The sequence below is a fragment of the Alteromonas sp. R7 genome (assembly GCF_055755235.1).
In genome coordinates, this window is record NZ_JBVTQX010000002.1 from 230,687 (window position 1) to 288,357 (window position 57,671).

Here is a 57,671-nt window from a genome sequence, read left to right on the forward strand (position 1 = left end):
GACCTCCCTAATGGTATTAGCTTAACGAAGCGGATTAACGACGATAACCGTGCACACAATATCTACATCTCTAACGTAGATTACACGCTAAACACACCGTTAAATGACGCTGCGCCTCAGCTGCATTTGGTTGGTCAGGATAGTAACGGCGGAGCCTTTCGTTCATATACGCTAACGTCACCTCAAACACCAACCGCGTCTTACATACCTAGCGGTCTCACACGTGCCGACTATACGCATGATGCGTCATCTATGCGCGTTACCGACGCAAGAGCGCAAACTGACTGTGTGAATGCTACGGCTGATGGATGTACGGTTATGCTTGACTTCAATGAAGATGCAATGCGCCTTTGGGATCACACGAACACAAATAGTACCTCTGAACTAAGTAGTATTAGTTATAACGAGGTTGCCTACACCCATAGCGGCTGGTTTAGTGAAGACAAGCAATATGCCTTTGTTCACGATGAGTTGGACGAGCGAAACTTCAGCTTAAATACCCGGGTTATGATTTTTGATATTTCATCACTTACAACACCTGTGCTCGCCAGCATTTGGACCAGTGACAACGGCACTATCGATCACAACGGCTACGTAAGAGGTAACCGCTACTATATGTCTAACTATGAGCGTGGCTTAACGGTACTAGACATTTCAGATCCTACCGCGCCTGTAGAAGCTGGCTTTTTCGACACCTACCCAGCTTTTAACAGCACCAACTTTAATGGTGCCTGGGGCGTATACCCGTTTCTACCTAGCGGTAATATTTTGGTTAGTGATATTCAGCGCGGTTTGTTTGTATTAAAAGACAATACGTTAAGCGCAACAACAGTTGCGGCCTTCTCTCAGGCTAATTATGAAACGGATGCTGATACAGCCTTAAGCCTTCCTGTTAATAAGACAGGTACCGGGGCTATGACAGTTGCGTATGAAGTAATAGCGGGTTCAGCCACCAGCAGCGATGTAATGTTAGCGTCTGGAGAACTCAGTTGGGGTGCGGATGAATCACAGACTAAAAACATCACGTTAAGCATCGATGCTAATGAAAATACTGAAAGCAATGAGGTATTTTTCGTCAGACTATTTAACCCGCAAGGAGGAGGCATCACCTCTGGTAGCGGTTATGCTCGAGTCACCATTAACGGTACTGCACAGCAAGGAAAAATTGAATTAAGCACTGGCGAACGCACTATTTTAGAGACTGACTCTGAACTTGCGTTAAACATTGTTCGCCAAGGCGGAAGTGAAGGCGAAGTAAGTGTGAACTATTCACTGGAAAGCGGTACAGCAGTGAGCGATGAAGACTTTGTCAGCCAAAGGGGCACGCTAACTTGGAGCGACGGCGAAACTAATTCGAAGACCGTCAATATTGCGCTTATTAACGATAGTATCGAAGAAGACAACGAACAATTTCGTTTAGTGCTTGCTGCACAAGACACCAATCTTCTAGGTGGTGTGGTAGAAACGCTGATTACGATAAAAGATGATGAGAGCAATCAAGCCCCTGTGGTAAACGCAGGAACAGATGTTGAAACCGATGTAAGAGCCAGCGTTGAATTAACGGGAAGCGCCCAAGACCCCGAAGGCGCGTTAACAAGCGTAGAATGGACGCAAACCGCCGGCGACACGGTTACCATCAGAAATGCAGATACATTAACCATGTCTTTTACCGCCCCATCATCTCAAAGCAATTTAACCTTTTCGTTAACTGCAACCGATGAGTTTGGAGTTAGCACCAGCGACACCGTTACTGTGACCGTAAACGAAAGTGTAGTGAGCTCGCCAACGGATACTAATTCAAATAGCTCTGGTGGAGGCGGTTCTACGACTCTGTTTAGCATGTTAGGCTTGGCATTAGCTCTTGGGTGGCGACGTGTAAAATTGCCAAACAAGGCACATAAACTACAGCTTAGTGAACAAAAATAAAGCAAACAAATCACAAAGCCACCAGCGAGGCGTGACAAGGCAAATAAAACTGCTTATACTTGCGCTCGCTTGTGGTTGTTATGCATAGCAATTTGCAATAAAAAACTGCACAGCACATCTCAAAATGGCCCCATAGCTCAGTTGGTTAGAGCACTTTTAACCCCCTCTGGGGTTACTAAAACGATAACCATAGGGTAAATCATGGGCTTTGCGAGATAGTAAATTTACTAAAATGAATTTACTACTTACTAAAAGTAAGAAACTAGTGTTTAATATTGTCGCTAGTAAAAATATGACAATTTGTACGTAAGAAAGTGGCCCCATAGCTCAGTTGGTTAGAGCATCCGACTCATTGGAAGCCAGTGACCTATAGCAGTAATGTTATAAGGAAAAACCGGATGAATTGCTGGAAAGCTTCGTTTCAATAGAAACATGCCAATCAGCAGCCAAGCCCAGAAGGCGTTCTGGGAAGGTTCAGAGACTAGGTGACGCAGCACGAACCTGCTGCATAATACACCATCAGCGTCCGGCACCCTATCGACTACTTTTAATGGTTGAGGGTGATGATATAGTCCACGCCATAGCGAAAGCTAAGGATAACGTGAATCGGCAGGTCCCCTGTTCAAGTCAGGGTGGGGCCACCACTTTCTTACATTGATGCCTTTATCACGCTTTTTCTATTTACTAGGCAAAAAGCCACATCTCAATTTTCCATGAAGTTGGCAGCTTTTTGTTCGAGTCGTCCATATCAACATTTTTAACTTGTTGACCAAAGCATTGTATGAAGTGATTGCTATCTTCTGAAATTGTAATCGACACAACCTTTGCTCTCTATCTCAGTAAGTTTCTGTCCTCACCTATGACTCTATTTCATGTCGCCCAACATGAATCTGAAACCTCGTACTCGCGGGTCTTTGTATATGGCAATTATTTTTAACTAGAAGAATTACTTTCTGAAATTGCCGAAGATACCGGCAAGTAACGGCTTTCAGGACTCACAACGAAATCTGCTCTGTTAAAGAATACGGAAGAAAATTTAAATAGAAATCTTTTTATTTATTAAGTTCATTTTTAGATCGAGATGTCTTAACAGGAAATTTTGCAGTCCTCATCCCCCCCCTGATACTCCTCAAAACGGTCTACATAAAATATTATTAGCTCCCTTAATTTAAATCCTTTCTTGGTAAAAACAGACCGGTATTGCCGTTTATAATTCTGCTTAAATTTACGATCTGTAGAAAAATAGGTTGCTAAAATTATTCTTGCAGGAGTATTAAAGAAAATAGTCAAAGGCGATCTAACGCGTACAAAAAAGATTGAAGCACCTTACACAACCGGTTAATATTTGTACAGATCATGCTGTGATTTTTAGATACGTCTAAATGCGAATACCAATGATTCGGCGAAAATTAGGGAAAAATAAATTAGTTTCACTAGGGAAATGACATGCCAAAACACCTTGATAGATGCTCTCCAATATTTCTCGGTTTAACAATATTAGCGCTTAGTAGCTGCACTACGCGAATTCAAAATGAAATTGAGCTACCAGCCCTCAGCACAGCGGATAAAGTGCTTGATGAGTGGGGGTCAGTGACAGCTTCGCCGCCAATCATTAGCATCCCTGCTGATGAATATGAATTTAAAATAGATAAAACGGCTGGGCAATATTATCAGGGCGCGAAAGACGAAGTGAATGCAGGAATACTGCAACATACCAAAACGGTGTTCTCTTTTCTTTTGGCGGCGTCTTCTCAGGCAGATGCAACCTCAAAGGCGATGTACAATAATCAACTTACCACCTACCAAGATGCATTAGAAAAACAAAACGAGGGAGCGGATCTTACTGAAGAAGAAAAAGAAGATGCCAGAAACGCAAAGCAGGCCATGATTGACGGTTTGGCCGAGGCAGCAAAAGAAAATTTCACATCCTGTAAGGCATTAGCAGACAAGGAAGGAGAACGGGTCGTAGGTGAGCTGTCAGCCACTGATGCCATTGCCCTGAATAATGCAGCAGTAGAGCGGCGAAAGGCCTGCTTGAATGACTATCAGGCGGAACTGGCGGAGCTGGAAGCGGTATCTCAGCTTCCGGATTTCCCTACCCTTCCTGAGAATAATGTTCCTTCAATCAGTCGCCTTCAGGCTACACCTTTTGGGGCTAGGACCGACGTGATGAGTGAAGATCTTTCTTTAAGCAGTAGTAATTTATCAGGTGGTCTAAGTCTGCCTGACTACAACGCGTTGCCGCAAGCGGCCACCAATAAATTTTTGGCAGATATGCTGGCCACAATTTCCAGCAATAAGGACGAGAGTGCATACTTTGGAGTGTCGATGATTTCAGTGAATCCCGGCTGGCGGACTAAAGAAGGTTATCATGCAGTAATAAACCTTGATACTGCGGTTGTATTGAACGATGCATCAAAAGCAACGGTGAAAAAGTATATTGAGGACACAGATACGCCTAAACAGTTAAAAGAACTGATGGAGGTTTTCTATTTTGATGATTGTGATAATGAGTCAGGGAATCGGGAGTTTAAGAGCCTTAATCGTCTCAATTGTGAAGAAAATGTTGCTGAAAAAATTAAAGCTGCGAACGATGCTTATAAAATTAGAGAATACGAGGATTTAAAGAGTTCTGACTACTATTATCCAATTAACGTGACGGCTATATCTCCAGTGACGTATGCACAAACACAAGAGCTTCAAAATAGACAGATAAGCCAAATCAATCTTTCCTTAATGCTAGCAGCCACTTTGCAAAATGCCGGTTTAAAGGAGTCGGCGGAAGCATTTGCTGATTTTTCTAGGCAGCGCCGAAAGGAATTTGGCTCTCGCAGCGCGGACAATAATGTGAGCGTTTTTTCTACAGGCAGCATGGTTGGTTTAGAAGTCCAGCCTGAATTTTTCGCTGCATCTTGGAATGACAGCGAGCCGAATGAAACTCTGCAACAACAGACCTTTCCAATACTTTTGCGCTTTGACACAATCGGCGCGAATCAGCACGAGGAGTTAGTAGTAGCTAAGAATTGTGATTCTGCTTTAGTTGACCGTGACTATTGTCTTCTCGAACCCGTAGTCAGCATTATCCCCTCGACTCGCTGGAAGTCTGCTGACCGCTCCCCTTGGCTGTTCAATTGGAAGGAACAACTAACGACACAAGAGATGTTCAATCTGGAAAAGGCACTTAGAGCGGAATGCGATGGCTATACAACTCAATCTGATGAATCTTGGCTATTGGTTAATAAGTGTGCTGAGTTACGCAGAAAGTTGTTTGGAGAGGAACAATTCTCAAGGCTGCCAGACAAGCTGAAAGAAAATTCGTCACCGAAATCCGTTAAGTTTACTCATATCTTTCCATCCTCATTGTCGTTTAAAAAGGGGGAAGTGCATACGCAGGAATTTGTGTTGATCGGCAAAGGCTTTGATTCTCTCAAAGATGAAAGTAAAAATGAAGCTGATAACCTTACTGCTAAGGTGTCTCCCGTTTTCGATGGAGTTGAGGTTATTAGTGCTACGTTAAATGGCAATACAATGACCGTAAGAACGAAGATATCTGATGCCCAAGGACCAATTATTTTCGTTATCGACCTAGGTAATAAGGCTATTAGTACGGCAATGAATAAAAATGCAATAGCTAGCCTGAAGGCTGAGGTTCCTGATAAACAAGCTGGGAATAAGGAGACCAAGACTGAAACTCTAATTAAGCTGACTGCGGATGGCAATCAGTCGATATCGGTGTCCTTACCAGATGGTGTTGATGACTTACCCTCCCATGTAAAAGAGGTATTAATGTCCTTTTACGAAAACCCAGACAAGGTAGCTGCACCCAAAAATACTAAGCCATCCACTGGAGGTTAAGTTAAGTAGTTTCCCAATAAATTGCCGCTCGACCGGGCGTTGAGAACGTTACAAGATTATGGCTTACCTAATGAGTTTCTATAAAAATGGTAACCGCGATAGGCGGTTACCAGTAGAATAAGAAAAACGCCATAGCAAACGACAGATTTGCCTGAGTTATAAATGTTGATTCAGCATATATTCACAACCTGATTTATATAACTAGTCTAATCAGAAAAGAAGACGGCCTACCATGCAAGCTTGTTTTAAAACTATAGGCGCATATTATTCTAGATTCTCAATGTATTCTACAGCCCTTTTCAGCGAAGTTAAATTTCTTCCTGTGTCCATCGTTTTTTTTACGGCATCTACGTCATCAACGTCTGTATCCACGACAAGGAATAAGTCTCGTGATTCCTGAAATGTTTGATTTGACGGATATCCGTCTTCTTCTGCTCGTACGATAACAAGCCTACCAACGAATGCACCTACATCAACAAACCTTACTGCGAGATCCATGTTCACTCGAAAGTTTCCTCTATCATTATAAACGTACATATTTCTAGGTCCTTCGTAATTTGCAATAGTTAGTGAGATTTGGGCTGATATTACGTAATATCTTTGGCTATGAGATAGGGCATGTAGTTTTATGCCAGCAACATCTTACGGAGATTTCAACCATTTCTTTAAGCTGTGTTACTTAAGACCAAGCATGCTGGGAGTTATTGCGTCTCGTACATATTCACGAGTACCGAAATCAGACATCTCTGGGCTATCAGGTAGTATTAACTCATTTCCGCCGGACCTAATTACCATTTTTCTGAAGTGCTTAAGTAATGAAGCTGTTTTTTTTAGCCGTAAAGGATCATGGATTTTATGTAAGTACAGGTTCTCAAAACCTATCGTCGGATTGAGCAGCTCAAGAAGCTCAAAACTCGGTTTATTTGCCTCATTCCTCCGCCATCCACCGTAAACAACGTAGTTTTTCTTGTACGCAGTGACATGAAAACGTTTTTCTCCATGATTCCTTATATAATGATGAGCAAACCGGAGTTGGTTGATGATGTTAGGTTCACATTCGTGAACAATATCAAGGGAATGACCGAACCATCGTATAAGACTGAAAAAGTTCTGGTCTACACTTTGTTCCGCTGAAATTTTCAGGAGTGCTTGGGTAATATCCGATGATGTCGATTTATGCAATATATCTGTGTCAGTTTGGACGTTATCAATGATACAGAATACATCGTAGAACGAATTACAAATTTGATTTTGAATTAATTGTCTATCCCAGTCATTTAGACATGACACGTCTTTGAGCCAATAGCGTCGCAATAAAAGGGATTGTAAATTTGTAGGAAAATTAGCATCGAGAGCTTTACGTATGATCTCAATGTCAATCACTGAGGTCACGCCTTTCTTGAATTTTTGCAATACGTTGCTAGAACAAGAGGGTTCGCGTAAGCTGGCGTGCATATCCATCAGCAGCACGCTCATTTCGTTGCTTTGCTGGGTTGATAGAGCTAAGGTATCGTTATTTGACGCTGATTTAGGCATAACATTTTCCATGTACTGGTTCCCCGCCTCCAGCACTAGGCTAATGTATTGTGAATTTTGTATAGGTATTGGTCTAAACCTTTAAGCGCGAAAAAACGGGGAAAGCGCAATGGCACATACAATGCCCTCACCTAATTTGTACGTTTTGAAAGAAAAGATCAAGAGAAAACTTTTTCGGCTCATACTACGAAGAAGGTATAAGTGGGTAAAAAATATATTTACTAGTTTGAACGAAGGTTTATCTCACTAGCGCCTACAAAATGAAGTTCCCAGAAGCATTAGTATTATCATTTTAGTATGCTAAAAAATCTTAGTACTTATTCAGTATAATTCATTTGATACTTAATAAATGAGGGCGGTCGTTTATGACTAAATTAGCGACTTTGATAGAAGTGACAGAAGGCTCACCTGAATCAGTACTAAAGAAGCTTGCCATTAGCAAGTTAGGTGCTGCAAGATTATTGCCAGTACCGGGATCAGATACGGTTAATATAGATGGCGGTTTAAACGATATCCGAGCTGTGATTAGTGCAAACCAGATAAATTTCTTTGTCCGCTATAAACATGACGTAGACAAATATACAAAATTACTAGCACGCTTCACTGAAGAAAATAATGAATGCTGCCGTTTATTGCCCTGTAAAAGTATTTCGTAAGAGAGTGTCTTCTAAAGACAAGAAGCGGACATTCGCCATAGAGCTTTTCGAATTTCCGATTAGAGCCAAAACTTGACATTAGAATGTTAAATTATTACCAATCTGCTCGATAAGTTAAGGTATCAGATTGATTCCAATTAGCTTGAGAACAAGTGCAAATAGCCCAAAACACATCACGGTGACCCCAGCACTCATCGCTAATGCCGACCAAAATCCAAAGCGATGAAGCAGTGATGGAAAGATCAAAAACATTGGCAATGTAGGCACAACGTACCAGAAGGCGTACCAAGCGTGGTTGGCAATCTTTTCCATCGGTTGCTTTTCAATATATAGCCAGATCATGGCTAAAATGCTTACTATCGGGAGTGCCACAATAATTGCGCCTAGCTTATCACTGCGCTTTGCGACTTCAGAAGCAGCGACTACGACTGCCGCAGTCACCAAATACTTTGTAATTAACCAGCCCATATTACCCCCAACTCAAAAAACCGATTGCCTATCGGTTTTTATTTTGCCATTATATTATCCATTGTGAAAAGAGAAAGTTGTTATGCAATTAGGTGAATTAGAAAAACAGGTTTTGCAGTATCTGTGGAATGCTTCTGAAGCTGACGCGAAACAAGTACATGCCGTGCTTGGCCAGTCTCGTGGGAATTCACTCAATACCATTCAGAGCACCTTGGATCGTTTGTTTAAAAAAAGTTTGTTGAGCCGAACCAAACAGGGGCACGCCTATTGTTACCGGGCAAAAGTAGACAGGGAAGCATTGATAGCGACGCTTATCACCAACGTGACCAGCGATTTTGTTGAAGACGGTGAGCATAGTCTGATTGCTGCATTCAGCTCGGCCTCTGCCAATCTGGATGATGCCCAACTTGATAAGCTGGAACAGTTGATAGAACAACAACGCAAGTTGCGTAAAGGGAACTAACGAACATGTTGGTGGGAAATCTGGCAATAACACTGAATTTACTGAGCATTGCTGTGCTGGCATTTGCTATCAGTGTGGTTTTCGTTGCCGTTATTTCACCATTTACTCTTCACCGAATAGCACAATTCACATTTGGGATCCGCAAAGTCATCTTGTGGTCATTAGTGACTGCGCCATGGTGGATCGCAATTAGTTGCATAGGATTTTTCTGGCCGAGGCAGCAAGACATCTTCCCCGCAGCTTGGCTAAACGACTTTGCGCACTGGCACCACGTCGATATTTTTAGTTTCACCAGTTGGCATGCTGTTACCTTGTTATCAGGCTCTGCATATTTGCTCTGGTCAGTGACAAGAACCGTTTATATTCGTAGAAAGCAATCATCAGCGATGGCAGATTTGATTGGCTTTTCTGATATCAAATTACAGCATATCAACGGTAAGCAGGGGTATTATTCGTTACCGCTGCCAATACCGGCAGCCTTTACCACTGGGCTGCTGTCGCCGAAAATCTATGTTACTACCGCGCTTAAAGAACGGGTTAATGAGCAGGAATTGGATATCATCATCCGCCATGAAATGGCTCATGCTGAAGCGCGTGATCCTATGTACAAAGTTGTCTTTGCGACATTTGCGGCTTTTTTCCCTGCTACTGCGACGCGTGAACTTATCAAGCAATTTACTTTATTGACCGAGCAGATGGCAGATAGTGCGGTGACCAAGGAATATGACAACTTAGATGTCGCTCAAACCTTGATTAATGTCGCACGCATGCAGCGAAGTGTAGACTCTATGCACAACAACATGGGCTGCGATGGCTTGCAAACGAGCTACTTCGGCAATGATCAAACCAGTGTGCGCGTGCAAAGCCTTATTAGCCCGGTGATCTCTTCGTCCCGACTAGCAATGGGCTTTGCAATCATATTGTTTGCTTCTGCGCCTCTGTTAACCGCTTCTACGGTTGATAGTCTCCACCACATTATCGAAACCTTTTTCACCCATTAGCTTTTACCCAATAAATAAGGACTGGGAATGAAAGATATTCTTTGTAAACGCAAGACTAAAAAACCGATTGGCTATCGGTTTTCTGCTGTGCTTGCCGGAGTTGGTTTACTCTTATCAGCGACAGCCGCATCAGAGGAAACTCCTCAGATTATCAGCCTACCTGAGGCCGTAATGATGACCTTAAATTATCACCCAGAATTGAAGGCTTTAGTGTCACAAGAGCAGGTTTGGCAGGGGCGTATTCAGCAAGCTGGTGTCGGTGAACGTCCCCAAATTGGGCTGATGATTGAAGATGCGATGGGTACAGGTGAGCACAGTGCCCTTAAAAGCATGCAATCAACACTGACGTATTCTTGGTTGTTACAGCAGGAACAAATCGATAGCCGGGTAAATGCCGCAAAAAGCGAAGCCGCAAAACTGGTACTTGAAAAGCAGATTAAAGCACTCGATTTGTCTGCATTGGTGGCCAAGCACTATATCGATATTCTGGTTAAACAAGAGCGTCTTAAGCTCAATCAGATGGCCGCAACTCAGGCAGAAGAAGTGGTAGAAGCGATAGCCAAGCGAGTGAAAGCAGGTAAGAGTTCAAGTGTTGAGGTACAACTGGCAAAAGCAGAGCTGACACGCCGGGAATTGGCCGTAGAAGACGTAGAACATGAACTCAAGGCCAGTCAATATCAACTGGCCTCTCTGTGGGGTAACCCTGCTCAGAACTATCATCTGAACGGCAATTTGCTCAGCGTACCGGCTGTTCCATCGGTTGAAAGCCAACTGGCACAGCTCAAGCAAAATCCTCGCTTACAACAGTTCGTTAGCGCCCAGCGTATCGCCCAGTCGCAAATGGAACTGGCTCGAATAGAAGCTAAACCCCAATGGCAGTTCACAGCCGGACTACGCCGCTATGAAGCGACCGATGATTTTGGTTTGGTTGCCGGGATTTCCATTCCGTGGGGAGACAGCAACCGCAATGCCGGGATGATTGCAGCTCTGCAAGCAGAGCAGGATGTACTCGCCAGCGAACAAAGTGCGTTGATGCAATCATTGGACGCACAACTTTACGTGCTGCTACAGGAAATGGCGCATTCACAGCACGTGATACAAACCGTACAAACAGACATTGTGCCCACGTTGGAAACTGCCTTATCTGAAGCAGGTAATGCTTTTGAAAGAGGCCAACTAAGTTACAACCAATACAGCGGCGTGCGCCGGGAATTACTCAGTGCGCAAACACAGTTGCTTGAAGCGTTTGAAAGCCTGCATTTGCAGCATATTGAAATTCAACGCCTGACCGGTACATCCCTATCTCAGTGAGATCTTTTATGAAAAACAATAAAACCCTTTCGTCATTGAGTTTGGCGATGTTAATAAACCTCAGCTTAGGCTTAATCAGCCTACCCGTAACGGCATCATCTGCGCCTGTCGCTGAACAGGCTGAACCAGAAAAAGGCCCGCATCGGGGACGTATGTTGCGTGATGGTGATTTCGCTTTGGAATTGTCAATTTTCGAAACGGGCGTTCCACCTGAATTTCGTGTTTGGCTCACCAAAGAAGGCCAACCTATCGATCCAAAGTCGGTAGATTTGAACGTTAAATTGACCCGCTTGGGTAATGTTGTTGATGACATTAATTTCTATGTTCAAGGTGATTTCCTGCGCGGTGACATGGAAATCTATGAACCCCATTCTTTTGTGGTCACCATCGAAGCCAAGCATCAGGGTAAATCCTTCCGCTGGCAATATGACAACTTCGAAGGGCGTACCACTATTGAGCAAGCTGTGGCAGAGGCAATGGATATTCAAACGGCTATCGCAGGACCTGCGACCCTGCATCAAACTATCCCTGCCTACGGCACATTGGCACTACCTGTAGGGGCGCAACGTTCTGTTTCGGCTCGTTTTGATGGGGAAATTACCAAATTGCATGTGGGTTACGGTGAAGCCGTAAAGAAAGGGCAAACGCTGTTAACGGTAGAAAGTAATGAGAGCCTGAAGCCTTATCAAGTTAAAGCGCCGTCGGATGGCGTTATCACAGCGCAGTTTGCTAACGCCGGAGAACAAACGGCTAGTCGCAACTTACTGAGCATAACGGATAGCAGCCAATACATTGCAAAGCTGGCTGTGTATCCAAGTGATTATCAAAAAGTCCGTAAAGGATCAGTGGTGACCTTGCAGGTTGAAGGTGTGGATAAAAACTACCAAGGCACCATTTCGTTTATCGAACCGCAGGTGCGGGATGATCAGGCTCGTATCGTGTGGGTAAACTTACCTAACGAAAAGGGTGAATTGACCACAGGCAGCTTCGTTCGGGCACAAATTGAAGTTGCTACCATAGACGTACCACTCGCGGTTAAACGTGTTGGTTTACAAGGCTTTCGCGATTTTACAGTGGTTTATGCCAAAGTCGGTGAACAGTATGAAGTACGTATGCTGGAGCTAGGACGTGAGGGCGGAGAATGGGTTGAAGTTCTCGGCGGATTAAATCCGGGCACCGAATATGTCACCGAGAACAGTTACATCTTAAAAGCCGACATTGAAAAGTCCGGCGCATCACACGACCACTAGGAGCGTAAATCATGTTGGAGTCGATTTTACGCTTTTCGATAAAGCGAAAGTTTCTTGTGCTGGTGATGGTATTAGCTGTTGCCGGACTGGGGGTATGGAATTTCACTAAGCTGCCTATCGATGCGGTGCCAGATATCACCAATGTACAGGTGATGATCAACACTGAAGCAGCCGGTTATACACCGCTTGAGATAGAGCAACGGGTCACATTTCCATTGGAAACTGCTCTGGCAGGCTTGCCGGGGCTGACCTATACCCGCTCTGTCTCGCGCTATGGGTTATCTCAGGTAGTCGCCATATTCAGTGACGAAACGGATGTGTACTTTGCTCGCCAGTTGGTGAATGAACGATTATCCGCCGCCCGTTCTGAACTGCCGACAGGATTGGAGCCTCAGCTTGGTCCCATTGCTACGGGCTTGGGTGAAATATTCATGTTCACCGTAGATGCCGAACCTAATGCCACCCATGCTGATGGTTCGCCTATCACACCGATGGATTTACGCACGGTTCACGACTGGACTATCAGGCCGCAGTTAATGCGAGTGCCGGGTGTAGTGGAAGTAAACCCTATTGGTGGGTTTGAACGTGAAATTCTGATTGCCTTCAAACCTGAAAAGCTGCTGGCCTTTGGTTTAACCCAAGCGGATGTGGTCGATGCCATTGCCAGCAACAACCAGAATCAAGGCGCAGGGTTTATTGAACAAAACGGTGCGCAGTGGCTGCTCAGAATGCCCGGACAAGCTGACGATATGGCGGCAATAGGCCGTATTCCACTGAAATCGACTAATGGTTCTGCGCTGACCATTAAGGACGTTGCGGATGTCGAAAATGGTCAGGGTTTACGTACCGGCGCTGCAACGCAAAATGGCCGTGAAGTAGTCATGAGTACCGTATTCATGTTGATTGGCGAGAACAGCCGTACCGTGGCGCACGCCGTGGGTGAGAAGCTGAAAGAAATCAACGCCAGCTTGCCTGAAGGTATCGTGGCTACCGCTGTGTATGACCGCACCAAGTTGGTGGATAAGACCTTACAGACAGTCCAAACCAACCTATTGGAAGGTGCGCTTCTGGTCATTGTGGTGCTGTTTTTGCTGTTAGGAAACTTCCGGGCAGCCTTTTTAACCGCATTGGTGATCCCTTTTGCCATGTTAATGACCATTACCGGGATGGTGCAGACCCGCGTGAGCGCTAATCTGATGAGCCTTGGCGCACTCGATTTCGGCTTGTTGGTTGATGGTGCGATTATTATTGTTGAGAACTGTTTGCGCAGACTCAGCCAAAGTGGAAATAGACCATTGCCACTTAAAGAGCGCATGGAGTTGGTGTTTGATGCTACCCGTGAGGTGATCCGCCCGGCATTGTTTGGTGTGTTCATCATTACAGCCGTTTACCTGCCCATTTTTGCGCTGGAAGGCGTGGAAGGCAAAATGTTCCATCCGATGGCTATTACTGTTGTCATAGCTTTATTAAGTGCGATGTTGCTCTCCGTCACCTTTGTTCCCGCCACCATTGCGTTGTTGTTTAAAAAGCCAGTCAAAGAAAAGCACAGCCCACTGATCCGTGGAGCCGGAGCCTTATATCGTCCAGCGTTAAGCTGGGTGTTGAAAGGTCGCTGGATAGTCGTATTTGCTGCGTCGCTATTGGTGGTGGTATTTGGCTATCAGGCAACCAGATTAGGCAGCGAGTTTGCGCCCAATCTGGATGAAGGGGATATTGCCATGCATGCACTGCGCATTCCGGGTACGTCACTGAGTCAGGCTATTGCACTACAGGAAACGCTGGAAGACAAAATTAAGCAGATGCCGGAAGTAGAGCGGGTGTTTGCCAAAATCGGCACCGCTGATGTGGCTACCGATGCCGTTCCACCTAGTGTGGCGGATAACTTCATTATTTTAAAACCCCGTGAGCAGTGGCCTGATCCTGACAAGACGAAAGAGCAAATTGTCGAAGAACTCGCTGCTCTGGTTGCGCCCATACCCGGCAACCGCTACGAATTTCTGCAACCCATTCAGATGCGCTTTAACGAGCTACTGGCTGGCGTTCGGGCAGAGCTGGCCATCAAGGTATTTGGAGACGACTTCGATACTCTCACAGGTTTAGGCGCTGAAATTGAATCTGCTATTTCTCAGGTAGAAGGCATTGCCGACATTCAGGTTGAACAGACTACCGGCTTACCTATGCTGAATATTGTGCCTGACCATCAAAAACTCATGCAGCACGGTATCAGTATTGGTGATCTGCAATCGCAGGTGGCTACCGCTTTGGGCGGCGCAGTTGCCGGTAAGTATTATCAGGGCGATGTGCGCTCAGACATTGTTGTGCGCTTAGGCGAATCACGCAGACAGGATATTGATGCGCTCAATTACCTGCCAATAACGTTACCCGATGGTCATAGCATTCCGCTACAAGAATTGGTATCGCTGGAGTTGGTATCGGGGGCGAACCAGATCAACCGGGAAAATGGCAAACGCCGGGTGGTGGTCACCGCCAATGTGCGTGGACGTGATTTAGGCAGCTTTGTGGCTGATATTCAGCAAGCTGTGGCGGAAAAAGTCGAAATTCCGGCAGGTTACTGGGTAGAGTACGGTGGCACTTACCAGAAGCTACAGTCGGCCTCCAAGCGCCTTAGTATTGTTGTGCCGGTTACCTTGCTAATGATCATCGGTTTGCTGATTCTGGCACTGAACTCGTTTAAAGACGCGATGATCATCTTCACGGGTGTGCCACTGGCATTAACTGGGGGAATAGCTGCGCTGCTATTGCGTGATATCCCGTTTTCCATTTCGGCGGCGGTGGGTTTTATCGCCTTGTCGGGTATCGCCATATTGAATGGTCTGGTAATGGTGTCCTTTATCCGTGAATTACGCAAAGAAGGTGTCGCCCTTAATCAGGCCATTTTTGATGGTGCGTTAACGAGGTTGCGCCCGGTATTAACTACCGCATTAGTGGCATCGCTGGGATTCATCCCGATGGCGCTCAATACTGGTATTGGCTCGGAAGTGCAGCGTCCATTGGCTACGGTGGTGATAGGCGGGATCATTTCATCCACCTTGCTCACCCTGTTCGTTATTCCGGCCTTATATCGAATTTTACACAAAGAAAAGGAGTCACTTTTGACTGACACAGAAGTATTGGAGTCGTCTGATGCCAAATAGTCTTATTAAACTCAGCGTAACTCTGCTGCTGGGCGCATTAGCCTTGATCAGCATTGATGTATTCGCACATGGGGTGGACGATAATACCCGCGCATTTCTGGAACAAAACCAAGGTGTGCAGTTTATTCCGTTTTTGTACATCGGGGCTAAGCATATGATCACCGGCTATGACCATTTGCTGTTCTTGGTGGGTGTGATCTTCTTCCTGTACCGCAGCAAGGAAGTACTGCTGTACGTGACCATGTTTACTATTGGTCACAGCACAACCTTACTGTTCGGTGTGCTGAGCGATATTCAGGTTAACGCCTATTTGATTGATGCCATTATAGGTTTGTCTGTCGTCTACAAAGGCTTTGATAATTTAGGTGGTTTCAAGCGATGTTTTAACTGGCAACCCAATACGCAATGGGCAGTACTGATCTTTGGCTTATTTCACGGTTTTGGATTGGCAACCAAATTACAGGAATTCCATTTACCGGCAGATGGGCTTATTACCAATCTGATTGCCTTTAACATCGGTGTTGAACTGGGCCAGTTTGCAGCACTCGTGTTTATCCTGATCGCCATCAACGCTTGGCGAAAACTGCCTTCGTTCCAGCGTTTCTCTACCATGACCAATACGGCTCTTATGAGTGCTGGCGTCATGTTGATGGGATATCAGCTTACCGGTTACTTCGTTAATTAAACTTATAACAAGAGAATATTATGCAACACACTGTCAGTACAAAAACCTTAGTCAAAGCCAGTATCACCGCAACAGTTGTGGCGGCAATTGCTTTGGTGACTTTTATTCTTCCAGCGGAATACAACATCGACCCAACAGGAATCGGGCATAAGCTGGGGTTGACGACCCTTGCACAAGCGACTGAATCTGATGTTATTGTTTCTACCAACAATGCTGATACCAATACTTCAGGCAGTCAGGAATTTCAGACCATTGAAGTTGTCGTGCCTGCCGGGCGCGGTGTCGAATACAAATTTGCCATGCAGCAATATGCAAAAATGACTTATGAATGGCTGACCGACGGTGAAGCCCTGTATTTCGATTTACATGGTGAACCGGAAGGCGATACCACCGGGTATTTCGAGAGCTATACCATAGCAACCTCCAATGAGATGAAAGGCAGCTTTACTGCTCCTTTCGCCGGTTCACATGGTTGGTATTGGAAAAACAAATCGGACAAGCCTATTGCTGTGCAGCTTTTGGTAAAGGGCGAATACCAAGTAATTGGCCTGAAGCAATAATTCAACTTATTAAAATTGGAGAATGTGATGAAAGAAACGTTATCAGCAGTGGTACTTTGCTGCGCAATAATCAGTGGTAGTGCTCTGGCACATGGCGATCATGGTGTTATCAGCGGCCAGAAAGCCATCAGCATTGCAGCTAAATCTGTGAAGCAAATGGCCTTCAAAGATTTTGGTTTTGAAGTGGGTAAACTGGATGAATCGTGGAAAGACTTGTCGCCTGAAAAGTTCAGTGTCGTTAGCGTAGAAGAAGAGTTCTATGTGGTAAGTGCCTCTAATTCTGATGCCGCCAAGCAAGTCTTTTTCAAGATAGCCAACAACGGTCAGGTTTTGGATGTGAAAGCTAAGAACGACTATTAAAGGCTAGGGGGTACTGAGAGTTGACGCTCAGTGCCCATCCTTCATTTCTAGTAATATAGGCTAAGCCCTTTTTTGCAGACTGCCTCAATGAAAAGCGTTTAACTCAATCGTCCGCTTTACGTACAGGCTGTGTGAAAACCCATTTTTTACCGATACCACTGTGATAGCTCTACAGTGTAATTTTTGGCTCTGTAAAATTATGAATGATTGTTGCTTCAACTTTTAGGACTTCAATGCAGATATCAGTCCGTTAACGCCTATGATATTCATCATTCTTTTGAAGTTGTATGCCAAGACTTGCAGACTTACCTCTGTTTTAACGTGTTTTAGTGTCTTCGTAAGCAATTGGTGAGTCCCTGCCCATTGCTTTATTGTACCGAAGGGATGCTCGACGGTTTGATGCCTTAATGTCATTGCGTTTGGCATATTTTTATAAGCTTGAGCAACCCGCTCAACGTGTTCCTCATCATCAAGCCTGCGGATCCGTCTACCTGCTGGTGAAGTTGTGCACCGTGATTTTATAGCACAACCTTTGCAGGTCATGACCGACATGTAAGCACGTAACGGTTTACCTTTATCCGTTGAAACAAAACTAAACGGGATGTCTTTGCCAGCAGGACATTCATAGACATCTTTCTCTTTGTTATAAACAAAGTCTTCTTTGGTAAACAGTCCCTTGCTTCGATTGGCTGAAGTACGAATCTTCGGAACAATTGCCGTAACGCCTGCCTCATGAACGGCCTTAAAACTCGTACTGTCGTCGTAACCTCTGTCTGCAAGAATGGTAATGTCTTGTTTATCTAATATTTGTTGTACATGTTGGCTCATGGGGACAAGCTGATGTCTGTCACTGGGGTTGTTCGTCACATAATGTGCAAGTATCAGGTGGTGCTTGGTGTCGACAGCCGCTTGAACATTGTAGCCAACTAACACGCCTTTATGCTTGAGCGCCATTCGCCTGCTGTCAGGATCGGTATAGGATATTTGTTTATCGGGTAAGGATTCCAGTTCTTGCTGAATTACCTTTTCGCTTTCCAGACGCGCTTGCAGTTTAGCGAGTTTGCCTTTCAATTTTATTGCATCGTCAGCTCGCGACTGGCGGTCTGCCCTGTCGAGTTCCATGAGATAATTGGCAATATCTTTTTCGGTCGTTTCAATACACGTCTTGATCAAACCACGAGAGTAGTTTTTAGCGATATTATTAACCGCTTTGAATTTAGTGCCGTCTATAGCCACAATGGCATCCGTAAACATATTCAGTTCACGACATATCAACACAAAGTGCTTACAGACTTGCTGTATAGCGTTGCCGTTATCACGCCTAAAGTCAGCAATCGTTTTAAAATCTGGGGTTAGGCGCTCAACCAGCCACATTAACTCCACATTCCTCTGTGTTTCTTTTTCTAAACGTCGACTTGATTGAATGCGGTTAAGGTAGCCATAAAGGTAAATCTTGAGCATGGTTGCTGGCGAGTAGCTTGGTCTACCTGTTTTAGCAGGTTGACTACGAGCAAAACCCAACTCAGATAAATCCAATGAATTGATAAACATATCAATTGCACGAATCGGATTATCTTCATGGATATAATCATCCAAAACTTCCGGAAACAGCGTGCTCTGTGTTCTGCTTTGGCCTTCGATAAATCTCGACATGCATTTGAAACCTATCAGCTTTCTGATAGTTTCATTTTACCAACTGACACCCAGATTGAGGATCAATAGCTAAGACAGATTGATCATATAAAACGCATACTTAGACCAAAAGGTGATCAATAGTTTTCACACAGCCTGCGTACTAAAGAGACCTCCAATGTTGATCGTACTCTGTTTTAAAAGTGTCAGATAAAATGGTGACCAGTGCATTTTGTTAGAAGTAGATTCAAATACTCGTAATTTTTGAATCTGCCGGATTGCAGCACATTGAAGGTGACGTTTACTTTTACATACAAATAAAACTTGTAGATGTGCTTAACACCTCTTGTGCCCTTCACTCTGCCTAAAACAATCGTTGGGAAGAAAAATCCAGCCCTCCTTAACCGGTGCATCCTCGCTGGGTTGCCACAAAGCTTCCGGAGTATTATCGAAGCTCCAGCCAATGAGTGCGCAAATTAATGCATCGATATGGTCCTGATGACGCACTTTACCGTTCGTCATCAATGGACCTTCCGATTCTGCGCTTACCAACGGCCACTTTGTCATATTGGTTAACGCCGAGATGTATTTAGACTCTTTGCACGGTGAAGGGTAAGCTTCAATAGCAGTAATACTCTGATGTTGCCAGACCCCTGTAGATACTGAATCGGGAACAAACTTAGCAAGTGCGTGAATTCCTTTGGTCGCCTGCGCACCTATCATATCCTTGATTGCAGATAAGGGCTTAAAGCCTCGCTCTGCCAACTGACGCTCGCATTGTCGAAATAAATATGGGTTTTGACTACTGGTAACACCCGTAGCGCTAAAAGTCCCATTCAGCAAGTTTCGAAAACCATCGCTGAAACACAGTGGAGTATCAATAGCCAATAACATTTTCTGATGTTGGTACTCCAACTCACATAGGCGGAACAATGCTTTTAAAAAGGTCACTTGGTCGTCGGATTGATTTATCGTTGCGGCTAGATTTCCACGCCACGGCACGCCCATAATTTTCCGATTAGCATCTAAAAATACTAATGCGTCCCGGCTTTTACTGTTTTTATCACAGTTCCAGCCACCGACATCCCAGCCCAAATAGACTTTTTCGGCATTCATGTTTCCGCGCAGCCTCTCTCAACGCTGTAAAATACAGAGCGGAAGCGTTGGATATTATTGCCTGCCATTAACTAACCCTGCATATTGTTTTGTGTTTTTCATCCAGCGCGACAATTACTCGCGAATCCATTGAGCGCTCGATATGATTAGCTTTGCAAACTGTCTACCGTCTTTACTAATAAGCGATATTACCTCGCTGTCAGACGAGATCCCGGTAGGCTGCCACCCAAATCTAGTTATGGCTTTTTCCAATAAGTCACTGGCTTTCTTATTGGCTTTTGCGGCATGCTGTATACCGTCGACATCAATTTCTTTACCGATAAAATCGGGATAAATTGGGGCATCAAAATTGACCTCTGCGTATATATCGCCCGCGTCATTTTCGAAGAAGGCGGTTATACGCAATATGCTTTCCTGATATGCCTTAATCTTCCACGTTCCATCCTCAGTCTCCATGCCTTCAGTTATCTGAATGACATAACCCGGTTTACCCTGCTTGATAGATTTTATATGTCGCAGTCGCTCCGCTTGCCCCAGTCGCTTGTCTCCGGCATTATTTAGATAGACTAAGCATCTCCCATCATGATTCTCGTCTTCCCATACTCGTAAATAACATCCTTTTTCGTTTTCAGCCCCCCAAGACCATTGCACGTTAGCGAATGGAGCATTGAGATTCTCTTTGAAAAACGCAGACATGGCTTTTGTATTCATCGTTAAACTACTTCCGTTTTATAAACCAGCTCGACCACTAATCCATCGTATTCAGGCTATGGATAAAGAGGCATTTATCCTTTTTCAATAATCTGACTGAGCAACATACCATGTATTTTCTGTCACCACTAAAGCATAACTGCTTTACGGCCTGTAACCTTCCTAATACTAATTTGATTTGTTGGACTGATGTTCGCCACTATGGAAGCGAACAGGCATTAACATGGGGGACAGTCTGGATTAACGGCTTACCCTATTTTCATGAGAACGTAAGGAATGAGGTTGATAAGTGAAGGGACAAACGCCTGCCTGTAAAGCAACTCTCTAGAACGTCGTCACTTCCTAACACCGAATCTTACGCCATTTCGCCATGTCTCATCTCCCCTATGATCTGCAAAATTCTAATGCGGCCCTCATTGGTTTGACAAAGCTCTGTAGGCTGTCTTTGCTCAAGAATGGGCAACGGCGTAACCATCCACTCGTCTAACAAACTTCGCTCACCGAAAAAATCGAGCAATTCCGTGTTGAGTTGCTCAACGGTTACTATGTCTGCGCGGTTATTCATTCGCTTCAATCCTCTACTTGCTCACGGGCGTTTTTCGATATTGAGTATAGCCCTCTCTGGTCGAAGTGGCACCTGTGTCTGCCATACCGAGAAGACTGAAACGAAGCCTATGTTCTGGTAAAAGTTTACTCGGCAACATTTCTGCGTCGTTTGTCAGTTTACCAAGCGACACCACGTTATCTGCCAACTGAGAGTATTAGACAATTGGACAGCCTGCTGCTAGCGGGATACAATGAAGGCAAGTAAGAGGAGGATCAAGTCGGATTGCAACATCCCTCCCGCCCGTCAATTTAGCATTATGCGGTACCCTGAGCGACGTCAGTCGAGTCAGAGTATACATTGTCGTTCATGCAAGACATGGAGATAATATAGGTGATCCGGACTTCCCTACATTTTTGTTTCGCTCTTCAAAAATACTTACCCTGTTCTCACAATTGCTTCATCGCAGCGTTCTAATCATTAGCTTAATTGATGTGTAAGCAGTCTATTGAACACAACCTTCAGTCAATAAACTAAAATCGAATCTCGCACTGTCTAACAAAATAGCGGCAGATTAGCAGACAGATTTATCGCCACTTATTGCATCAAAGCGTGAGAAAAAAATGATGACAGCGGCACCTCTCCCCACACATATAATTGCATCATTATCCACTACTTAAGAAGATTACAGGCTCACTTACCCTATCAGAGGATAAATAAAACACTGTTTTATATCAGTCATTCAATGATTGAAGGCCGCTCATTATGTGAATCATTATTAACTGCAATTCATTCCAACCCAAGATAAATCAATTATATGTACTTTTTATGCCAAGAATTCCAGTGGCGAGCCTAAATATTTAAAGCTAAACGTTATCGAAAAAAGTAATAAGTGCTCAATATTAAAGGCAGCTTTTGTAAGAAAATTTTTCTTCCGAACCGTCTTTTCGACGTACCCAGAAACAGATGGTATTATAATCTGCCCGTCTAACGAAAAAGCTTTCAACCCCGCATCCTATTTTCTCATTCGCATCAGGATGCCTTAATAACGTTTGATGCAAAAATGCTGTATCATCCTCGCCAACAGTCTCTTCAGGCCTGTATTTGTTCAGCATAGTCTTCAGGTGTTCATGAGCATCCCCCTTCTTATCAAAGTGTACTCCACCTATCTGTAACGGTTGGGACCTTGCCATTTTTCAAACCTCATTAATTCTATGAGTTGCAACAATTTTACTAATTTCTCTTTTCACCAAAGGCGCAAGGTCTAATATCTCCCAATCACCTTCATATAATCTAGCCAAAACTTCCTTTTCGCTCATTTCACTTCGGCCATAAAATTCGGCTATTTCTATAGCGCTTGTTCGAGATAAACCTAGACCAATGAGAGATATCAGAGTTTTTGTGCTCACACCAAACTCTAAGAATAAGTCGTAAGTTAGCTCATCAGGAAATTTGTCTAACGCATCAGACTCCTCGAAGTGTTGTCTTAAAACTGATAGATAAGCTCCTAGGTACTTAGGAGCGTAAAACCTTGCGATCTCCTCCACTTGAGCCATAGTATCTCTAATCAACTTTGCGTAAGGAAGCTCTTCATCAAACTGATAGTCCCCATTTTCTTTTTCTCTGTTAAGTCTCGCTGAAATCATCATCCCTAGAGATTTTCCGCGCATCCAATCCCACGTTGTCAGTGCACAGGGTAAAACTCGCTTAGTAGGTGCAAATACTGGTGCCAACGTCAAATTGATAATATCGAATATAAATACAAAGCGGTTTACAGAATCATAGTCTTCGGGAGGGATGGGGAGTAAATTTTCAACATTTCCAGAATATTCTCTAAAATAGTTGAGTAGTTTTTGTAACGCTATGACAGATATTCCGGGATTGGCGGATACTATCTGGTCTTTAATATCAATGTCGCTCAATAAGGGCTTTATTAAGTCCTCTATATATTGAGCAGCTTCTCGGCTAATTTTTTTAATTGGAGATGAATTCAAAATGGAACCGTCTCGAATCTGGCTGTTCATCAAGTAAGCTGTAACGTGCTCCAGTTTATGATCGAGATCCTCGGTATGCATATTTTTTCGATTTGAAATGTATTTCGTCAAATCGTCATACTGTTTGATAACAGCGTCTGTTTCTCTTCTTATAGGATAGGCAGTTTTTTGAGGTATGCCATCAGGCCAAACTTTATCTTTGCTCACATCAACACAAACTATGTTACCGTAAAAATCTGATCCCCAGCGACCGGCCCTTCCCGCAAGATTCCAAAAATCTTGCGGCGTCATATGATGTTTAATGCCTTTTTTCGGCCCCCTTACTACTATTGTTTTGCATGCTATGTTCACACCTTCAATAAGAGTCGAGGTTGAGATAAGAAATTTTATTTCGCCTTTAGTGAAAAGCCGCTCAATTTCTTCTCGAATTATCGATGGCATATTGCCATAATGGAAAGCTACACCCCGCTTAACAAGCTTTACCAATAGAAACTTAGGGTGAATAATTTTTTTGCATGACTCTGAGAGTTCATCAAGTTCTTCTGTACTTGAGAGCTCTTCGTCTTCGAGACCATCATAAATAAGTGTAGCAACTTTTTCTGCGGCGCTTGCTGAATTAACATAAACCATTGTGCCGGTCGTATTTTTGCCCAACTCTAGTGCAACAAATGCCTGTCTTTTTGAGTCGTTGGTTGGTCTATCTATTAACTTGAAGCTCCCCAAATCTGCCAATGTACCATCAACTGAAAGAAAAAATTTCCAGTCTATAGGTTTTCCGCGTATTTGTTCAGCCACTATAAGGTTTTGCGTTACAGTCGGAGAAGCACTAGGCACTACCGCTTTAATCAAATTTACAGGGGCATCTTCCAGCAAGATTTCAGGATTTTCAGTGTGCGGACTGAGAAATACAACCTTACACTTACTGTTTTCTCTGTATATTCTTTCCAATGCTTCTTGAAGAATTACACCTCTTCTTTCATCAGCAAGTTTCTGTGCTTCATCAACTATTGCTATATCAAACTTCTGAGGAGTAACACCTGAATTCAAGAAGATATGAAGTCGCTCTTGAGTAAAAACTGCGATGAACGGCTCATCTCTACCTTTTAATTCCCTTAACGGTAATGACGTTATTTTCAGACTTTGGAGGTTGTGATTTATTTTTAGGTCGTTCAATTGCCGCTCAATCTCGGTAACTAACGCTCTGGTGGGAGCAATGAAAACAGCAGAGTGGCTTCCTTTATTCGCGAAATTCGACAAAAGCCAGTTCAATATCGTGAAGGTTTTACCTGCTGCTGTAGGTGCTGTCGCTGATATCCAATCTGCATTAGCTAGTTTGCTCCACAGTTCAATTTGAAAAGGGTTGCCAGAAATTGATTGGCTATTGTTAAATACAATCTCGGAGTTAAGCTTTCTCTTATTCCATAGCAACTGTTCAATGACACCGACCCGAGAACCTATATGTGGCTGAATAAGTTGTTGTTCTTGAGCTAGATTAATAGTTCTGTGATTAGATAGTCTTGCTAAGATTAGACTACCTGCATCGCGGACGATTGCATCCTCAGAAAAGCATAAGGCGCTCTGAGCAATCATTAGCGCATACTCTAGCTGTCTTTTATTATCACTCTGAGTAAAAATACTGGCAGCTAGCAAAAGCTTTTGCCAGTTGTGGGCTTCGTTATTATCATCCGTATCGCAAAGGCTTGCGATTATGCTGTTTCGAGCTGACCAAATTCTCAACTTGTCTAACTGCGCCTTAATGCCATCATTACTTTCTAGCCAATTTTGTAGGCTTTGCAGGCTCATTTGTCGACTCCCAACAAGCTCAGGAAATACTCCCTGAATTCGCTAACCGTTCGCATTGGGACGCATATAAAGTGGATATCGTAATTATTTATTTTCTCTTTTCCTACGCGATTTTTTATTTGTTTAGTCCATTGTGGTACATGTTCTTTAATCTTTTCTGCTAAATCGCTATCATTTCCGATTACCTCATCTTCTGGATATAACTCATTGTCAAAACCAATCAGAGCAATTCCGCAATGCTGAAGAGACAGCGACTTAGAATCGTTCATATCGAAATACCTCTTAAGCCCTTCAATAATATTGGGGTCATCGAAGTTGGCAAATTCATTTATTAGAAATATGTCTCTAGAACGTGTTGAAACGTTGGAATCATGTTCGGTTAGAAATGGGGCGAGGGAACTTAAGCAATCTCTTACGGCTGTTGAGCAATCGCCATACAGCTTTGATTCTCCCCAATATACTTTCAGTAAACCGTCTTTAGTTCCTTCAGCATAAACTCCGTCTGCCCCGTGGTAATGCATTTCAGATGACGTTTTTAGGCTCATTTTGCAGATAATTTGAGAAAGACCGAAAACTGCTTCAGCGAAAGCAAAAACCAATAACTCGCCACCCTCCCCGCTTTTTTTCAAAGATGAGAAAAGTTGCATTGCTTCAAATTGGAGTCTCGTTATTTTCGAACTAGAGCCGGTTTCATCGAACTCCTTTTTAGCTTCATTTATGCTCTTGCGCGGTATGGCATAGTCGAGAACTTGGTCTCGGAGGTAGTCAGCTAATGGTTTGTAACGAACCCTACCGTTTGCGTCGAGGGGTAGCCGATATGTATGAACTTTTGTATTGGTCTCTTCTAACTGAATTTCTTCAGTTATTATTTTAAGGTGTGTGTCCGTCACTCGCCCAGCGGCGCGAACCGTGACAGACAGAAGCTTACTTAAATCCTCTTCGCAAATCTCTGCATTTTCATGAGACACTAAATATATTCCCTTATTCTTGGCATCTGTAACAGCAGGCACTTAAAAGAAAATAGCGTACAGAACGACCATATTTCAATAGCCTAGCATACTGAGCTACATGGTTCAGCAGTTATTAAGCAACTGCGTTTTAGCGTGTGGTGAGAAGTGTTCCCCTATTACTGCTAATGGGAGATATCTCGCTACGTTACCACTGTTAGACTACTGTTTAGTTTTTTAGGAAAGGTATTACATTGCAAATTTCTGTTTGTTAAAAATGTAATAACCCTGATTTTATATTGGGTCTGCTAAAATTTTCTCCCATAACTTTTAAGTACTTTTTCCAAAACTAGCCTTAGATCATCTGAAGAAAGTCGTGTTTGGCGAGAAATTGTAGTCTTTGCATATAACCTACCTGAATCATCAAACCCCAAGACACCGTTGTTGTTTATAAAACTTTCCAATATGTCCACCTCATATTCATCAAGCATAATGTCTCCTGCTTCTAGCTGTTCGTATTCAGGTGCAACGACGGTTTGAATAGCAGGCAATTCCTTAACATTACGAAGCATATCATTTTGGTTCCGTAAACCTGTAACCTCGCCGTATAGCAAACTGACCTTATATCGCAATACAGGATCGGTGATTTTTGATAATTCATTTTCGGTTACTAATTCTTCCTGACCAGCAATTTCTTTTTTATCAGATTCTCTTCTACTTCTTTCATATGTGGCATTTACTGACCAAGCATCCACTAAGCGTCTGTAAGGATTGCGGCCTCCTTCTTTGTTATAAATTGACCGTGGACTCATAATGACACCTTGTTGCATCAATAAGTCAACAAGATTGGTTATCTCTATCGCTAACCCTTTTTTTGCGAGTTTTTCACAAACACTGTGTATTGCTGCGAGCTTATTTAGTTTATTGGCTTTACCTTGATTTTCCGCAGTTAAAAGCTCATATAATTCTGTTACTTGGTTTCTAGTCATCGTAATGCTGGCCCTTTCTGCTAACTAAGGCTTTGGTGTGCTCTCTAGCCATATCAATTAATTGATCTGTCGATTCTATTTTTACACCTAGCTGTCTAAGGGTAACAGCATTAGTATCAAGTTGATTGAGTTCATGATCTGTAAATTTATAAGTCAGATAAGATGCAAGTGAGTCACTCGCACTTTTAACTTCAGCTTCTGTCAACATTCCCATTGTTATTGGGGCCACACCTGCATTTAACATAATTTTATCAATAAAATGATTGCGTTCACGTTCTAAGTCATTATCGCGGATGTGGGCATACAAACGACTTGCTTGCACTAACAAATCTTGTTGACGGAATTTATTTTGAGCAAAGAACTTTGTTTCTTCTAGGCTTTCGACCTGTCGGATTGGGATGTATTTATTTGCATCACATGCATCGAATTTAGCGTTAGCTAAACAACGAATACCTTCTATTAATCTGTATGTAGCGTGAGCATCGCAAAGTTTTTGGTCAAGCGCTGCGGTTTTTCTAGACAAAAGAGCTTCAGCACTTTTAACTTCGGTTTTCAATGCTGGTGTGATGAAAGCCGCACCTTTTTCTTTAGCAACTAATTTTCTTTGTCTATACAGATCTTCAAGCTCAGTCCGCGCTAATTCAACTTCAACGGAAAGCTTCTGTGAATCAGCTAGTATCTTATTGCCATGCAACCATAAGGGTATTAACCAAGGCTTACCAGAGATGAAGAAACGACAACGAACACAATTTCCTTCTCCACCGGGTACTTCACCATATACATCTTTACCATTTTGACCTGCTTTACGAATTAGTTCACCGCCAACACTACATAATGTGCCAGCATTGGGACAAAGACCTAATTGATTACTTTCCCACAATGATCGGACGCTCTTTTTAAAAGCTTCTTTTGCGGTTTTTTGATCGTTAAATATTGAATATCTATGGGCATCTTCCCACGCAGAGGATTTGAGCCAATTGGAAAAGTTCGCTTGCTGATTGTCTTCAATATTTTTTTGTGCAGACGTTAAGATTTCTGAGACATGTGATGCTGTGTGTTTGATGTAATACAAAGTCATTAGAATTGATGCATGTCCCGCAACAATTTTACTCAAAATCTCTATCGGCACTCCATTTTCCACAAATGCTGTTAACCCTGTGACTCTAAGACCATGAGCGGTGAATATAGCCGATTTAGGTGCCCCATTTTCTTCTCGGTCAGTAATTATTTCAACATCTTCGCCTTGATCTTTGATGCGCTTTTCAAGTTCGTCCATTAGCGCCAACCAAAAACGATTTAACAGCCAATCAGCTGAAGGGGAATCTGGAGAAGTGTTTAAAGGGGAGCGGAATAAGTAAAATCTGTCTGGTATTATATTTTTAACCAATTCTGTTGGCCTAGTTGACCAGATATTCTTTGGAATGTCCTTGTATTTCTTTGGCGTTTTTACAGGATTATACTTTTTCTGCCAAGCAAAAAGCTCATAGGCATATTTTATAACTGATTCATTATGCCAAGGTATTACGTAACCAGAGGTTTCAGAAAAGCCTTGTGATCTGTCTTGCGTTTTATTGGTGTTAATATATATCCCGACACCGTCTTTTCCTTGGCTATAAATTTTTCTAATAATACCTCTTTCGGATACTTTGTTACCTAGCTGCTTCCAGTAGCCCGCGTGTGGTGAAGTGTTAGTCACCCACTTTTTTTCTTCTTGAGAGTATGTTTGGCTGTCACCTTCACCAGAGTCTGACGATTTAATTTGTATCCTGCGAACAGGAAGTTCACACATAATCAAATAAAGATAGGTAGAGACTGGGCACCATACTCGCGCTATCTTGTTGGTGTCTGGATCGATAAGGTCTACGTATTCTTTATCGAGGGATTTGGGCCACGCGTAATCGTCTTCCGACAGTATTTCCTTGCAAAGCATTAGCCATTTAGTCGGCATAGCCTGCTTAACGCTTTCTGTAGGTTTAGGCTTGATATCGTTCTTGTTATTAAGAACTAGTTTTATTTCTTTAGCTGTTAATAGCGGATAGCCAATGCTTGTGATACCGCCATCTTCGTCTTCTTCCGTTAGTCGCCCTTCAATGATCCAGTTTACAAAGTCATTCATGTTAAGAGCTGCTGCTCTCTTATTGTTTACGTCATTTTCGTCAAGATACTTCCAAAAGGTATATTTTCTTTCACTAGTAAGAAAGGTAAAGGGGTCATAAGAGTTTTCAACAGTTCTCAAATAATTCAATAGCTTAGTGAACGAAGCGTTCCTATCTTTTGTGCTTTTAAGTAACAAGCCGTCACGCCACTCTTCGAATAGGCTAAGCCACTTATCGTAACCAGCTGCTATCGCGCCAAAATGATAGTCACTACGCCTTATTGAAATCGATGCGATGTATTCATCATTTTCATGAACTTTTGCAAGTGTTTTTGCTAATATTCTAGTTGCATTGATAAACCTATCTGATAGCTGCTCTCGATAGCTGGTGTCTACATTTTTGAACTGAACGACGATGGAATTCCAGACATCAAGCGTAATCTCTTTCAGTGAATTTAATTGAAAATACTTAGCTATATAACTCAGCAAAATTATAATTGCATTTCTGTTAGTTGCTTGACTCTCTTTCAATGATTCAAAGTGATAAGCATGCTTCAAAGCGTCTTTAACCAGCTCGATCGACTTGTCTAATTCCAGCACTATTAAGTTTTCTTTGTATGGTATCCCACCGCGAAATGTTAGCACTTCGATTAATGGTATGAACTGATCATCACTTCTATATCGTTCAGTCAGATATGTCACTACACTTTGGTCAACTGGGTATTTCTGTAACGCTAGAAAGCTAATTGCAACTTCGTCTGTTAAACCACTGCCGCTAGTAATTCCATTAATCATTTTCCATTTCCAATATTGACATATCAGACTCTGTCAACGATGCGCCGACAGTTGACTCAATTAAACGCCTAGCTTTCTCTAACTGACTTGTGATTTCGTTAAAGGTTGGTTCAGTATAAGTTCCTTGAGAAAGAAGGCTGCGGTGTCTGAGACCTAATTGGATTATCTTGGATGGTACGCCCGCCTCAGCTAGTGTTCGCCCATACAGATGCCTATGGCCATGCGGCGATGTCCCCTCCAACTTTCCATATTTTATTGTTTTTTTTAATCGCTTTTCTAATCGCTTGTACGCACGTTTTAAAGCATCCTGATAAGCCTTAATACTATAAGGTTCACCTGCGTTGCCAGCTTGTTTTACAAACAGAAATGGATGCTCTGTGCCATGCCTGTCTTTATAGCTTTTCATTAGCCCTGTACGGTAACTAAGGTAGTATCTAAACATTTCACGGAAAAGTTTTTCAGCTGCGGTGTGAATAAAAAAGACGGGGGCAGACAAACTGTCATCAACTTTTAGACTTTTCCATCCTGCCTTGTAACTCTTCGAATTGTTGTTATCATTTCTTGGTCTTAAATTTCGTTGAGCTAAATAAGTTTTACGATGAATATTTTTTTCACCAGCTATCTCAGTGTATGCTTCGGCTGGATGCCGTAAAAAAACCTTACATGAATCATCTGTTTGCGGCACAACATCGTTGAACCATATATGAAATGGCTCGCTTACACGTAAACCACCAAATATTGTCAACAGTGTGATCATCTTAGCTGTTAAGTCTTCTCGATCTTCAGGTAAAACTGCACTCTCATCTTTAATAAAACCAAATTCAATCAATGGAGCAACAAGTTCAGAGGGGAATTTTCTAGCCTCACCAGACCCGAACTCAATTTCGCCTAACTCAATAGTTTTATTTACCTGTTTCTCGGCAATACTTCGTGCTAATTCATGAGCTTTCACACTATGATTCAAGAACATAAAAGCTTTAGCTTTATTCGCTTGGTTTAAGAAGCGGAGAGTTGTGCTTTCATCACTTGGACGAGCAAGTAGGTTACTAGGCTGCGGTTCAATTATTCCTTCATTTTCACACCACTCAATATACGCTTTTATTGTCGATAATATAGACTTAGTGCTTTTCAGACTTGCAGGAGGCCAATATAATTTTAATTTATCTTCATGATCATCAATATCAATCGTCCCCTTGAGCAAGGCCAAGGCAAATCTCCTAATCAATAACTTGTGAAAATTAAATATTTTTTTTGAGTGGTAGGCGCGATTGTAAGAAATGCAGAAATCGTAGAATAAGCCTAATGCTCTAGAAACTTTGCGCTTCCAATTTAAACTACGTGTGGGAAAAAATATAAAGTAATCAACCAGCGAACTAACTAACTTTATTTGATTACCAACTTTGATATAGAGAGCAGGTATTTTCAGATCAGTGCTTCCCCTGACTTGCTGAATCACTACCACATGATGTTTCGCAACCGCTGATGGTTGTGTTCTAGCCATACCCGCCCTCCGGTAACTTAGTAAGTTTTACTATGAGGGTTACACAGAGTCAACTAGTAATTTCTATATCACTCTTCAAGTTAAAAACCTATTATAGTAAACATTAGTAAGTACAGACTAGGGTGCTAAAAGAGCATCCGACTCATAATCGGCAGGTCCCCTGTTCAAGTCAGGGTGGGGCCACCATTTTTCCTACGCTTCATCGATAGTTACTACTAACCTGTTTTGGTTGGTGCTACCTCTGTGCTACTTATTATTCTAGCATGCAGATTGAGTTGCATGAACAATAGTGCTTTGTACGATTTCTTTTATGATCGATGTCTCGTCTTATACCTTATTTGGCTAAGTATTTAGCTGAGTTCTCCTATACATGGCAGTGTCCGCTTACTCTAAAATTCGAATTGGAGTAGCGGTCAGTAGGTATGTAAGCCTTCCATAATCTAACGATGCAAAGTAGACTAGCGAGTTAAGATAACAAATTTAGATCTTTACTAATCTGGCCTCAACAACCGGATGGTCACATACCATGACTTGGCGTCAACTTTCGATTTATAGGGATATTAGTGGCCACACTTGAGGTTTAGTATTATATTGTTGAGATCTGGAAGGAATAATTGAATAGAGCCATGCCAACTGTTGTTTCGCTATTTTCTGGTTGTGGAGGGTCAGATATAGGCCTTAAACAAGCCGGTTTTCAAACGATATTCGCTAATGACGTACTACCATATGCAAAAGATTTTTATGAAAGAAATCTCAATGAAGGCGAATTTTTACTAAAGGACATTCAGCAAATAAACTCATTCCCTTCATCAGACTTACTGGTGGGTTGCTACCCTTGTCAGGGATTTAGCCAGGGTGGCGCTAGGGATGCAGATCGTAAGATAAACTATTTATATAGAGATTTTGCAAGGGCTCTTAATCAAATAAAGCCTAAAGCTTTCGTTGTAGAAAATGTAAGCGGAATGGTGCGTTCAAACTTTGCGCATTTGTACAGAAGTCAGTTGTATACCTTTAGGAGAGCTGGATATAAAGTGACAGCTCAAATAATCAACGCTGCCGACTACGGGTTGCCACAAGAGCGTAAAAGACTTTTCTTTGTAGGTATTCGTTCTGATTTTGGAGTACGTTACAATTTCCCTGAACCAACACATGGAAATAATACATCAAAGCCTCATGCTTCACAGAGGGAATATATTGGAGATCTTCCTGAATGGCCAGAAGGTGAATTCTATAACCTCGACTTTCATTGGTATTACTTATCGAGAGACCGGTATAGAGGGTGGGATCAACCCAGTAAAACAATTGTCAGTAACGCCAGGCACGTCCCTTTACACCCAATGAGCCCTAAATTGGTTAAGCTTAAACACGACGTTTGGAGATTCAGAGAAGATAAACCTGCTCGAAGGCTTTCATATGTTGAAGCGGCTAGACTACAAGGTTTTCCAAAAGAGACTGTATTCCCTGATACCTACGGTATGAACATGCGTTATACCATTATCGGAAATGCAGTTCCCCCTCCAATAATGAAAGCTATAGTAGAAAACATGCCAAATATTTGGTAATAACTTTGAAAATGTTAATTTGCGTCTTTAACCATTTCAATAAGACTTTCTAAATTGTCTTTTTCCTCTAGGATGAGTTGGTTATTTTCGCAAATTAAAGTTAATCGGAGTCTATCTAATAAAATATTGTCTTCATGTGAGCTGTCTATTAAATATCCACTGGCCGAACAAAATGGAATGGCCATTGTCTTTATAGGTGAAACCAATGACAAGGGACGAATCCAACTTTCTAATTTTTTGGGTTTAATGTCATTAAATTTATTTACCCAGTCGTTGCCACATGCACATTGCCCCATTACATACAGCTTGCCATCTCTGTTGTTAAAAAAATCGTGCCAAGCAATGTAGTCGACACCACAATCTTTAATTTTAATGGCATCATCGTCCTCCAACCCAGCATGAGGCGACCAAGTCCATTCATGCAAAGAGTTTGTCTCAGCTTTAATATACTCTACGAGGTCTTTGAACTTCCTTGGTGCTCCTTGTACTCTCGGCCAGCCGGTATGCAGCCATTGGGCACCTTGACCGAGCATTAACCTTGTTACTTGAGCAGCAATCTGCTCAAACTCGCGTGGAAGTTTTGTAAATTCTCCTTTAGTAATGTTCGGTGCATTTGAAACTGCTAGGCAGAACCGATAAACAAGACTTGTTTCCCCAGGTTTCAATGAAACTTCAGCTCCGTTGATTTCAAATGGGTAATGGTCACCAAGAATTTCTGATCTCATGCGAAGTTTTTCAAGCAGAAGTCCTGCTGCACTATCTTTGGCTGCATCATCCATAGCCCAATCTTCGTCTAACTGTTGGTCTAATTGATAATCGTCTAAACTATTAGCAATATTGTCATCTTCTATTCCGGCTTCCACGTTAGCACTTCCGAATAATAAAGCTCTAAATTCAGTTTGATCTGCATTGCTTTCGGCATCTTGATGTAATTTTCTATCAAATACTTGGTAACTCACCAGTCACTTCCTTCCTGACCTTTTAACTGATCTGCTAATCCTTTATCTAATGTTCTGAACTGGCGTTTAATTTGTTCTAAATACTCTTGGAGTTGGGGAACTTTTGTTCTGTCCAGATTTTCTCGTACTAATCTATCATTTGCTTCTGCTAGTAAATCTCTCATCGTAAAGAGAATGCTGGTTAAGCGCTCTTCAGCAGGCTTGGTCAGCTCTTCAATGTCTTTAACGTGTTTACCTTCCCTAAGAAATTTAACCTTCTCGGGAGTAGATACCGCTGAAGCTAACTGAGATAGGTTCCTAGAGTCACCAACTTGCGAATCTTTACCAAGACTTTTATTTCCAAACATCGCTTTAAGCAACAGAGCGGCGTTTTCCAAAGACTCTTCAGGTATAGGGTGTTTATCAGTGGCATCTTCTGATATTTTCAGAAAATCCTTAATTTGCTTGTATCCAAGGATGGTATATACCCAAGAAAATGGGTACTTGGTGTTGCTGCCTCTTCCGCCTTTATTACTGTTTGCAGGATCAAATAAATTTTTGTTTTCAAGCTGCTTTACATAGTTATAGCCTTGAAGCAATTTCCGTATAGTCTGATGGTTGTCACCTGTCATAACAGATACATCATCTATTGAAATTTTATTACCACTTACTGTTGACTGAACCCAGTTTGCTTTAGCAAAAGAATCCCAATCTTTGGTAGATACGATATGCCTGACACCGAGATATGACAAAAGTGTCCTGTCATCATCGTCCTCTTCAAATATTATCGCAGGAACGGGATCAAATGATGGAGAACCATGCTCAGAATGAAGCTTAGTGAATTTTTCAATTCTGTCAGAGTGCGATGCTGCTCTTTTATCGTTAGATAAAATCAACATAGCAGTCACTCTTCGATTTCCCTCTAAAACGACATATCGAGAACCTTTTCTTTTAACAACTATCGGTTCAGCTGCAAAAAAGCCATTTACCGAGAGTGAACTAAGTACATCGTCAACACCAAAATTTTTTACTATGAAATTTAGAATCTCTGGTTGAGATGTTTGTTCTGTAAATTCACCATTACCAAACCTTGGGTTATGAACATCAAGATCTATGTCAGTTAAGCTTATTTTTTCGATTGCTTTATCTTTTATTGGGGTTACATTGCTCATTCTTCTCAGTTCCTTTAGGAGCGCATGACGTACAGGTTACAACAATTTTTTTTGACTAGCAGTAACTCCTATAGAAATATTGGCTCTCCAATCTTCGCAAGCTATTGAGATACTTTATTTATTAGTTTAAAGATAGCTTAACCCTCCGCAGTTTTTGGCTTACTTAAGAGGTTGATTGTACCGATTTTCCTAACTATCTGGATGTCTGCTTCAACTTTTCCATCATATAGATGAATTGGTGTAAAATCCTCTGATAAAATCGAAGGTCTTAGAAAATGACAGCCAAAAGGCACAGATAATACGCTTATGATTTGTTGGTATTCTTATCCATGGTTTAACGGCCGCTACAAACGATCTTCTCCCATTCAGTATGCCTATCCCGAATGCTTCTTGCTATCGCAGTAAATTGTTTGTGGATCAAAGTTAATAAAGCGTCAGCTGTATCTTATTACCTTCCTAGCTACATCAAATAAACTTCCGTAATCTCCGGTCTAAAGTGTCCCATCTCTTGCGAAACCGTCTCCAGAGCATGAGCGCGGCGATACCCTATAGCGTTTAGCTCGCGCATCCTTTCTTGAGCATAGCTATGTCGGAGCCCGTGGGCTCCTGTAGAGAAGAAAAGGATGCGTTTTGACGCTTTACTGAAGGAGTCTGACCATCGCTTCCCTGCCCCGATATCATAGCGCTGGAGATAATTAATTTTCCGATCTTTGACGGTTACTGGGTTTTCAAACCTGCGCTGCTCGAGCTGCTCGACCAAGTCGTTAGGAATTAGTACGTGACGTATCAACCCGCCTTTGCCCTGCACCGTGTAAAGCTGACCTTCTCGCCCTGCCCATTTTGAGTTTAAAGCGGGACGTTTGTCAGGGTTTCGCTCTTCAGCTCTTGCAAGCGTCAGAAGCTCATGTGCTCTTAATCCAGCAGCATATGCTATCTGAGTGGAAAGTTGATGTGTGTCAGTTTGATGTTTGGATACTGCTAGAGCCTGTGCCGACGTGTAGGCTCTGGACCTTTTAATTTCTTCTAGCTCTGACTTGACGCGGTACAAGGTTGCTTTAGGAGGGATTTTGCCATTCAGTTGCATCATTGCCTGAATGGCCTGTCGCTCCATATCAAGCGCTTTCTGCCCTACAGCTTCCGCTCGGTATTCAAGGTAATACCTGGCAATGTCTGGTGTCAGTGACTGAAGCCCGTTTAGTTTGTTTTCCTTTGTCCACTTGGCTACAGTTTTAAGAGCTTGTTCGTAATTACGGGCTGTACCATATGACTTGATAATTCTTGCTTTTGTCAGCCCTTTAACTACATTTTCTGCCTGCGTTTCTGCTTTGGCGAACTTAGGCATTTCTGTCCAGCCAACGTTTCACCGTGGTCCAGTTTACTACAACACCTCTACGAACAAGCCAGCGCTGAAGCTCCGCTTTACTAGCGCCCTCTTCATAGAGTTTACGCAAGTGAACACCGTACTTGTCTAGCTTCGACGGCTTATGCCTCTTTCTGGCGATTAGTCGGGTCTCGGCTTTAAGCTGAGACACTTCATGTACTTCATTAAACATCATGTCATTCCTTAGGTTGTAAGATTAACTGGCTGTAAACAACTCAGCGACACTTAAGCCTATTCGCCCCTGTTTAGCGCATAACGCAAGGCTCGGACCGATCTCGCCTGGGATTAAATAATCAAAATAGATAGAAACGGCAGCAACTAAGCGCCGAACTTAAACGCCGAAAATGCGACGTGACATGACATATATTTTTAGAAGGACGTGAGGATGCCTCACTACGTGGAAACGGCAGCTGGAGAGCGCCGACTTTTTTCGTTGCCCGAACGGGCTAGTGGTTCAAAGATTACCTGCATATAAATCAGGATGCAATCTGCAAATAAATTTCTGCGTGTGAGCGCCAGAACCCAGACGCCCGCTATGTTGAAGGCGATTTTTCGACTTCGACATAGCGGGCGGCGGAGCGCCCGAATAAAAGAGAGGGGTATTGCTCATGATGCCTCTGTTTTACGGGTGGGTTCTTAGCGAAATTTACCAGGCAGTCAGGCAAATAAGATGGAAATATAGTAAAACATGAAAAGGCTTAATATTGGGGTCACGATACGTCGCTATTGTCTGTTTTGATGAAACTCCAATATCGCTTCAGCTAAATCATCTTCCACACAAAACAGAAATGCAGTGGGCACGTTCAGCACTGCACTTAAAGACAGCACCGTTTTAAAGTCTGGTGTATGAACACCGCGCTCGTACTGGTTCATGCGCGCAGACGCTACAAAGTTGTCCATCCCTGCCTGTATCCCTAATTGCTTTTGGGATAGACCTACCCTTGTTCTTGCCTGTTTTAACCGTATTGGGAACGGCGAACCATCATTTGCTTTCACTTGGTGTACGACATCTGCTATTGAAAACTAAGATTTTCTTAGCTTTAATAGCACCTAGATACTAAGGAATACTTAGCCATCAATTTGGCATGCCAAATTGAGCGTGGAGGTAAAAATGGGATTCGAAGGCTTTTTGGGGATATTGGCTGTTGTCGCTTTATTCATTGTTAGTGCCTTTATTGGTAGTAATGAAGCTGACAACAAAGGAAATGAACAATTGGATAAGCTGGATGATGGTATGGGAAATGTTATCGCTGATGGTGAGCACATGACTCGTGAAGAGGCTGAGGATGCTCAGGCGCGAGGCGAGCTTTACGATACCTATCTATAATAATTAGGCATGCCTAATTTTGAGCGGGCTTTTTTTGACTAATGAAAAAACAGGCGCTAAATCAGTACGAGGCTGACATGACAACATATGAATGGTTTCAGGTTTGGGTATTGATGGTTTTGGCTATTCGAGCTACCCGACGCTATGACAAACTTAAGCACGATCTTTTTGATGCAATTAAAGCTGGGAGAATCTAACTATGGGACCTTTACTTGCTGGTTGTGCACTGATTCTAGGCGTTGTCATTTTCTTTGCGTGTTTATTTCATCTAAAGGTAAATAAATAGCATTAAAGTAGCTGTTCAAGCCAAAATTTTCCATTACTTGAATTTGGCATGCCAAATTCAAAGTTCGCTTTTTAACCAAAATCACGCCTCAAAACGTCATTTCAGCGCCACTTTTTCTCAGCCATAGAAAAACCCCCTTAAAGTTACCCTGGTTTTTCGGAGAAAAAAGTAAACGCATGCATAAAATAGGTAAGCACTGAGTAACAAGCAGGTGCTTACAATGAAAAAAATGTTCTATCGTATGGAAGAGATAGCCCCTCTTCTGCTAACTAGTCGACGCACACTATACAACCATATTTATCAAAACAGAGTTAATGGCACTCATTACCCCGTTCCTCCATACATAAAACTTAATGGTCGTATCCTATTTCCTGTAGAAGAGTTCGATTCATGGTTAAATGCTCAACCCAGAATCGTGTCGAACTCTGTTGCAGGCAAAGGGAAATAAGTTGTGCCTGAACTTATAAAAGCAATGGAGCTTGTCCAATGGATCAGAGAGGAACCTGCTGATAAAGCTGGGACGATTGCATATTATGCAAGGCAGTTTACTGATCCGAGTATACTCCCTCTCGCTCCCAAAGATGCAAAGAACGCTGTCAAAGTGTCTGCGGACAACCCAATAAGGACGTTTTCCATTAACTCCCCAGAAGGATTGCCTAGTGGCTGTATGGCCAGGAAAACTTTAAGTTACCTGACTACGTTAGCAGTTAGATATAAAACTCCTAAAACCATCACAGCTTCACGACGACAACTGTACTCAAGTGTTACAGGTCAAGCTCCAAATGGTCAGCAGCAACTTAAAGCGTTCATACAAATATTCATTCAAACAATTACAGCAGATCTCTACATCAAGGAAGTTAGGACCGATGAAAATGAAGCATTTGAGCTCAGGGCACGTGCAGTGCTATCTGACCTAAGTATCTTTTCCTCTGACTCAAAAGTCACTTTCGAGCTATCGGATTCGTTCATAAAACTAATGGGCTTGATAAAACCACACCCTGTTGATGCCAGAGCTCTTCAATTTCTATGGCATAACCGGTCGCCAATCGGAATAGATCTCTACTGCTGGGTAGCTTACAGAGCGCCCTCAGTAAGCTATAGCAAGCCACTATTTTTGAATTGGGAGCAACTTCAACTTATCTTTCCTAACGAATGGAAACGAGTTAACCGACCGTCTGTGTTTAATAACAGACTAAAAAATGCAATTAAACTGGTCAAAATTTGTTATCCAAAATTAAATATTTCTGTATCGAATGATGGCGTGCTAATACATAAGTCAGCTTCTTCAGTACCGAAGGTTAGAGAGAGTTCTTAGATCTGTGGATAGCCCAAATTATCCACAGATCTAAATGAACGTTTTTGTGTATCAAAACAATCAAAACATTCAAATTCTGTGTAAGAAACCACTCAACCTTGTGTACTAAAGCAAACGTGACAATGACATAGCCCTTACACCACTTGGGCTCGAGCGCCCCCCATATAATTACATATAGTTCTTACATATAGATTCCTGTTGTTGTTTTCGAAATTCTGTGAAAGATGAGGATAACTGAGCGCGCTTACTACAGAACTCGCGCAAATCAATATCGTCGAAATTAAGATTAGAATTTGATGAAACAAGAACGATAATGAGCAGCCACCGTAGGCCCCTAATAAAACGCTTGGATAACGCTTTAAGCTCATCTGAACTTGCTGAGTATTCGAGCTTCACCCTGAATCGGCCTGAACTTGATGGAGTTTGCTTTTTCTTTGCCATATCGACCTCTTAACATTATGTCGATACTTACCCTATCACTCTTTTTAAGCCCCAAATCAAGATTGAAAAATTTTTGCATCATCTACGATGCAATGATATCAACCAAACTTTTTTTTCAGCGTAACCGCATTGACTACTTTTTTATGTTATGGGGTTAGGTATGCTGTATAACCCATTGTTGAGGAAAAAGGAGGTATTCATTGTCAAAAGTAATCGAGGATCCACTAAAGGAACTTTCAGAGATCACAAAGCCAGACAGCCGACAGCATTTTTTTAATACTACCTTGGAACTCAATCACGAAGAGCTAACCAGTATTCAACTGCACTCTGGTGTTCCCAAAGAAGTTCGTCAGCTTTTTGAGACCGCAAAAAATATCTCTTTATACTCCTGGTATGTCTATCGCTTTCATCAGGTGTCTGAACTCATTACCTTTACTGCTCTCGAGATGGCGCTACGTTTGAAATACGAGAATGAAGTTTCAGAAAAATCAAAGAAGAAAATGACTTTGTCCCCTCTTCTACAGCATGCAAAAGAGCGAGGCTGGATAACAAACCAAGGCTTTCCCAGCTTTGAAGTAAGACTAAAGCAATATGCAGAGCAGAAGAAAAATGAACTTCGAGCGATGGAACACGATTTTAATAGTGAGCCTGAAATGCAGTGGGAAGAACCTACTCAAGAGGAAATTTCTGATGCGTTCAACGAATTTGACTTAGTCGATGCTATTGCGAGTAATGCTCACCATGTGAGGAATAGCTTAGCGCATGGCTCAACGACACTTCATCCTGGCAGTGTTAGCACTCTGTTTTTGGTTCATGAAGTAATAAATCAACTTTTCCAACCCCATGAAAATAGCGCTTAGACAGTTCTTATTTCAAACTGCTATATAATGCCATTTATCGTGAGAAAGACCATTAAACACCAACCATATATGCTAGATTTGAGGGAATAAAAGGACTTATGAAAGTAAGAGAGAACTTGAAATGTTTGACATGTGACCATGTAACGACGGTTAGAGTTTCGGTAGGTCATAACCCCATACAGCGACATGATTTCGCTTGTTCGAGTTGTGAAGAGCCTATTGGCCTGATTATGCATGTGGATTATCACAACTTCGCCACTGAACTAGAGTTTTGTGAAAATAGTGAACTGGCATTTGAGGAAGGAAATGTTGTTAATCTAGACCCTCACTTTCTAATTCCTGAACCAGATTTAAATATGGACAGGAATTTTTCTTGGATGGATGAAGCACAATATATAATGGCAAACAATCCACAAGCCGCAATTTTGCCTAATCCAGGTAAGAATGGGAAGATTACTGACGTTTATGAGCAACTTGGTGGACTCCCTGGAACAACTAAATATTGGTCATCACTAAAAAAATCCTGGTCCTTACATAGCAAAAATAAAACTGCACTTGCTAGAAAAGTTATAAAAAAATATGACCCGCGCGGATTCGACAATAAAGGTTCTATATACAAGGCTCTTGAAGATTTCTTTTATCGCATAACCCTTCCTAAAGGATATCATTTAACAGAGTGCGGCTATCAAGCGATCAAAAGAGCTAAATTAACCGACTCAAAAGAGTTTTCAAAATTTTTGTGTTTTTATAATCATGAATTACGGAAAGAAAACATGAGAGGATACTTCGATATTTTTAGCGATTTTTTTGAGCATTACAGCGAGTATGATCAGACACTTCTATACGCAAAAAACTTAGCAAGCGTGAGGGATGGTTGTGTAGCAAGTTCATATGGATTTGAAAGGACCAAAATGTTTTATGGAAATGCTTATGAAGTTTATACGAGTAACATCATCGTACTAGCCTGCTTAAACAACATTATTAAAGGCAGACACTTTGACGAGTTCGAAGAAATGAACCTTGAAAAGTATCGTACAATAAATAAAGCAAATCGCGGTAGACCTTTTAAAGATGATGAATTACTAAGTCAATTTTTAGAATGCACTGATAGCACATTAAGGAATGCCTCTCACCACCAATCTATGCGAATTATCGACAAAGGAAAAAATATCCAGTATCAAAGTGGCGGCACTGGTCAAATAAGAACGATTTCTTACTCAAAGTATTTAGAAAAGTGCTGTAAAATCATGCTGGCGATGTCGTCACTATTTCTATTGGAATCGAAAATTAGAGAGGGGTGATTCAATATAAAGATAAGGTCGCACATAATTCGTGTACATTCTTTTAAGACGAAAAGCGTATAGAACAAGAATCCATTAACTTTGCTAAAAAGAATCGTACTGCCATTGCAAACGAATTGACTGATAGAGAAAAATACCCTCCTGAAGATGAACCTGTGTCTGTTTTCATGGCCGACTCTACTGGCGCAGGGAAAACCGAAACCTCCCAATAGTTTCAGCAACAGAACAAAATGTTCGTCGCGAACCTTTCCCCTTGCGCATCAATAATCGGCAGCGTTAATGCTGCCGTTGCCCTTCAACTCGGTAACAGGGTCAAGTAGCACCATATTTAACCCAAACCCAATTCGTGCCATTTTTGCTGTTCTCAGAATTATATTGCTTTCACCAGATAAGTTATCCAAAACATTATTTGCAAATTGAGGCTGCTGATCTTTCAATACGGAGCTTAATGTTTCGAATATCTCTTGCCAGGTCAATTGAGGTTGATCAACTTTCTGCTCTTTCTTTTCTTCCTCAACAGACTCTTCAATATCTTGTGGCTCTTCTATTTTTCTGGACTCATTGTAGCGTGAAGCAACATTCGAAAAATACTTATCTAAATCAGTTGCTGTATTAACCGCTTTCAGTTGTATCCTTCTTGGCTCAGAACAAAAATAAACCAGCGAAGCTGATTTGTTAAAACAAATTGAATGCTCTTCCTTATCAGGTAGCTTTCCTATAGCTTTAGGAGGCAACCAGATAGAATTCTGTGCTATCTTCGAGCTAAAATAATTACTGTGGAGTGACTTTTGACTGTGAAATTTGGGAGCTACGTAAAACACTAGCTCGCCCCTTCCTTCCAAACTAAGCAATAAATTATGCTGCTTTGAGTGCTTTAATGCATGCAAGTTGAATCGATAATACTTAGAATTAAAATTTTTGTAGTACTTCGCATTAGAAGTGGACAAATAATCAGATCTTTTAAATTGTAAAAATACTGGCACTCCAGATATATCCAGTTCGACGTCGTACCCACCGGACCTCCCTTCCTCAATCAAAGATGGGAATGTTGGAACTGATTTAAATCTGTAGTTTCTAGACATCTCTTCTGTAAGAGCATATCCGTACGTAAATTCAGAAAACTGTGGTTTCATTTTATTTTTTCGATTAGCGTCCAAGTCAGCTGCGCTTTTTTGCTTCGGCTGGATTTGCGTGTTAGCTACTCTATACTTCCGAACTGTCCATTGGCGCGCATGTATTTATTGTTCTTACTTAGAGTCATTCCGTGTTCTAGCATTACACCTATTGCAACCGAATCAGTGCCCTTGCGTTCAAATGGAATGCCTACAGCCTATTGTTAGTTCCCAAATTTCAGCGATCTCCATATTGACCATTCCTTAAAAGTTTCAATTGTGATTAACTCTATACCAATTGCCCCTACAAAACTAAAACCGAGGAGGTAAATAAAGTTGTACAAAAATCCATCAATCAACTGCTTCCACCAAGGTACATCTTTGTAGACTCTTCTTAGGATTGAATAAATCATTAAACCCTTGTATGCCATCCAAATGGCGCAGAATAAAAAAGAAGCAGTTGCCAGTCCAACGGGGTTGTTGCTCGCTAGAGACGCAATGCCCATACTGAACGCAAATACTCCAACGACATCATTTGAAAACGCGTTGTGTTCTGCTGCAATAGTTTTGTGTTCTTCGGGGATAAATATATTTTTATACTTCACTAGATTTCCTGTGGTAGAGATCATTTAAATGGTGCGGTCCCTCTAAGCTGAGAATTACTTTTTATGATGCTACTTACCATCATGCGCTTTTGCTGTCATCGTCCTTATTATCTTGCGAATGTTTTTAAATTAGAAACATTGTTTGTATATAAATAGCCGAGGTAAAATACCACTTTATTCCCTATAAGTCTTATACTTAGACGTTAAGCACCATATAAGAAATAAAATTACCGGGCCTGCTGTCTGAGCCTTGCTGGGCTATTTATGAAAATAGTGGAGTTAAAATGTCAAATAATAAGGAGTCTGTCTCGTCTTCAATTAATACTACCCTATAAGCGCTGACATCAGTTCAAGTCGCTGTTCCTTGCTTAAGTTTGCTAACTGTTTTGTAAGTTGTCGTAACGAACTTTCTCCACCACAGCTTTTAACTCCAGCGTATTCCGATAATCTCTGACAGATTCTATCTGCTGGCTCCCTTAATTCCTCCGCTGTCAAAACCGTATACCCCGCAGTAACATCACTTCTGCTTGTTTTGTGATTCAGCAACCGTTTCAAGGTATAAGTCCCGACACCAATCGTTTCAGCAACAGAACAAAATGTACGGCGAAGATCATGCAGTGTAAAAGAAACATCTGCGCGTTCGTTCATTTGCTTAATAATTTTCTTAGGCTCCACCACTCTGCCATGATGGTTGTCAGCACCAAAAACAAAACCCGAAACACGGTACTCTGCTCTTCTCTTAAAGATTTCCTCAAGTGGCTTGGTGATTGGCAGTTCCAGCCCATGACCATTCTTTGTATCGTCTAAGCAGAATAGCTGGTCGTCCAAAAATACATTTTTCCATTCCAGCTCAAGTAATTCTGTTTTGCGCAAACCTGTAAACGCCATGAACTCTACGAAATCACACACTGTCGCAGTAAAGTCTTGTCTATGAATTATGGCTTCGTCACGCATCTCATTAATAACCGCAAGAAATGGCTTTAGCTGTGAGGGTCGAAGTCTAGTCTGTTTGCGGGCAACATTATTCCAGCAACGTTTTTCCGACAAAACAGTAACAGGGTTATGAGGAAATAAAGTTCTACCATCTGAGGATTTATACTCAGCCCTAGCAAAGTTAAAGAGCGCCCTCAATGTGCGCATGGCAAGATCCGCCTGTGCTGGGCTGCGCTTAGTCAGTTCACAATGCCGACGATAGATGCGGTTTTCTGTAAGGTCAGCCATACGCTTCTTTGCCCAATCGTCAAAATAACAGTCCATCACCTGCTCGTAGCCACGTAACGTAGTTTCTTTAAGCTTTCTGGAAAGTTTATAGCTCTCGTAAACCGTCTCCAATGTGACTGAGGCGGCCCTGAAGTGACGTTTGCTATCGTTGGGGTTCATTCCATCAGCAATATCCGCCATCGCCTTTCTAGCTTGCTTACGGGCCTGCTCTACTGCAATGGATGGAAAAGAGCCGATAGTAACCGACAATGGCTTCTGTGTGCCTGGAAGCTTCTTATAAACCCGAAACGTCTTCTTATTTGATGGAAGAACATCAATGATGAGACCTGGCATTTGAATGTCGTAATATCGAGCCCGTTTGTCTGAGCCTGATAGTTTTTCAATGGCCTGTTCTGTAAATCTGAATTTTGTTGCTGACATACTGTGCTACCTCTGTGCTACTTTGAGCGCAAAATCTAATGCGCTGAATTGCTTAAAAAATTAAGCAACAGAGATAACAAAACCGCAATAACCTACTGATTTATATGAAACAATAAGTAATTAGCAGGTAAATAAAGTAACTATCGGTAAAGGCTCGGTTTGAGCCTCATAATCGGCAGGTCCCCTGTTCAAGTCAGGGTGGGCCATTTTTTATCAGACTTCATCATAGCTACCAAAGCCACTTGTAGACACTTCAATAATGTGAAGCTTGTCGTAAGAATGACTCTTTTTCATCAGCGAGCAACCGAAGCTGGTTATCAATTTTTAAGAGCCCATCTGATAAAAAACTATTGCTCATTTTTATCTCATTGAAAACTCATTACAGGTTGAGTTGAGCATCTTGCCTTCCTAGCACCCGCATTATTTCAATATAATCACCATGAATGCGATAGTAGATACTATCAACTCCACAAACTGCTCGACGATAGTCTAGTCTGATATCATCAACAGCAGGTGCAATGTAAGGCTGATTTGCTAACTGCTCAAAGCGTTCTAAAAGTTTATAATAATATGCGTCAGCTTGCGCTTCGCCAAATTCAGCAAGACCACGAAACCAAATACGCTTTAAATCAGACTCAGCCGCTGCACTGAGTTTATAGTTTCCCATTATTTCGTGCTTCTTCTTTAAAGCTAGCTAGCATTTCACTCGGTGACCTTTCAACAAAACCGCTTTGCTCTGCTTCAATTAACTTTAAACGAATAGCTTCAATCTCGGCTGCTCGTACTTGCTCTTTTCTGATCAAATCTCGTAATAATTCACTGTCACTAGCATAATTACCAGTTGCTAGTTGAGCTTGCATCCATTGTTCTTGTTGATCTGTTACTGTGATACTTTTCTTTACCATTGCCATAATTTACCTCCAATAGATGAAATTCAGTAAGGATAAAATCCTACTTAATACTACTACAGTCAAGTTTAGTTCAGAACTGGTAAGAATCAATTCGAGTTTCATCATACAATCCTTATTTGGTAACTAAAGCAGCAATTTGGTGGTCAGATAAAAATAGCTCTACTGTTAAAGGACAACGAGGGGGGCACTCGCATGTACCACGCCAACATTCAGGCTGTAGAAAATCATGTTAAGCATAAATTTACTCGCGAGACGCTTACTACCCTGATACAAACGCTGCCCGCTCATTAATTGGGCAATAAAATGGGAGAATAATGATGTTTGCCAGATTAAAAAACGGCCAGACAACAAAGTACAACTCCAACCTGTCTGAGTTCGTTCGCAACGCCGACTCGTCTAAAAAGAAAAAGGTATACAGCCGTGTTATTGATAGAGCTGTAGAATCTCAGAATTCAGTAGTGAAGCAGGCTGAGCTACTACAAACTCGCTGATACTCGAGGGAGTCAGAAACTCCCTCTATTGTTTTATCTCTTTTATGCTATTAAAGCTGCCCCCTGTTCAAGTCAGGGTGGGGCCACCATTTTTTCTATAATTACTAGTCACCACTCGCTTATATCATCACGATATCAGTTTTCTCAAACTTAAAAAAAGCCTCTTTATTAAAACTGTAACACCAAATCTGTAGCCTAACTGCACTGTTTCTTTACCCATAGTTTGGTTCCCCTTAGATGAAGCACACCATGTCACGCCATACGTTTTATTCGCTGACGGTAACCTTCACCATTTTGTCTATTCTTGGCCAACTCTCTACCAGCATTTATAGCCCCTTCTTTTTTGATTTGGCTGCTATATACCACAGCTATGTGGGAATAATTGAAAAAAGCGTGGCCGTGTTTCTTATCGCGTTCTCACTTTCTCAGTTAGTGTCTGGTGTCGCCTGCGACTACCTAAACAAACAAAAGTTTCTACTGTATGGAGTCTTTGTATTCATCGCCGGTACGCTTATGGTGGCACTTGCCACCGAAGAAAATACCTTTCTTGTAGGAAGAGTCATTCAGGGCTTAGGCGGTGGGGTTGGCGTTTCAGTATCGCGCGGACTGTCGCGTCAGATATTTAGCGAAAAGCAGCTGAATGTTTCACTTTCGTTTATCAACATTGCATTCGCTATCGCGCCAGCAATAGCGCCACTAGTAGGTACACTAATTGGCGAGTCCTTCGGCGTTTCATCTATCTTTTATTTTGTACTAGTAATGGGAGTATTCGCCTTACTTTTACTGCTTTCAGTTTCCACCACCCTCAAACAGTATATGCCGACAACCTCAGAGAACGTCTTTAGCGACACTTTAGCGCTTATTAAAAGCACAATGATGAAAATCGTCTCAGTGGGTATGGCCAGCGGACTACTTTATGGCATTGTGTTTAGCTTCATTACCATCTCGCCGTCAATGATAATGCAGCAATTCGGACTCACCAAAACTGTGTTCTCGATATATTCGCTTCTAGCTACGCTGTCTTTTGTGATGGGAAGCATAATCAATATTCGACTAGCCTCTGTTTCACCATTGTTTAAATTCAAGTATTCAAGCTTGTTTATCGCTGTGCTTTCAGTGCTTTTTTGGTTACTTATTTCCCCCTTCGCAATAAAAGGGTTAGTGGGTATTTTGACTTATTCCTATGTCACCTTCTTTTTTATTGGCATCGCAATGCCCTGCAGCGTAACTATCATGCTTGGCTACTCTGATAAATCCGCAGGTTTTTTAGCGGCACTAACCGGCTTTTTTCACCTAACAGGGGCAGCAATAGGCGCTTACGCGGTGACCTTAATTACCCTAGAACCTATCATTTCTTTTTGTTTGTCTTCTTGCGGCTTAAGCGTTTCAAGTATCCTCATCTGTACAATACTGAAGAGGAATTAACTAAGCTCTTGTACGGTAATGCCGTTGTAATGATAAAACGTACACCGTTTAAGGTGTTTAATAGTGAAAATCGAGTCGTGTTGCCCATTTGATTTCTAAAATCCATCCCCATAATGATGAGGCTCCCGAAGTGGTTGGGAGTAATTATTGTTAAAAGGATATTAGAAACAATGAAACGTACTATTCTCGCCAGTATCTTTGGCGCGCTTTCTTTAAATGCTTTCGCAGCTTCGCCTTCATATGACTTCGTTAAAGCTGGATACGTACAAGCAGATATTGAAGACGCAGGCGACTTCGAGCCAACCGGTTTTCAAATTCAAGGCTTCAAATCACTTAACGAAAATGTATACCTGACAGGTCGTTATGGTCAGTTGAGTGAAGACGAATATGGTGTTGACGGTGAACTTGACTATATCTCTGCAGGGGTTGGTTACCGCTATGGTTTAACTACAACAACCGACTTTTTTGGTGAGTTGACGTATGAGTATGTGGATGTTGACCTAGACTCAAGCTTCGCTTCTGCTGAAGCTGACGACAATGGCTATGGCATTACTGCCGGTATTCGTTCAATGCTGTCAGAGCAATTTGAGCTTCGCGGTGCTATCCGCTATATCGACATTGAAGACGACGAAACAGCTTTTGAAATTGGCGCAGACTATTTCTTTACACCACAATTCTCTTTCGGTGCAACTTACGTTATAGCTGATGATGTTGACCTACTAGGCGTATCTGCACGTTACACCTTCTAACCCCTTTGATGGGTTAGCGTACTCGCAACAAAGCCACGTTACACAACGTGGCTTTTTTATTGAGCTACGCAAACCAGTCTATTTAGCCTCTTGGCTTGATGTGTTCGTGCGCTGTCGGCAGGCTAGCTGCACCTTCCTGCTCTAGGTTAAGCGCAGTAATTGGAAATGGAATGACAATCCCTTCTTCATCAAAACGCTTTTTAAGCATTTTTATAAAGGCGCTCTTTATGAAGAAGCGGTTAAAGTATTCACGGGTTCTCAGCATCACTGTTAAGTTGATACTAGAATTGTCGAAAGTGTGAAACAGAACAAAAGGTTGATAAGTTTCAACACCAAACTCGTGCTGCTCTAGAATAGTATTGGCAACCTCTAAACATACGTTTTCAACATGCTCTAAATCAGAGCTATAATGCACGCCAACTTCAACAGGCACCGACAGTTCGCGTTCAGGGTAGTAGTAGTTAATCAACTTTGAATTAGACAACTTACTGTTAGGCATGATCACGATGTTGTTAGGTAGCATTCTAACCCACGTGGAGCGCCATCCTATTTTCTCTACAAAACCTTGTTCTCCAGAATCCAGCTCTATGAAGTCGCCTATACGAATGGGCTTATCCATTACCAACTGAATACCCGAGAAGAAGTTTTCAAGCGTTGGCTGTAGCGCTAGTGCTACTGCGAGCGAAGTAATGCCTAACGATGCAACAATGGGTGTTACCGACACCCCCATGGTGCTTAATATAATCAAAATTGCTAATACAGCGAATAGCGCTCTAACTGCTCCACCGGCAATTGCGCTGGTATTTTTAACTATGGTTGACTGGTCGCGATAACGACTTAATGAGTAAGTGACAAAACGCTCGAAGAAGAGAAATAAAGTAATGATGAGGCCAGCTTCGATAACAATGGTTAGCGCTTTAATCGCCCCTTCATCTTCTATCTGAAATACTGAAACAATACTTTTAACCAACAGCAGGAAAATCACCCAGATAAGCAAATTAAGTGGGGCATTTAACGACAACACAAGCACGCGATAGATATCAGACATACTGCTGTTTTCTGAACGCGCTTTAGCTTTCAAACGCACCAAAATAAGTCGTTTAACAATGAAGAGCACAATAACAACGCCTACTAATCCGGCTATTGCTATTGCCTGCTGATTTTCAAGAAGTTGAGTGCTGTCCACGGCTGACGGGGCTCCTGCATATATGAGTAGGCACTTTTTATTTTTAGCTACACCTTAGTACGTGAAAGAAGAGGCAAAAGGTGCACCAGTTATACCAATCCGCATAGATAATGGCCACTCAGATAGTTAATTGTGCTATTAACTTATTACAGGCTAATTAGGAATCAGAGAGCAGAGATAGTTTGCGTTCATATTCGCGAGACAACCACGAAGAAGCTTCGTCAATATCTGTGAAAAAAAGATAATCCATACTTTTGAGCTCGGGGATCCTCTGAAACATAATTCCGCGTATGACAGGCCCTTTGTAGACATAAGCTTTCGCTATTAATCCCATTTCAGGGAGCCGTTTTATAATACGCTTGAGTATGTCGAAGGCCTCAGGAGTTGCACCTTCAACTTGGCTAATATCTGCCAGAAGGGAAAAGGGTCGTTGATTCAGTCCTATGACTAGTTTAAAAAGACGATCGCTGTAGTCTTCCGCACTTTTTTCATTAAACGCGCCATAGAGTCGAGTGGTGACTACTCCGTTCTCGTACGAAATTGTTGATGAGCTCAGTATTTTTGGCATAGCCTACTTTCACAATTACTTCCTAGGTTAATAGTAGACGATAAGTTTTCGTAAATGCGAATACTCTTAAAGTTTAGGTTTATTTTTCAGCCAATGTTAACAGCGGTTCGTTATTGGGAAAGCGTTCAAGCCCCTGTTTTAGAATTGTATTTGCCTTCTCGGGCATGTTGTTTTCGCGCAAAGCTAATACGTAGTTGTGAACATACACGTGTTGGTTCTGCCCCACTTCATAGCCTTTCTTAAACCAAGCCACGGCTTGGCTGTCGTTTTGCTCTAAGTAATAATTGGCAATCAAGAAGTAACTTAACCAGTACGTTGGCCATGTATGCGACGCGGTTTCCAAAAATGCCAATGAACGCGCTTTATCTCCCACTTTAAGCATGTCGTAAGCCGCACTTACATAAGTGAACGGTGTCATCTCAGGCGAGGTTACATTAGGAGGAACTGGTGCCAAGTACCAGTAATTTCCTCTTCCCCACGTTCTTTCAAAAAGCTCAAGCGACATTTCGTGATTAGGCGTAAGGCCGGTATGTAAAATAACTGTTCCCTTATCACTATCGAACCCAATAACAACAGCGTAGTGCCATTGGGGTAACAACTGGATGGACAAATTTTGAAAAACAATCACTGGGATATCATCTTTAACTAACGACATAATTGACGATAAAGTCCCTCGGTCAGAATATGGCAAAAAACCAAATTGTCGAGTAGCGCTCACCATTTCTAATTGTAAACTCCCTTCTTTATTAGGAATGAACAACTTAGGCGCAATATCATTTGGAGAGGTGCTTTCACCATAATAACCAAACACTTCAGATAGTGTGGTAGGTCCGCAATAAAACTGTTCTTGGGGGAAAAACGGAACAGATTGAATAGTGTGAGATTCAGGTAAAGAGGCAAGTCCCTCTTGCCGCAGCTTGTCAGCTTGAGGTGTGGACTGACAGCCTGAAAGCAAAAATAGAAGCGAAAGGCCTGCTAACGCGCAGGCCTTTTTAACTGAATTGATCATTCAATTAGCTGTTCACTGGACGAATAAATGGGTAAACGTCAGTTACACCAATTAGGTCCAAAATTGCGATAATAGCAAGTACGGTAAGCACTGCGCCCACAACGCCACCCGCTGGCGCTTGATTAATTTCATCATTTAATTGGGCAATTTCGCTGTCGGTCATGCCGTTGATTCTGGCGATAGCTTGGTTGCTATCTACACCTAAGCTAACCAATTTACTCTGCACGTCTGCACGATTAACCATGTCAATTAGCTGCTGCTTATTGTAGTGAGCGGCTTGAGTTTGCATTACGGAATCTGAGCTAATTGCTTCTGCATGCACGCTGCCTGACATTAAAACCGTTGCCGAAAAGCAACCAATCGCAATTTTTTTCAAAAATTTCATGATGTTTCCCTCTTTAAAATGCCCAGTTTTATTCTTCTTTTGCGTTACCTAACTCACGATAAACTAGAGTGAAATAAAACTTCGCACTGATTCAGCAGACGCATTTGCGCTCTGCGGTTTATTTTCAGTAGATAAGCACAGCAAGATTAAGACCAACTAAAAATGCCTTTTTTTCATAATAGACAAGATTCCATTTTTTCTCTTTAAAATAACGATTTAAGTGACCTTTATACGAAAAATGCTGATCAAAGCTTTGTTCGTTAATTCTGCATTGATGCATCACCGCGCGCTGACTTTTATGTAATATTTTCTTTATGCTGGAATTATTTGCTTGCCACTAATATAAAAGAAGCAACAAACCATAAGGGGCAATCTGTAGAATGAGCGGGGGATTCGAAACGCTTGTTTCACGCCTCATACCATATGGAGTTAAGTTTGAGGTGCAATTTTTGACAAAAACACGCTATAAAAGGTTAATACTTTTTTTAGCGTTTGGGTGAAATGCGCATCAAGCAGAATCTCATTTATTGGGTATTGGTAGCGACTGTCTGCTGTATTAGTGCATGCAGTTCAGATAAGTTTATGCGTAAAAAAGTATCCCCTTTGTCTTTGGCCGGTGCATACGGATATGGCTATTTGCCCGACTTAAGCCACTTCGACAACATACAACTGGCTGCTCGGTGCACGTCGTACGAGCAAAGTACTACACTAGATATTGCGCTTGCGCTCGATTGCTTTATTACCTTGTTAAAAAGAGACAGTCTTTCCGATGCGCATCGTGCTATAGGGATCGACGGGTATAACCTCGCAGTAAACAAGTTATTCCGTCTTAGACATACAACTGACAACTTAATTCAGGTTAACTACTCGGGCCCAAGCGAGCTCGTTTTAGTTTCAGAAATAGAAGCCTTAGACGCTCGCCTCTCTCCTAAGGTATTTGGTGAACTTGGCGGTGCTGCAGTGGCTCGAATTAGCAACCAAGCACAGAATGGCCGTAGCCTTGACCTAAACTATCCACTAGAAGGTATCTACTCGCCTTACTCCCTTCAAGTTGAGTCGGTTGCATTGAAAGGGCTTAGAATTCACATATCCTTGCAAGCCCAACACGTCGATGTGCCTACCGAAATACTGGTTGGAAACAACACATACACGCAACGGTACTCACCTGCTGCCGCTTACCTTTCCCTATTACAAAATGCCGACATCCATAATTTCAGCTGGCTAGGATTTATTAATGCACAAGACGCTGAAAAGAGAATGGGAGTCTTTAGTATTGGAGAGCTTTCTTCAGTCAAAACCCCGATTATTATGATTCATGGCCTCAATTCAGACCCGCTAATTTGGCGGTATCTCACAATGGCTATTTTCAATGACGAAGAATTATCTCAACACTATCAGATATTGCACGTGTACTACCCATCAGGACCTCCTCCTTTCTATAACGCCATGCGAGTTCGCAATTTACTGTACAAGCTAAACCAGCGGATAGCGTCATCGGAAGGCGCTTCTTCATCTGCGGTATTGATAGGGCATAGTATGGGCGGCGTAATCGCAAAGCTGATTTCAACGCATTCAGATAACACGTTATGGGATACTACTTTCACAGAGCCTCCAGAAGCGCTACTTGCTGAAGGTGATGAAATGTTGCGAGATATATTTATATTTAGTCCTGTGTATAAAGAGAATACGGTGTTTTTTCTCGACACTCCACACCGAGGCTCAGAAATAGCTAATAGCCTTATAGGATCGTTAGGCTCTTCACTCATCACACTCCCTTTTAGTTTTAAAGCGCTATTTAAAAACTTTATCGAAAAAGTAGGCGTGAGCAGATTAACCGCTGCTATGCTTCCTTTCTTGCAAAACTACGGGCCAGATAGCGTCCAAGTGTTGCGCCCCGATCACCCGCTGATGACAGCGTTAGCCGACATTCCTGTAGAAGGCGAGAGCTATTCTATTATTGGCTCAACCAGTACCTTGTATTGCCAGTCAGAAACAGAATGCGCTGCTATAACTGACTCTGTCGTCAGTTATAGCAGCGCATATTTACCTGAGGCAAAAGACACAACAATTGTTAACTCGTCACATAACTCATTCAAAAGCAGTCAGGCAATCGAGTTTATACTTGATAAGCTTCGCCAAAAGCACATCAGCGCAAAAACTGTTCAAAATTCCCTCGACATGTAGCCCTCAATTCCTTATAGTGCGCGCGCTTTTATATATTAGTGAAGTGACAACCGCTTTCACTACTATCTCTTCTCATCGTTTTACCCCTGGATACCTGTTTTGATTACCACCGCAAATATCACAATGCAGTTTGGCTCTAAGCCATTATTTGAAAATATTTCCGCAAAATTCGGCAACGGCAACCGATACGGCCTAATTGGCGCAAACGGTTGTGGCAAGTCTACCTTTATGAAAATTCTAAGCGGTAAACTTACTCCATCGTCGGGCAACATTTCTATGGCGCCAGGCACAAAGCTAGGTATCTTGAGTCAGGACCAGTTTGCGTTTGAAGAGTTTAGCGTAGTCGATACCGTTATCATGGGTGACCGTGAACTATGGGAAGTTAAGCAAGAGCGCGACGCCATTTACAGCAAGGCTGAAATGAGCGAAGAAGATGGCATGCGCGTGGCGGACTTGGAAACCCAATTTGCCGAGATGGATGGTTACACCGCCGAAGCGCGCGCTGGCGATATCTTAAACTCTGCTGGCATCGACGAAAGCTATCATTTTGGTTTAATGAAAGAAGTCGCACCTGGTAAAAAAGTACGTGTGCTTTTGGCGCAGGCATTATTTGCCGAGCCTGACATTCTGCTTCTAGACGAACCAACCAACAACTTGGATATCTACACCATCAGTTGGCTAGCTGAAGAGCTGAACAAACGTAAATCGACCATGCTTATTATTTCGCACGACAGACACTTTCTAAACTCTGTATGCACGCACATGGCCGATATCGACTACGGTGAGCTGCGCGTTTATCCGGGTAACTACGACGACTACATTCAAGCTGCCATGCTCGTTCAAGAACAGCTTCATGCAGAGAATGCTAAGAAGTCAGCGGAAATTGAAGAGCTACAGAGCTTCGTAGCGCGATTCTCTGCCAACGCATCGAAAGCGAAACAAGCCACCTCGCGTGCCCGCCGTCTTGAGAAAATTGAATTAGCTGAGGTAAAAGCGTCTAGCCGTCGTAAGCCTTATATTGTGTTTAACCAACATAAGAAACTTCACCGCCTTGCCATCACACTTGAAGACTTAGGCCATAGCTACCCAGATCTTCCGTTATTCGATAACGCGAACTTGCTATTAGAAGCTGGTCAGCGCTTGGCGATTATTGGTGAGAACGGGGCCGGCAAAACCACGCTATTGAAGTGTTTGGTTAATGACATTGAACCTACCGCAGGTAGCTATAAGTGGGCTGAAAACGCTGCGATTGGTTACATTCCGCAGGATAACGCTAAATACTTTGCCGAAGATATCACTATGTTTGAGTGGATGAGCCAATGGCGTAGCCCCAAACACGATGACCTGCAAATAAAAGGTATGTTAGGACGTTTGCTATTTACGTCTGACGACTTCAACAAACGCGTGCAGGTATGTTCTGGTGGTGAGAAAAACCGTTTGCTGTTCGGAAAGCTAATGCTTCAAGACATCAACGTTTTAGTAATGGATGAACCCACTAACCACATGGACATGGAGTCGATTGAAGCCTTGAACAATGCGCTATACAAGTTTGATGGCACTGTTATTTTTGTTAGTCACGACCGTGAATTCGTTTCGTCACTGGCGACGCAAATCATCGAAATTAAAGACAAGAAACTGAATCACTTCGATGGAAACTACGAAGAGTTTTTGGCGCATAAAGAAAACGCGTAATTATATATCGATGCCTTCATCAATAGATGAAGTGAGCCACATAACAAAACGGGCACTTATTTAAGTGCCCGTTTTTTGTTTCAGTATATTAAAAGCTTACTGACCAGATAAATACTTGCCAACCGCTGTCGCTAAGCGGTCAAAGTAGTTAACAATCGTATTTTTAATTGGCGCTAACTCTTGTTCTGTTATTTCATCAAAGTTATCTGGCGGTGTGAAATCTTCAACACGCTCATTTTTTAGCGCATCATCTTGAAATTCGGTAAACACTGGCAGCGTTAAGATATCAACTGGCTTGTCTAAACGCTCAATACTAACGTTAAAGCTTGCCGAAGCAATATAGTGATCGGTACCCAAAAAACTACGCGTAAACAGTCCGAACCCTTTGCTTTGATGCTCTGAACATCCATACGTACCGCACTCGGTAATAGCCACCGTCGGCGCTTCTTCAACGATAATCACAGTGGCAATGCCTTTGTCTAACAACGATTTTCTTAACGTGTTTTGTTTGTCATTGAACGCCCCGTTATTTCCTTCTCCTATCACAAAATCTAGGGCGCCTGCATCGTCAACCATAGAAGAGATATCCACCGCAGTGAAACGACTGTTTTGCTCAATGGCTTTTTTGAATGTGCTATACAGCGTGTTGTTCAATTGCCAGTCGTAGCTATATTCTTTCGTAAAATTGTTAAATTTAGTGGTACCGATATGCGTGTGAGTGGGAAACTTTTTAGCGCTAACCCATACCCCAACTTTTTGTTTTGGTGGCGCTACTGGCTTGCTAACTGGCTCTTTAGTCGATTCGCCTTTCGTGGTTCCATCATTTACGCTGTCGCCATCTTGCACCACATCTTCTTGCTCTGTGCTTTCAGTTGGCGTGGCTTCCTTGCTATTAGGTTGAGAAGGAACGCTTTCGCCAGAATCCATACCTCGTTGCGTAACACACCCTGCAGCCAACATTAATACGGCTAACAGAACAGTAAACTTTGTCACAAACTTCATAACACTTCCTTATTTCAAAGCCATTTAAGTTAATACTAAATTTCTACCTAAAAGACCATTCTCATATTACTGAAAACGTGGGTCAGTACATTGGCGGAATTAAGCAGTAAAAAGTCTGCGCGCTGACCTTCTGTAATGCTGCCTATGTCACTCTCTAGCCCCATAAATTGAGCCGGCGTGGCACTCGCCATTTTGCTCGCATCTTCTAATGTTACACCGCAATCATTGTGCGTATTCAAAACTGCACTATGCATATCTAAGCACGAGCCAGCCAGTGTTTTGCCGTCTGGCGTAGTAAGTTTATCGCCATGCCTAACGATCTCGGTATTAAAAAAGTGAAGACGCTCAATATCACTGCCCACATGCGCCATGGCATCGGTAACCAACAAGGCGCGGTTGGCAGTTTTCACGTTTAATGCCAACTCAGCACTTTTGCGGTGTAAGTGGTGATGATCGATAATAAAACCACAATATACGGTGTCATTAAGCAACGCGGCACCAACGGCTCCTGGCTCCCGGGAGGTTAATGCAGACATAGCGTTGTACAAATGCGTAAAGCCTGTAGCTCCCGCGTCGATAGCCGCCTGAACTTGCTCATAGCTGGCATTGGTGTGCCCAATTGCAACCACAACTCCTTCAGCAACCATTTCTTTTACGAAGCTAGTACTCACCGTTTCTGGTGCGACAGTAAGTAAGACTTTACCAGTATCTTTGCGACATAAGGTTGCAAGCTCTGCGTCAGAAGGCGTTCTTATAAATTGTGCTTCGTGCACGC

The 57,671-nt window shown here is 42.3% G+C and carries 52 protein-coding genes (2 of these 52 running past the window's edge); 23 read left to right on the top strand and 29 right to left on the bottom strand.

The annotated features are described in order from the left end of the window. Positions 1-1,926 carry the 3' portion of a choice-of-anchor B family protein gene (locus tag AC0J2X_RS03835; RefSeq protein WP_472995768.1) on the top strand. It extends 828 nt beyond the left edge of the window, so 1,926 of the gene's 2,754 nt are visible here — the last part of the coding sequence; its start codon lies off the left edge, out of view; its stop codon occupies positions 1,924-1,926. A gap of 1,446 nt (positions 1,927-3,372) precedes the next feature. Further along, positions 3,373-5,781 (top strand): hypothetical protein, encoded by a 2,409-nt coding sequence (locus AC0J2X_RS03840; RefSeq protein ID WP_472995769.1) that lies wholly within the window; start codon positions 3,373-3,375, stop codon positions 5,779-5,781. Positions 5,782-6,045: 264 nt separating this feature from the next. Here the strand turns inward: AC0J2X_RS03840 and AC0J2X_RS03845 are convergent, their stop codons facing one another. Together AC0J2X_RS03845 and AC0J2X_RS03850 are read right to left on the bottom strand one after the other, a co-directional pair. Next, positions 6,046-6,318 carry a hypothetical protein gene (locus AC0J2X_RS03845; protein WP_472995770.1) on the bottom strand — a complete coding sequence of 91 codons (273 nt, stop codon included), beginning with the start codon at positions 6,316-6,318 and terminating at the stop codon, positions 6,046-6,048. A gap of 138 nt (positions 6,319-6,456) precedes the next feature. Beyond that, the gene (locus AC0J2X_RS03850; protein WP_472995771.1) at positions 6,457-7,329 is read right to left on the bottom strand and encodes a hypothetical protein; all 873 of its coding nucleotides are present in this window, start codon (positions 7,327-7,329) and stop codon (positions 6,457-6,459) included. Between the two features lie 353 nt (positions 7,330-7,682). Here AC0J2X_RS03850 and AC0J2X_RS03855 point away from each other — a divergent pair, with 353 nt between their 5' ends. Continuing rightward, complete coding sequence (locus tag AC0J2X_RS03855; RefSeq protein ID WP_472995772.1) at positions 7,683-7,973, top strand: hypothetical protein; 291 nt, start codon at positions 7,683-7,685, stop codon at positions 7,971-7,973. Between the two features lie 114 nt (positions 7,974-8,087). On the opposite strand, the gene AC0J2X_RS03860 is transcribed toward AC0J2X_RS03855, so the two are convergent. Next, positions 8,088-8,441 (bottom strand): DUF3147 family protein, encoded by a 354-nt coding sequence (locus AC0J2X_RS03860; RefSeq protein WP_202941652.1) that lies wholly within the window; start codon positions 8,439-8,441, stop codon positions 8,088-8,090. A gap of 82 nt (positions 8,442-8,523) precedes the next feature. On the opposite strand from AC0J2X_RS03860, the gene AC0J2X_RS03865 reads away from it, so the two are divergent. The 8 genes from AC0J2X_RS03865 to AC0J2X_RS03900 are packed head-to-tail and all read left to right on the top strand — an operon-like array spanning position 8,524 to position 17,226. Then, complete coding sequence (locus AC0J2X_RS03865) at positions 8,524-8,904, top strand: BlaI/MecI/CopY family transcriptional regulator (protein ID WP_202941653.1); 381 nt, start codon at positions 8,524-8,526, stop codon at positions 8,902-8,904. Between the two features lie 5 nt (positions 8,905-8,909). Beyond that, the gene (locus AC0J2X_RS03870; RefSeq protein ID WP_472995773.1) at positions 8,910-9,905 is read left to right on the top strand and encodes a M56 family metallopeptidase; all 996 of its coding nucleotides are present in this window, start codon (positions 8,910-8,912) and stop codon (positions 9,903-9,905) included. A gap of 27 nt (positions 9,906-9,932) precedes the next feature. Next, a complete protein-coding gene (locus AC0J2X_RS03875) occupies positions 9,933-11,216 on the top strand; it encodes a TolC family protein (protein ID WP_202941655.1) in 1,284 nt (427 codons plus the stop codon). Between the two features lie 8 nt (positions 11,217-11,224). Further along, positions 11,225-12,466 (top strand): efflux RND transporter periplasmic adaptor subunit, encoded by a 1,242-nt coding sequence (locus AC0J2X_RS03880; protein ID WP_202941656.1) that lies wholly within the window; start codon positions 11,225-11,227, stop codon positions 12,464-12,466. An 11-nt stretch (positions 12,467-12,477) separates the two neighbouring features. Next, positions 12,478-15,621, top strand: coding sequence for an efflux RND transporter permease subunit (locus tag AC0J2X_RS03885; protein ID WP_202941657.1), 3,144 nt, complete (start codon positions 12,478-12,480; stop codon positions 15,619-15,621). Continuing rightward, complete coding sequence (locus tag AC0J2X_RS03890) at positions 15,611-16,306, top strand: HupE/UreJ family protein (RefSeq protein ID WP_202941658.1); 696 nt, start codon at positions 15,611-15,613, stop codon at positions 16,304-16,306. Before AC0J2X_RS03885 ends, AC0J2X_RS03890 begins: the two co-directional genes overlap by 11 nt. 20 nt (positions 16,307-16,326) lie before the next feature. Next, complete coding sequence (locus AC0J2X_RS03895) at positions 16,327-16,866, top strand: hypothetical protein (RefSeq protein ID WP_202941659.1); 540 nt, start codon at positions 16,327-16,329, stop codon at positions 16,864-16,866. Between the two features lie 27 nt (positions 16,867-16,893). After that, positions 16,894-17,226, top strand: coding sequence for a DUF6488 family protein (locus tag AC0J2X_RS03900; RefSeq protein ID WP_202941660.1), 333 nt, complete (start codon positions 16,894-16,896; stop codon positions 17,224-17,226). 222 nt (positions 17,227-17,448) lie between these two features. Here the strand turns inward: AC0J2X_RS03900 and AC0J2X_RS03905 are convergent, their stop codons facing one another. From AC0J2X_RS03905 to gmtY, 10 genes are all read right to left on the bottom strand, one after another. Beyond that, positions 17,449-18,879 (bottom strand): IS1182 family transposase, encoded by a 1,431-nt coding sequence (locus AC0J2X_RS03905; RefSeq protein WP_202262410.1) that lies wholly within the window; start codon positions 18,877-18,879, stop codon positions 17,449-17,451. Between the two features lie 315 nt (positions 18,880-19,194). Next, on the bottom strand, positions 19,195-19,974 hold the full coding sequence (locus AC0J2X_RS03910; RefSeq protein WP_472995774.1) for a hypothetical protein: 780 nt from the start codon (positions 19,972-19,974) through the stop codon (positions 19,195-19,197). A gap of 114 nt (positions 19,975-20,088) precedes the next feature. Next, on the bottom strand, positions 20,089-20,685 hold the full coding sequence (locus tag AC0J2X_RS03915) for a hypothetical protein (protein ID WP_472995775.1): 597 nt from the start codon (positions 20,683-20,685) through the stop codon (positions 20,089-20,091). A gap of 355 nt (positions 20,686-21,040) precedes the next feature. Beyond that, entirely contained in the window at positions 21,041-21,250 is a 210-nt protein-coding gene (locus tag AC0J2X_RS03920) for an antitoxin Xre/MbcA/ParS toxin-binding domain-containing protein (RefSeq protein ID WP_472995776.1), read from the bottom strand. 881 nt (positions 21,251-22,131) lie between these two features. Then, positions 22,132-22,422 carry a DCL family protein gene (locus tag AC0J2X_RS03925; protein WP_472995777.1) on the bottom strand — a complete coding sequence of 97 codons (291 nt, stop codon included), beginning with the start codon at positions 22,420-22,422 and terminating at the stop codon, positions 22,132-22,134. A gap of 3 nt (positions 22,423-22,425) precedes the next feature. After that, positions 22,426-25,026, bottom strand: a complete 2,601-nt coding sequence (locus AC0J2X_RS03930) for a DEAD/DEAH box helicase (RefSeq protein ID WP_472995778.1) — start codon at positions 25,024-25,026, stop codon at positions 22,426-22,428. After that, a complete protein-coding gene (locus AC0J2X_RS03935; protein WP_472995779.1) occupies positions 25,023-25,994 on the bottom strand; it encodes a HamA C-terminal domain-containing protein in 972 nt (323 codons plus the stop codon). Before AC0J2X_RS03935 ends, AC0J2X_RS03930 begins: the two co-directional genes overlap by 4 nt. 287 nt (positions 25,995-26,281) lie before the next feature. Then, entirely contained in the window at positions 26,282-26,962 is a 681-nt protein-coding gene (gene gmtX, locus AC0J2X_RS03940) for a gamma-mobile-trio protein GmtX (protein ID WP_472995780.1), read from the bottom strand. Continuing rightward, complete coding sequence (locus tag AC0J2X_RS03945; protein WP_472995781.1) at positions 26,955-29,852, bottom strand: VPA1269 family protein; 2,898 nt, start codon at positions 29,850-29,852, stop codon at positions 26,955-26,957. Before AC0J2X_RS03945 ends, gmtX begins: the two co-directional genes overlap by 8 nt. Next, on the bottom strand, positions 29,845-31,353 hold the full coding sequence (gene gmtY, locus AC0J2X_RS03950) for a gamma-mobile-trio recombinase GmtY (RefSeq protein ID WP_472995782.1): 1,509 nt from the start codon (positions 31,351-31,353) through the stop codon (positions 29,845-29,847). The genes AC0J2X_RS03945 and gmtY overlap by 8 nt, the downstream gene beginning before the upstream one ends. Positions 31,354-31,979: 626 nt before the next feature. On the opposite strand from gmtY, the gene AC0J2X_RS03955 reads away from it, so the two are divergent. After that, entirely contained in the window at positions 31,980-32,915 is a 936-nt protein-coding gene (locus tag AC0J2X_RS03955) for a DNA cytosine methyltransferase (protein ID WP_333973164.1), read from the top strand. Positions 32,916-32,929: 14 nt separating this feature from the next. On the opposite strand, the gene AC0J2X_RS03960 is transcribed toward AC0J2X_RS03955, so the two are convergent. The 5 genes from AC0J2X_RS03960 to AC0J2X_RS03980 form a co-directional block, all read right to left on the bottom strand. Then, positions 32,930-33,874 carry a hypothetical protein gene (locus AC0J2X_RS03960; RefSeq protein ID WP_333973162.1) on the bottom strand — a complete coding sequence of 315 codons (945 nt, stop codon included), beginning with the start codon at positions 33,872-33,874 and terminating at the stop codon, positions 32,930-32,932. Then, positions 33,871-35,025, bottom strand: a complete 1,155-nt coding sequence (locus AC0J2X_RS03965) for a hypothetical protein (RefSeq protein ID WP_472995783.1) — start codon at positions 35,023-35,025, stop codon at positions 33,871-33,873. Before AC0J2X_RS03965 ends, AC0J2X_RS03960 begins: the two co-directional genes overlap by 4 nt. Positions 35,026-35,485: 460 nt before the next feature. After that, positions 35,486-36,367 carry a site-specific integrase gene (locus AC0J2X_RS03970; RefSeq protein WP_472995784.1) on the bottom strand — a complete coding sequence of 294 codons (882 nt, stop codon included), beginning with the start codon at positions 36,365-36,367 and terminating at the stop codon, positions 35,486-35,488. Then, a complete protein-coding gene (locus AC0J2X_RS03975; RefSeq protein ID WP_472995785.1) occupies positions 36,360-36,581 on the bottom strand; it encodes a hypothetical protein in 222 nt (73 codons plus the stop codon). Before AC0J2X_RS03975 ends, AC0J2X_RS03970 begins: the two co-directional genes overlap by 8 nt. A 548-nt stretch (positions 36,582-37,129) precedes the next feature. After that, positions 37,130-37,402, bottom strand: coding sequence for a helix-turn-helix domain-containing protein (locus tag AC0J2X_RS03980; RefSeq protein ID WP_076012106.1), 273 nt, complete (start codon positions 37,400-37,402; stop codon positions 37,130-37,132). A gap of 115 nt (positions 37,403-37,517) precedes the next feature. Here AC0J2X_RS03980 and AC0J2X_RS03985 point away from each other — a divergent pair, with 115 nt between their 5' ends. The 6 genes from AC0J2X_RS03985 to AC0J2X_RS04010 all read left to right on the top strand — a co-directional run bounded on the left by AC0J2X_RS03985 (position 37,518) and on the right by AC0J2X_RS04010 (position 42,148). Further along, entirely contained in the window at positions 37,518-37,733 is a 216-nt protein-coding gene (locus AC0J2X_RS03985) for a hypothetical protein (protein WP_472995786.1), read from the top strand. Between the two features lie 506 nt (positions 37,734-38,239). Beyond that, entirely contained in the window at positions 38,240-38,467 is a 228-nt protein-coding gene (locus tag AC0J2X_RS03990) for a helix-turn-helix transcriptional regulator (RefSeq protein WP_472995787.1), read from the top strand. Between the two features lie 3 nt (positions 38,468-38,470). Next, positions 38,471-39,334, top strand: coding sequence for a replication initiation protein (locus tag AC0J2X_RS03995; RefSeq protein ID WP_472995788.1), 864 nt, complete (start codon positions 38,471-38,473; stop codon positions 39,332-39,334). 641 nt (positions 39,335-39,975) lie between these two features. Further along, positions 39,976-40,635, top strand: a complete 660-nt coding sequence (locus tag AC0J2X_RS04000) for a hypothetical protein (RefSeq protein ID WP_472995789.1) — start codon at positions 39,976-39,978, stop codon at positions 40,633-40,635. A 98-nt stretch (positions 40,636-40,733) separates the two neighbouring features. After that, a complete protein-coding gene (locus tag AC0J2X_RS04005; RefSeq protein ID WP_472995790.1) occupies positions 40,734-41,936 on the top strand; it encodes a hypothetical protein in 1,203 nt (400 codons plus the stop codon). A gap of 116 nt (positions 41,937-42,052) precedes the next feature. Beyond that, entirely contained in the window at positions 42,053-42,148 is a 96-nt protein-coding gene (locus AC0J2X_RS04010; RefSeq protein WP_472995791.1) for a zeta toxin family protein, read from the top strand. Between the two features lie 48 nt (positions 42,149-42,196). Here AC0J2X_RS04010 and AC0J2X_RS04015 read toward each other — a convergent pair whose 3' ends face one another. The 5 genes from AC0J2X_RS04015 to AC0J2X_RS04035 all read right to left on the bottom strand — a co-directional run bounded on the left by AC0J2X_RS04015 (position 42,197) and on the right by AC0J2X_RS04035 (position 46,205). After that, complete coding sequence (locus AC0J2X_RS04015) at positions 42,197-43,069, bottom strand: hypothetical protein (protein ID WP_472995792.1); 873 nt, start codon at positions 43,067-43,069, stop codon at positions 42,197-42,199. Positions 43,070-43,272: 203 nt separating this feature from the next. Further along, entirely contained in the window at positions 43,273-43,653 is a 381-nt protein-coding gene (locus AC0J2X_RS04020) for a hypothetical protein (RefSeq protein WP_472995793.1), read from the bottom strand. A 324-nt stretch (positions 43,654-43,977) separates the two neighbouring features. After that, positions 43,978-45,294, bottom strand: a complete 1,317-nt coding sequence (locus tag AC0J2X_RS04025) for a tyrosine-type recombinase/integrase (RefSeq protein WP_472995794.1) — start codon at positions 45,292-45,294, stop codon at positions 43,978-43,980. Positions 45,295-45,673: 379 nt separating this feature from the next. Next, positions 45,674-45,961: a type II toxin-antitoxin system RelE/ParE family toxin gene (locus AC0J2X_RS04030; protein ID WP_472995795.1), complete on the bottom strand. Its 288-nt coding sequence runs from the start codon at positions 45,959-45,961 to the stop codon at positions 45,674-45,676. Continuing rightward, positions 45,948-46,205 (bottom strand): ribbon-helix-helix domain-containing protein, encoded by a 258-nt coding sequence (locus AC0J2X_RS04035; RefSeq protein WP_061484850.1) that lies wholly within the window; start codon positions 46,203-46,205, stop codon positions 45,948-45,950. The genes AC0J2X_RS04030 and AC0J2X_RS04035 overlap by 14 nt, the downstream gene beginning before the upstream one ends. Positions 46,206-46,519: 314 nt before the next feature. Here AC0J2X_RS04035 and AC0J2X_RS04040 point away from each other — a divergent pair, with 314 nt between their 5' ends. From AC0J2X_RS04040 to AC0J2X_RS04050, 3 genes are all read left to right on the top strand, one after another. Further along, the gene (locus AC0J2X_RS04040) at positions 46,520-46,696 is read left to right on the top strand and encodes a hypothetical protein (protein WP_342317404.1); all 177 of its coding nucleotides are present in this window, start codon (positions 46,520-46,522) and stop codon (positions 46,694-46,696) included. Positions 46,697-46,945: 249 nt separating this feature from the next. Beyond that, positions 46,946-48,121 carry an MFS transporter gene (locus AC0J2X_RS04045; RefSeq protein ID WP_472995796.1) on the top strand — a complete coding sequence of 392 codons (1,176 nt, stop codon included), beginning with the start codon at positions 46,946-46,948 and terminating at the stop codon, positions 48,119-48,121. 170 nt (positions 48,122-48,291) lie between these two features. After that, positions 48,292-48,870 (top strand): porin family protein, encoded by a 579-nt coding sequence (locus AC0J2X_RS04050; protein ID WP_014948444.1) that lies wholly within the window; start codon positions 48,292-48,294, stop codon positions 48,868-48,870. An 82-nt stretch (positions 48,871-48,952) separates the two neighbouring features. Here the strand turns inward: AC0J2X_RS04050 and AC0J2X_RS04055 are convergent, their stop codons facing one another. The 4 genes from AC0J2X_RS04055 to AC0J2X_RS04070 all read right to left on the bottom strand — a co-directional run bounded on the left by AC0J2X_RS04055 (position 48,953) and on the right by AC0J2X_RS04070 (position 52,018). Beyond that, positions 48,953-50,056 (bottom strand): mechanosensitive ion channel family protein, encoded by a 1,104-nt coding sequence (locus AC0J2X_RS04055; protein WP_342317402.1) that lies wholly within the window; start codon positions 50,054-50,056, stop codon positions 48,953-48,955. A gap of 157 nt (positions 50,057-50,213) precedes the next feature. After that, on the bottom strand, positions 50,214-50,624 hold the full coding sequence (locus tag AC0J2X_RS04060; protein ID WP_472995798.1) for a hypothetical protein: 411 nt from the start codon (positions 50,622-50,624) through the stop codon (positions 50,214-50,216). Between the two features lie 79 nt (positions 50,625-50,703). Continuing rightward, positions 50,704-51,633 (bottom strand): PA2778 family cysteine peptidase, encoded by a 930-nt coding sequence (locus AC0J2X_RS04065; RefSeq protein WP_472995799.1) that lies wholly within the window; start codon positions 51,631-51,633, stop codon positions 50,704-50,706. Between the two features lie 4 nt (positions 51,634-51,637). Further along, complete coding sequence (locus AC0J2X_RS04070; RefSeq protein WP_014951406.1) at positions 51,638-52,018, bottom strand: PA2779 family protein; 381 nt, start codon at positions 52,016-52,018, stop codon at positions 51,638-51,640. Between the two features lie 582 nt (positions 52,019-52,600). Here AC0J2X_RS04070 and AC0J2X_RS04075 point away from each other — a divergent pair. Next, on the top strand, positions 52,601-54,202 hold the full coding sequence (locus tag AC0J2X_RS04075; RefSeq protein WP_472995800.1) for an esterase/lipase family protein: 1,602 nt from the start codon (positions 52,601-52,603) through the stop codon (positions 54,200-54,202). A 99-nt stretch (positions 54,203-54,301) separates the two neighbouring features. Then, entirely contained in the window at positions 54,302-55,894 is a 1,593-nt protein-coding gene (locus AC0J2X_RS04080; RefSeq protein WP_472995801.1) for an ABC-F family ATPase, read from the top strand. Between the two features lie 96 nt (positions 55,895-55,990). Here the strand turns inward: AC0J2X_RS04080 and AC0J2X_RS04085 are convergent, their stop codons facing one another. Then, positions 55,991-56,896 carry a hypothetical protein gene (locus AC0J2X_RS04085; protein ID WP_472995803.1) on the bottom strand — a complete coding sequence of 302 codons (906 nt, stop codon included), beginning with the start codon at positions 56,894-56,896 and terminating at the stop codon, positions 55,991-55,993. A 47-nt stretch (positions 56,897-56,943) separates the two neighbouring features. After that, positions 56,944-57,671, bottom strand: the 3' portion of a protein-coding gene (gene nagA, locus AC0J2X_RS04090; RefSeq protein WP_472995804.1) for an N-acetylglucosamine-6-phosphate deacetylase. The gene runs 415 nt beyond the window's last position; only the last 728 of its 1,143 coding nucleotides appear in the window; its start codon lies off the right edge, out of view — the gene reads right to left on this strand; the stop codon is at positions 56,944-56,946.

Coding starts and splice junctions, on each gene's coding strand:
- AC0J2X_RS03840 (WP_472995769.1), top strand. CDS start 3,373: ATGCCAAAACACCTTGATAGATGCTCTCCAATATTTCTCGGTTTAACA.
- AC0J2X_RS03845 (WP_472995770.1), bottom strand. CDS start 6,318: ATGTACGTTTATAATGATAGAGGAAACTTTCGAGTGAACATGGATCTC.
- AC0J2X_RS03850 (WP_472995771.1), bottom strand. CDS start 7,329: ATGGAAAATGTTATGCCTAAATCAGCGTCAAATAACGATACCTTAGCT.
- AC0J2X_RS03855 (WP_472995772.1), top strand. CDS start 7,683: ATGACTAAATTAGCGACTTTGATAGAAGTGACAGAAGGCTCACCTGAA.
- AC0J2X_RS03860 (WP_202941652.1), bottom strand. CDS start 8,441: ATGGGCTGGTTAATTACAAAGTATTTGGTGACTGCGGCAGTCGTAGTC.
- AC0J2X_RS03865 (WP_202941653.1), top strand. CDS start 8,524: ATGCAATTAGGTGAATTAGAAAAACAGGTTTTGCAGTATCTGTGGAAT.
- AC0J2X_RS03870 (WP_472995773.1), top strand. CDS start 8,910: ATGTTGGTGGGAAATCTGGCAATAACACTGAATTTACTGAGCATTGCT.
- AC0J2X_RS03875 (WP_202941655.1), top strand. CDS start 9,933: ATGAAAGATATTCTTTGTAAACGCAAGACTAAAAAACCGATTGGCTAT.
- AC0J2X_RS03880 (WP_202941656.1), top strand. CDS start 11,225: ATGAAAAACAATAAAACCCTTTCGTCATTGAGTTTGGCGATGTTAATA.
- AC0J2X_RS03885 (WP_202941657.1), top strand. CDS start 12,478: ATGTTGGAGTCGATTTTACGCTTTTCGATAAAGCGAAAGTTTCTTGTG.
- AC0J2X_RS03890 (WP_202941658.1), top strand. CDS start 15,611: ATGCCAAATAGTCTTATTAAACTCAGCGTAACTCTGCTGCTGGGCGCA.
- AC0J2X_RS03895 (WP_202941659.1), top strand. CDS start 16,327: ATGCAACACACTGTCAGTACAAAAACCTTAGTCAAAGCCAGTATCACC.
- AC0J2X_RS03900 (WP_202941660.1), top strand. CDS start 16,894: ATGAAAGAAACGTTATCAGCAGTGGTACTTTGCTGCGCAATAATCAGT.
- AC0J2X_RS03905 (WP_202262410.1), bottom strand. CDS start 18,879: ATGTCGAGATTTATCGAAGGCCAAAGCAGAACACAGAGCACGCTGTTT.
- AC0J2X_RS03910 (WP_472995774.1), bottom strand. CDS start 19,974: ATGAATGCCGAAAAAGTCTATTTGGGCTGGGATGTCGGTGGCTGGAAC.
- AC0J2X_RS03915 (WP_472995775.1), bottom strand. CDS start 20,685: ATGAATACAAAAGCCATGTCTGCGTTTTTCAAAGAGAATCTCAATGCT.
- AC0J2X_RS03920 (WP_472995776.1), bottom strand. CDS start 21,250: ATGAATAACCGCGCAGACATAGTAACCGTTGAGCAACTCAACACGGAA.
- AC0J2X_RS03925 (WP_472995777.1), bottom strand. CDS start 22,422: ATGGCAAGGTCCCAACCGTTACAGATAGGTGGAGTACACTTTGATAAG.
- AC0J2X_RS03930 (WP_472995778.1), bottom strand. CDS start 25,026: ATGAGCCTGCAAAGCCTACAAAATTGGCTAGAAAGTAATGATGGCATT.
- gmtX (WP_472995780.1), bottom strand. CDS start 26,962: ATGACTAGAAACCAAGTAACAGAATTATATGAGCTTTTAACTGCGGAA.
- AC0J2X_RS03945 (WP_472995781.1), bottom strand. CDS start 29,852: ATGATTAATGGAATTACTAGCGGCAGTGGTTTAACAGACGAAGTTGCA.
- gmtY (WP_472995782.1), bottom strand. CDS start 31,353: ATGGCTAGAACACAACCATCAGCGGTTGCGAAACATCATGTGGTAGTG.
- AC0J2X_RS03955 (WP_333973164.1), top strand. CDS start 31,980: ATGCCAACTGTTGTTTCGCTATTTTCTGGTTGTGGAGGGTCAGATATA.
- AC0J2X_RS03965 (WP_472995783.1), bottom strand. CDS start 35,025: ATGAGCAATGTAACCCCAATAAAAGATAAAGCAATCGAAAAAATAAGC.
- AC0J2X_RS03970 (WP_472995784.1), bottom strand. CDS start 36,367: ATGCCTAAGTTCGCCAAAGCAGAAACGCAGGCAGAAAATGTAGTTAAA.
- AC0J2X_RS03975 (WP_472995785.1), bottom strand. CDS start 36,581: ATGATGTTTAATGAAGTACATGAAGTGTCTCAGCTTAAAGCCGAGACC.
- AC0J2X_RS03985 (WP_472995786.1), top strand. CDS start 37,518: ATGGGATTCGAAGGCTTTTTGGGGATATTGGCTGTTGTCGCTTTATTC.
- AC0J2X_RS03990 (WP_472995787.1), top strand. CDS start 38,240: ATGAAAAAAATGTTCTATCGTATGGAAGAGATAGCCCCTCTTCTGCTA.
- AC0J2X_RS04005 (WP_472995790.1), top strand. CDS start 40,734: ATGAAAGTAAGAGAGAACTTGAAATGTTTGACATGTGACCATGTAACG.
- AC0J2X_RS04015 (WP_472995792.1), bottom strand. CDS start 43,069: ATGAAACCACAGTTTTCTGAATTTACGTACGGATATGCTCTTACAGAA.
- AC0J2X_RS04025 (WP_472995794.1), bottom strand. CDS start 45,294: ATGTCAGCAACAAAATTCAGATTTACAGAACAGGCCATTGAAAAACTA.
- AC0J2X_RS04030 (WP_472995795.1), bottom strand. CDS start 45,961: ATGGGAAACTATAAACTCAGTGCAGCGGCTGAGTCTGATTTAAAGCGT.
- AC0J2X_RS04035 (WP_061484850.1), bottom strand. CDS start 46,205: ATGGCAATGGTAAAGAAAAGTATCACAGTAACAGATCAACAAGAACAA.
- AC0J2X_RS04040 (WP_342317404.1), top strand. CDS start 46,520: ATGATGTTTGCCAGATTAAAAAACGGCCAGACAACAAAGTACAACTCC.
- AC0J2X_RS04045 (WP_472995796.1), top strand. CDS start 46,946: ATGTCACGCCATACGTTTTATTCGCTGACGGTAACCTTCACCATTTTG.
- AC0J2X_RS04050 (WP_014948444.1), top strand. CDS start 48,292: ATGAAACGTACTATTCTCGCCAGTATCTTTGGCGCGCTTTCTTTAAAT.
- AC0J2X_RS04060 (WP_472995798.1), bottom strand. CDS start 50,624: ATGCCAAAAATACTGAGCTCATCAACAATTTCGTACGAGAACGGAGTA.
- AC0J2X_RS04065 (WP_472995799.1), bottom strand. CDS start 51,633: ATGATCAATTCAGTTAAAAAGGCCTGCGCGTTAGCAGGCCTTTCGCTT.
- AC0J2X_RS04070 (WP_014951406.1), bottom strand. CDS start 52,018: ATGAAATTTTTGAAAAAAATTGCGATTGGTTGCTTTTCGGCAACGGTT.
- AC0J2X_RS04075 (WP_472995800.1), top strand. CDS start 52,601: ATGCGTAAAAAAGTATCCCCTTTGTCTTTGGCCGGTGCATACGGATAT.
- AC0J2X_RS04085 (WP_472995803.1), bottom strand. CDS start 56,896: ATGAAGTTTGTGACAAAGTTTACTGTTCTGTTAGCCGTATTAATGTTG.